This is a genomic window from Paenibacillus sp. VCA1 (assembly GCF_031583795.1).
GTDB lineage: Bacteria > Bacillota > Bacilli > Paenibacillales > Paenibacillaceae > Paenibacillus_AQ > Paenibacillus_AQ albilobatus.
Genome location: NZ_JAVLSX010000002.1, coordinates 1 through 55582 on the forward strand (window position 1 = coordinate 1; position 55582 = coordinate 55582).

General features: G+C 52.9%; 68 protein-coding genes (1 of these 68 cut by a window edge). 8 read left to right on the forward strand and 60 right to left on the reverse strand.

Annotated features, from left to right (window positions below; translation table 11 throughout):
- Positions 1–141 (forward strand): IS3 family transposase (locus RJP21_RS03395; RefSeq protein WP_310858596.1); only part of this gene is annotated, 141 nt, incomplete at its 5' end.
- A 113-nt stretch (positions 142–254) separates the two neighbouring features.
- On the opposite strand, the gene RJP21_RS03400 is transcribed toward RJP21_RS03395, so the two are convergent.
- The 17 genes from RJP21_RS03400 to RJP21_RS03480 form a co-directional block, all read right to left on the reverse strand.
- Complete coding sequence (locus tag RJP21_RS03400) at positions 255–692, reverse strand: peptidylprolyl isomerase (protein ID WP_160041172.1); 438 nt, start codon at positions 690–692, stop codon at positions 255–257.
- Positions 673–819: a hypothetical protein gene (locus tag RJP21_RS03405; RefSeq protein ID WP_310858130.1), complete on the reverse strand. Its 147-nt coding sequence runs from the start codon at positions 817–819 to the stop codon at positions 673–675. Before RJP21_RS03405 ends, RJP21_RS03400 begins: the two co-directional genes overlap by 20 nt.
- 181 nt (positions 820–1000) lie before the next feature.
- Positions 1001–2332, reverse strand: a complete 1332-nt coding sequence (lysA, locus tag RJP21_RS03410; RefSeq protein WP_310858131.1) for a diaminopimelate decarboxylase — start codon at positions 2330–2332, stop codon at positions 1001–1003.
- A 115-nt stretch (positions 2333–2447) separates the two neighbouring features.
- A complete protein-coding gene (locus RJP21_RS03415) occupies positions 2448–4031 on the reverse strand; it encodes a spore germination protein (RefSeq protein ID WP_310858597.1) in 1584 nt (527 codons plus the stop codon).
- 183 nt (positions 4032–4214) lie between these two features.
- Complete coding sequence (locus RJP21_RS03420; RefSeq protein ID WP_236575542.1) at positions 4215–4640, reverse strand: stage V sporulation protein AB; 426 nt, start codon at positions 4638–4640, stop codon at positions 4215–4217.
- Positions 4637–5278 (reverse strand): stage V sporulation protein AA, encoded by a 642-nt coding sequence (locus tag RJP21_RS03425; protein ID WP_160041168.1) that lies wholly within the window; start codon positions 5276–5278, stop codon positions 4637–4639. Before RJP21_RS03425 ends, RJP21_RS03420 begins: the two co-directional genes overlap by 4 nt.
- A gap of 216 nt (positions 5279–5494) precedes the next feature.
- A complete protein-coding gene (sigF, locus tag RJP21_RS03430) occupies positions 5495–6250 on the reverse strand; it encodes an RNA polymerase sporulation sigma factor SigF (RefSeq protein ID WP_310858132.1) in 756 nt (251 codons plus the stop codon).
- 11 nt (positions 6251–6261) lie between these two features.
- Complete coding sequence (gene spoIIAB, locus RJP21_RS03435; protein ID WP_160041164.1) at positions 6262–6723, reverse strand: anti-sigma F factor; 462 nt, start codon at positions 6721–6723, stop codon at positions 6262–6264.
- Positions 6720–7073, reverse strand: a complete 354-nt coding sequence (gene spoIIAA, locus RJP21_RS03440) for an anti-sigma F factor antagonist (RefSeq protein WP_160041162.1) — start codon at positions 7071–7073, stop codon at positions 6720–6722. Before spoIIAA ends, spoIIAB begins: the two co-directional genes overlap by 4 nt.
- 93 nt (positions 7074–7166) lie before the next feature.
- Complete coding sequence (locus RJP21_RS03445) at positions 7167–8348, reverse strand: D-alanyl-D-alanine carboxypeptidase family protein (RefSeq protein WP_397386168.1); 1182 nt, start codon at positions 8346–8348, stop codon at positions 7167–7169.
- A gap of 259 nt (positions 8349–8607) precedes the next feature.
- On the reverse strand, positions 8608–9432 hold the full coding sequence (locus tag RJP21_RS03450; RefSeq protein ID WP_310858133.1) for a purine-nucleoside phosphorylase: 825 nt from the start codon (positions 9430–9432) through the stop codon (positions 8608–8610).
- Positions 9419–10354, reverse strand: a complete 936-nt coding sequence (gene xerD, locus RJP21_RS03455; protein WP_310858134.1) for a site-specific tyrosine recombinase XerD — start codon at positions 10352–10354, stop codon at positions 9419–9421. Before xerD ends, RJP21_RS03450 begins: the two co-directional genes overlap by 14 nt.
- An 81-nt stretch (positions 10355–10435) precedes the next feature.
- The gene (locus tag RJP21_RS03460) at positions 10436–10669 is read right to left on the reverse strand and encodes a DUF4227 family protein (protein WP_160041154.1); all 234 of its coding nucleotides are present in this window, start codon (positions 10667–10669) and stop codon (positions 10436–10438) included.
- Between the two features lie 181 nt (positions 10670–10850).
- Positions 10851–11330, reverse strand: coding sequence for a ferric iron uptake transcriptional regulator (fur, locus tag RJP21_RS03465; RefSeq protein ID WP_310858135.1), 480 nt, complete (start codon positions 11328–11330; stop codon positions 10851–10853).
- A 92-nt stretch (positions 11331–11422) separates the two neighbouring features.
- On the reverse strand, positions 11423–12070 hold the full coding sequence (gene spoIIM, locus RJP21_RS03470; RefSeq protein WP_160041150.1) for a stage II sporulation protein M: 648 nt from the start codon (positions 12068–12070) through the stop codon (positions 11423–11425).
- 55 nt (positions 12071–12125) lie between these two features.
- The gene (locus RJP21_RS03475; protein WP_310858136.1) at positions 12126–13355 is read right to left on the reverse strand and encodes an endonuclease Q family protein; all 1230 of its coding nucleotides are present in this window, start codon (positions 13353–13355) and stop codon (positions 12126–12128) included.
- Entirely contained in the window at positions 13352–13924 is a 573-nt protein-coding gene (locus tag RJP21_RS03480) for an NUDIX hydrolase (RefSeq protein WP_310858137.1), read from the reverse strand. The genes RJP21_RS03475 and RJP21_RS03480 overlap by 4 nt, the downstream gene beginning before the upstream one ends.
- Before the next feature lie 154 nt (positions 13925–14078).
- On the opposite strand from RJP21_RS03480, the gene mciZ reads away from it, so the two are divergent.
- Together mciZ and RJP21_RS03490 are read left to right on the forward strand one after the other, a co-directional pair.
- Positions 14079–14267 (forward strand): Z-ring formation inhibitor MciZ, encoded by a 189-nt coding sequence (gene mciZ / locus RJP21_RS03485; RefSeq protein ID WP_310858138.1) that lies wholly within the window; start codon positions 14079–14081, stop codon positions 14265–14267.
- Between the two features lie 105 nt (positions 14268–14372).
- Positions 14373–15599 (forward strand): hypothetical protein, encoded by a 1227-nt coding sequence (locus tag RJP21_RS03490; RefSeq protein WP_310858139.1) that lies wholly within the window; start codon positions 14373–14375, stop codon positions 15597–15599.
- Between the two features lie 172 nt (positions 15600–15771).
- Here RJP21_RS03490 and RJP21_RS03495 read toward each other — a convergent pair whose 3' ends face one another.
- Positions 15772–16896 carry a M20/M25/M40 family metallo-hydrolase gene (locus tag RJP21_RS03495; RefSeq protein WP_310858140.1) on the reverse strand — a complete coding sequence of 375 codons (1125 nt, stop codon included), beginning with the start codon at positions 16894–16896 and terminating at the stop codon, positions 15772–15774.
- Positions 16897–17001: 105 nt separating this feature from the next.
- Between RJP21_RS03495 and prli42 the strand changes: the two genes are divergently transcribed.
- Positions 17002–17103 carry a stressosome-associated protein Prli42 gene (prli42, locus tag RJP21_RS03500; protein WP_160041140.1) on the forward strand — a complete coding sequence of 34 codons (102 nt, stop codon included), beginning with the start codon at positions 17002–17004 and terminating at the stop codon, positions 17101–17103.
- Between the two features lies 1 nt (position 17104).
- Here prli42 and lipB read toward each other — a convergent pair whose 3' ends face one another.
- The 5 genes from lipB to lpdA all read right to left on the reverse strand — a co-directional run bounded on the left by lipB (position 17105) and on the right by lpdA (position 22832).
- Positions 17105–17803 carry a lipoyl(octanoyl) transferase LipB gene (gene lipB / locus RJP21_RS03505; protein ID WP_310858141.1) on the reverse strand — a complete coding sequence of 233 codons (699 nt, stop codon included), beginning with the start codon at positions 17801–17803 and terminating at the stop codon, positions 17105–17107.
- 42 nt (positions 17804–17845) lie between these two features.
- A complete protein-coding gene (locus RJP21_RS03510; RefSeq protein WP_310858142.1) occupies positions 17846–19207 on the reverse strand; it encodes a dihydrolipoamide acetyltransferase family protein in 1362 nt (453 codons plus the stop codon).
- A 20-nt stretch (positions 19208–19227) separates the two neighbouring features.
- Positions 19228–20214, reverse strand: coding sequence for an alpha-ketoacid dehydrogenase subunit beta (locus RJP21_RS03515; RefSeq protein ID WP_310858143.1), 987 nt, complete (start codon positions 20212–20214; stop codon positions 19228–19230).
- On the reverse strand, positions 20205–21245 hold the full coding sequence (locus RJP21_RS03520) for a thiamine pyrophosphate-dependent dehydrogenase E1 component subunit alpha (RefSeq protein ID WP_310858144.1): 1041 nt from the start codon (positions 21243–21245) through the stop codon (positions 20205–20207). The genes RJP21_RS03515 and RJP21_RS03520 overlap by 10 nt, the downstream gene beginning before the upstream one ends.
- Positions 21246–21410: 165 nt before the next feature.
- On the reverse strand, positions 21411–22832 hold the full coding sequence (gene lpdA / locus RJP21_RS03525; protein WP_310858145.1) for a dihydrolipoyl dehydrogenase: 1422 nt from the start codon (positions 22830–22832) through the stop codon (positions 21411–21413).
- 200 nt (positions 22833–23032) lie between these two features.
- Here lpdA and RJP21_RS03530 point away from each other — a divergent pair, with 200 nt between their 5' ends.
- On the forward strand, positions 23033–23335 hold the full coding sequence (locus RJP21_RS03530; RefSeq protein ID WP_160041128.1) for a DUF2627 domain-containing protein: 303 nt from the start codon (positions 23033–23035) through the stop codon (positions 23333–23335).
- Between the two features lie 87 nt (positions 23336–23422).
- Here RJP21_RS03530 and RJP21_RS03535 read toward each other — a convergent pair whose 3' ends face one another.
- Together RJP21_RS03535 and RJP21_RS03540 are read right to left on the reverse strand one after the other, a co-directional pair.
- A complete protein-coding gene (locus tag RJP21_RS03535) occupies positions 23423–23758 on the reverse strand; it encodes a hypothetical protein (RefSeq protein ID WP_310858146.1) in 336 nt (111 codons plus the stop codon).
- A gap of 125 nt (positions 23759–23883) precedes the next feature.
- Positions 23884–24096 carry a hypothetical protein gene (locus RJP21_RS03540; protein WP_310858147.1) on the reverse strand — a complete coding sequence of 71 codons (213 nt, stop codon included), beginning with the start codon at positions 24094–24096 and terminating at the stop codon, positions 23884–23886.
- Between the two features lie 190 nt (positions 24097–24286).
- Here RJP21_RS03540 and RJP21_RS03545 point away from each other — a divergent pair, with 190 nt between their 5' ends.
- On the forward strand, positions 24287–24877 hold the full coding sequence (locus tag RJP21_RS03545) for a thymidine kinase (protein ID WP_310858148.1): 591 nt from the start codon (positions 24287–24289) through the stop codon (positions 24875–24877).
- Positions 24878–25051: 174 nt separating this feature from the next.
- Positions 25052–25438, forward strand: a complete 387-nt coding sequence (locus tag RJP21_RS03550; protein WP_310858149.1) for a cupredoxin domain-containing protein — start codon at positions 25052–25054, stop codon at positions 25436–25438.
- 46 nt (positions 25439–25484) lie between these two features.
- Here RJP21_RS03550 and RJP21_RS03555 read toward each other — a convergent pair whose 3' ends face one another.
- The 32 genes from RJP21_RS03555 to RJP21_RS03710 form a co-directional block, all read right to left on the reverse strand.
- Positions 25485–25706 carry a DUF3006 domain-containing protein gene (locus RJP21_RS03555; protein WP_310858150.1) on the reverse strand — a complete coding sequence of 74 codons (222 nt, stop codon included), beginning with the start codon at positions 25704–25706 and terminating at the stop codon, positions 25485–25487.
- 8 nt (positions 25707–25714) lie between these two features.
- On the reverse strand, positions 25715–26593 hold the full coding sequence (locus tag RJP21_RS03560; RefSeq protein WP_160041116.1) for a ComEC/Rec2 family competence protein: 879 nt from the start codon (positions 26591–26593) through the stop codon (positions 25715–25717).
- A gap of 18 nt (positions 26594–26611) precedes the next feature.
- Positions 26612–27463 (reverse strand): hypothetical protein, encoded by an 852-nt coding sequence (locus tag RJP21_RS03565; protein WP_310858151.1) that lies wholly within the window; start codon positions 27461–27463, stop codon positions 26612–26614.
- A gap of 142 nt (positions 27464–27605) precedes the next feature.
- Entirely contained in the window at positions 27606–28118 is a 513-nt protein-coding gene (locus RJP21_RS03570) for a metallophosphoesterase (RefSeq protein ID WP_310858152.1), read from the reverse strand.
- 232 nt (positions 28119–28350) lie between these two features.
- Positions 28351–29343 carry an anti sigma factor C-terminal domain-containing protein gene (locus RJP21_RS03575; RefSeq protein ID WP_310858153.1) on the reverse strand — a complete coding sequence of 331 codons (993 nt, stop codon included), beginning with the start codon at positions 29341–29343 and terminating at the stop codon, positions 28351–28353.
- Positions 29333–29824 carry an RNA polymerase sigma factor gene (locus RJP21_RS03580; protein ID WP_310858154.1) on the reverse strand — a complete coding sequence of 164 codons (492 nt, stop codon included), beginning with the start codon at positions 29822–29824 and terminating at the stop codon, positions 29333–29335. Before RJP21_RS03580 ends, RJP21_RS03575 begins: the two co-directional genes overlap by 11 nt.
- A gap of 400 nt (positions 29825–30224) precedes the next feature.
- A complete protein-coding gene (gene spo0A, locus RJP21_RS03585) occupies positions 30225–31031 on the reverse strand; it encodes a sporulation transcription factor Spo0A (RefSeq protein ID WP_160041084.1) in 807 nt (268 codons plus the stop codon).
- Between the two features lie 183 nt (positions 31032–31214).
- Entirely contained in the window at positions 31215–32543 is a 1329-nt protein-coding gene (gene spoIVB / locus RJP21_RS03590) for a SpoIVB peptidase (RefSeq protein ID WP_310858155.1), read from the reverse strand.
- A gap of 104 nt (positions 32544–32647) precedes the next feature.
- A complete protein-coding gene (gene recN, locus RJP21_RS03595; protein ID WP_160041080.1) occupies positions 32648–34384 on the reverse strand; it encodes a DNA repair protein RecN in 1737 nt (578 codons plus the stop codon).
- Between the two features lie 36 nt (positions 34385–34420).
- Complete coding sequence (gene ahrC / locus RJP21_RS03600) at positions 34421–34870, reverse strand: transcriptional regulator AhrC/ArgR (protein WP_160041078.1); 450 nt, start codon at positions 34868–34870, stop codon at positions 34421–34423.
- Between the two features lie 27 nt (positions 34871–34897).
- Positions 34898–35467 carry a hypothetical protein gene (locus RJP21_RS03605; RefSeq protein ID WP_310858156.1) on the reverse strand — a complete coding sequence of 190 codons (570 nt, stop codon included), beginning with the start codon at positions 35465–35467 and terminating at the stop codon, positions 34898–34900.
- A gap of 74 nt (positions 35468–35541) precedes the next feature.
- Positions 35542–36402, reverse strand: coding sequence for a TlyA family RNA methyltransferase (locus RJP21_RS03610; protein WP_310858157.1), 861 nt, complete (start codon positions 36400–36402; stop codon positions 35542–35544).
- 24 nt (positions 36403–36426) lie between these two features.
- On the reverse strand, positions 36427–38334 hold the full coding sequence (gene dxs / locus RJP21_RS03615; protein WP_160041074.1) for a 1-deoxy-D-xylulose-5-phosphate synthase: 1908 nt from the start codon (positions 38332–38334) through the stop codon (positions 36427–36429).
- A gap of 163 nt (positions 38335–38497) precedes the next feature.
- Positions 38498–39418, reverse strand: a complete 921-nt coding sequence (locus RJP21_RS03620; protein WP_310858158.1) for a polyprenyl synthetase family protein — start codon at positions 39416–39418, stop codon at positions 38498–38500.
- The gene (xseB, locus tag RJP21_RS03625; protein ID WP_310858159.1) at positions 39396–39659 is read right to left on the reverse strand and encodes an exodeoxyribonuclease VII small subunit; all 264 of its coding nucleotides are present in this window, start codon (positions 39657–39659) and stop codon (positions 39396–39398) included. Before xseB ends, RJP21_RS03620 begins: the two co-directional genes overlap by 23 nt.
- The gene (xseA, locus tag RJP21_RS03630) at positions 39640–41010 is read right to left on the reverse strand and encodes an exodeoxyribonuclease VII large subunit (RefSeq protein WP_310858160.1); all 1371 of its coding nucleotides are present in this window, start codon (positions 41008–41010) and stop codon (positions 39640–39642) included. The genes xseB and xseA overlap by 20 nt, the downstream gene beginning before the upstream one ends.
- 15 nt (positions 41011–41025) lie before the next feature.
- Positions 41026–41883 (reverse strand): bifunctional methylenetetrahydrofolate dehydrogenase/methenyltetrahydrofolate cyclohydrolase FolD, encoded by an 858-nt coding sequence (folD, locus tag RJP21_RS03635; protein WP_310858161.1) that lies wholly within the window; start codon positions 41881–41883, stop codon positions 41026–41028.
- Positions 41884–41955: 72 nt separating this feature from the next.
- Entirely contained in the window at positions 41956–42408 is a 453-nt protein-coding gene (gene nusB, locus RJP21_RS03640; protein WP_160041066.1) for a transcription antitermination factor NusB, read from the reverse strand.
- A 178-nt stretch (positions 42409–42586) separates the two neighbouring features.
- On the reverse strand, positions 42587–42823 hold the full coding sequence (locus RJP21_RS03645; protein WP_160041064.1) for a DUF2273 domain-containing protein: 237 nt from the start codon (positions 42821–42823) through the stop codon (positions 42587–42589).
- Between the two features lie 12 nt (positions 42824–42835).
- Entirely contained in the window at positions 42836–43375 is a 540-nt protein-coding gene (gene amaP / locus RJP21_RS03650) for an alkaline shock response membrane anchor protein AmaP (protein WP_310858162.1), read from the reverse strand.
- A gap of 111 nt (positions 43376–43486) precedes the next feature.
- Positions 43487–43897 (reverse strand): Asp23/Gls24 family envelope stress response protein, encoded by a 411-nt coding sequence (locus tag RJP21_RS03655; protein ID WP_160041060.1) that lies wholly within the window; start codon positions 43895–43897, stop codon positions 43487–43489.
- A 114-nt stretch (positions 43898–44011) separates the two neighbouring features.
- On the reverse strand, positions 44012–45355 hold the full coding sequence (gene accC / locus RJP21_RS03660; RefSeq protein WP_310858163.1) for an acetyl-CoA carboxylase biotin carboxylase subunit: 1344 nt from the start codon (positions 45353–45355) through the stop codon (positions 44012–44014).
- Between the two features lie 29 nt (positions 45356–45384).
- Positions 45385–45879, reverse strand: coding sequence for an acetyl-CoA carboxylase biotin carboxyl carrier protein (gene accB / locus RJP21_RS03665; RefSeq protein ID WP_160041056.1), 495 nt, complete (start codon positions 45877–45879; stop codon positions 45385–45387).
- 145 nt (positions 45880–46024) lie between these two features.
- Positions 46025–46879: a SpoIIIAH-like family protein gene (locus tag RJP21_RS03670; RefSeq protein WP_160041054.1), complete on the reverse strand. Its 855-nt coding sequence runs from the start codon at positions 46877–46879 to the stop codon at positions 46025–46027.
- 45 nt (positions 46880–46924) lie between these two features.
- Positions 46925–47566 (reverse strand): stage III sporulation protein AG, encoded by a 642-nt coding sequence (spoIIIAG, locus tag RJP21_RS03675; RefSeq protein WP_160041052.1) that lies wholly within the window; start codon positions 47564–47566, stop codon positions 46925–46927.
- 25 nt (positions 47567–47591) lie between these two features.
- Positions 47592–48332 (reverse strand): stage III sporulation protein AF, encoded by a 741-nt coding sequence (spoIIIAF, locus tag RJP21_RS03680; protein ID WP_310858164.1) that lies wholly within the window; start codon positions 48330–48332, stop codon positions 47592–47594.
- A gap of 15 nt (positions 48333–48347) precedes the next feature.
- Entirely contained in the window at positions 48348–49535 is a 1188-nt protein-coding gene (spoIIIAE, locus tag RJP21_RS03685) for a stage III sporulation protein AE (protein ID WP_160041048.1), read from the reverse strand.
- An 18-nt stretch (positions 49536–49553) separates the two neighbouring features.
- The gene (gene spoIIIAD / locus RJP21_RS03690; protein WP_160041046.1) at positions 49554–49943 is read right to left on the reverse strand and encodes a stage III sporulation protein AD; all 390 of its coding nucleotides are present in this window, start codon (positions 49941–49943) and stop codon (positions 49554–49556) included.
- 9 nt (positions 49944–49952) lie between these two features.
- Positions 49953–50156 carry a stage III sporulation protein AC gene (gene spoIIIAC / locus RJP21_RS03695; RefSeq protein WP_310858165.1) on the reverse strand — a complete coding sequence of 68 codons (204 nt, stop codon included), beginning with the start codon at positions 50154–50156 and terminating at the stop codon, positions 49953–49955.
- 14 nt (positions 50157–50170) lie between these two features.
- Entirely contained in the window at positions 50171–50689 is a 519-nt protein-coding gene (gene spoIIIAB, locus RJP21_RS03700; protein ID WP_160041045.1) for a stage III sporulation protein SpoIIIAB, read from the reverse strand.
- Entirely contained in the window at positions 50682–51674 is a 993-nt protein-coding gene (gene spoIIIAA, locus RJP21_RS03705; protein WP_310858599.1) for a stage III sporulation protein AA, read from the reverse strand. The genes spoIIIAB and spoIIIAA overlap by 8 nt, the downstream gene beginning before the upstream one ends.
- A 118-nt stretch (positions 51675–51792) precedes the next feature.
- Positions 51793–52056 (reverse strand): YqhV family protein, encoded by a 264-nt coding sequence (locus tag RJP21_RS03710; RefSeq protein ID WP_373309182.1) that lies wholly within the window; start codon positions 52054–52056, stop codon positions 51793–51795.
- 207 nt (positions 52057–52263) lie between these two features.
- Between RJP21_RS03710 and RJP21_RS03715 the strand changes: the two genes are divergently transcribed.
- Positions 52264–52980, forward strand: coding sequence for a 2-phosphosulfolactate phosphatase (locus tag RJP21_RS03715; protein WP_160041044.1), 717 nt, complete (start codon positions 52264–52266; stop codon positions 52978–52980).
- A gap of 115 nt (positions 52981–53095) precedes the next feature.
- Here RJP21_RS03715 and RJP21_RS03720 read toward each other — a convergent pair whose 3' ends face one another.
- From RJP21_RS03720 to RJP21_RS03730, 3 genes are all read right to left on the reverse strand, one after another.
- Positions 53096–54349 (reverse strand): aspartate kinase, encoded by a 1254-nt coding sequence (locus RJP21_RS03720; protein WP_310858166.1) that lies wholly within the window; start codon positions 54347–54349, stop codon positions 53096–53098.
- Between the two features lie 260 nt (positions 54350–54609).
- Positions 54610–55167, reverse strand: a complete 558-nt coding sequence (gene efp, locus RJP21_RS03725) for an elongation factor P (RefSeq protein ID WP_160041042.1) — start codon at positions 55165–55167, stop codon at positions 54610–54612.
- Positions 55168–55206: 39 nt separating this feature from the next.
- Positions 55207–55582, reverse strand: the 3' end of a protein-coding gene (locus tag RJP21_RS03730; protein ID WP_310858167.1) for a M24 family metallopeptidase. Its footprint extends 701 nt past the window's final position; the window shows 376 of its 1077 coding nt (coding positions 702–1077); its start codon lies off the right edge, out of view; its stop codon occupies positions 55207–55209.

Genomic DNA, 55582 nt, shown 5'->3' on the forward strand with positions numbered 1-55582 from the left:
TGTTTATACCTTCAATCATTTGAGTCGGAAGAAGCGCTCATCACCGGTATTCATGAATACATACGGTTTTACAATTACGACAGGTTCCAAGCAAAACTAAACAACCTTAGTCCTGTGGAGTACCGAACTAAGGCTGCTTAATGACTTCAGTTTTAATACTGTCTACTTGACGGGGGCAAGATCAAAACACCGGCGTCAGCTTGCTGTGAGGAAATTGGCCAAGCCAAAATCGCTCCGAAGGGGTTAAGCCCTTCTTATTGTTCGTCCCAAACCTTTACTTCTTTCATCTTGTCGCCGGGTCTGATCGCATCGACATGTTCCATGCCGCTGGTCACTTTGCCGAAAACGGTGTGCACGCCGTCAAGGTGATGCTGCGGTTCGTACACGATAAAAAATTGGCTTCCGCCCGTGTTGCGTCCGGCATGCGCCATGGACAACACGCCTCTCGTATGTTTCGTCGTGTTCGTTGCCGTTTCGCAATCGATGGTGTATCCAGGTCCGCCGGTGCCGTTGCCGACCGGGCATCCGCCTTGCGCTACGAAACCTGGAATGACGCGGTGGAACGTCAGGCCGTTATAAAAGCCGGAATTCGCAAGCTTTTCAAAGTTTGCAACCGTGTTTGGCGCTTCTTCCGGCAGAAATTCTATTTCAACGACTCCGCCTTTTTCAAGTTCAATCGTACCTTTTTTCATCGGTATTCACTTCCTCCGGATATTTTTCGAATGCTGTTGCTTTTCCGATGACCCAAGCCGCAAAGGCCCGTCCATCGTTTTCGTCACCATTTGATTGTATCTTACTTGCCGCCACTTTTGCAATCATTTCGATGCCAGCTTCAAACGGAACGAAGGATGGGAAAGGCTTGAAGGCGCCGTCCACGCGAAAAAGATCATTTCCGCATTCCCCAATACAGAAATGATCTTCTTTCGCGTTTTGTTCTGCACCAATTCTTGCTTGTAAGTACGGCCGTTCCCGATTTTCGTCGGAACCGCTGTAATTCCGCTTATTTCAGGACAGCCTGCTTGTTGATCCGCTCAGGGATGACGTCGTTGCCGACGATGTCCTGCAGCGTTTCGCGGCGTACGACCAGATCGCTTTCGCCTTGACGGACAAACACGACCGCCGGACGGCGAATGCGGTTATAGTTGCTGGCCATGGAATAGTTATACGCTCCCGTGCAGGCAACAGCCAGCAAATCGCCGCTGTTTACTTTCGGAAGGTCCAAATCCCAGATCAGCATATCTCCGCTTTCGCAGCATTTGCCGGCAATGGACACCGTTTCTTCGATCGGATCATTTGCCCGGTTGGCAAGCAGCGCTTCGTATTTGGATTCATACAAAGCGGGACGCGGATTGTCCGTCATGCCGCCGTCCACGGCAACGTATTTGCGTACGCCAGGAATGTCCTTGCTCGTTCCGACGGTATAAAGCGTCGTGCCGGCGTCGCCGACGATGCTGCGGCCCGGTTCCACCCAAATTTCGGGCAGCTCGGAAGACCAGCCGGAAAAATGCGCTTTGACCGCATCGGTAATCGCTTTGACGTATTGCGAAACTTCGAGCGGCGTGTCCCCTTCCACGTAACGGATGCCGAAACCTCCGCCCAGATTGACCACTTTGAACTGCACGCCGAGCTGCTGGAAGACGTTTTTCGCGAATTCCGCCACCCGCTGCACCGCCATTTCAAAGCCTTCGGTCTCGAAGATTTGGGAGCCGATATGGGAATGGACGCCGAGCAGTTCCAGATTCGACTGTTCGGACGCCAGCTTTACCGCTTCGAATGCCGACCCGTTGCCGATGTCGAATCCAAACTTGGAATCGGTTTGCCCCGTCGAGATGTACTCATGGGTATGCGCTTCGACGCCCGGCGTGACGCGGAGCAAAATTTGCACGCGCACGTTTTTCTCGGCGGCCACCGCGTTCAGAAGCTGCAATTCCGCCAAGTTGTCCACAACGAAGCAGCCGATTTCGGCGTCGATCGCCATTTCGATTTCCTCCAGCGTTTTGTTGTTGCCGTGAAAATGAATGCGTTTGGCCGGAAAACCCGCTTGCAGCGCGGTATAAAGTTCCCCGTCGGACACCACATCAAGCGACATGCCTTCTTCGTCGGCAACGCGGCACATGGCCATCGTGCAAAACGCCTTGCTCGCATATGCGACCTGGAATTTCAGGCCGGAAGCACGGAAAGCCGCGATATACTGCTGACAGCGCTGACGAACAAGCTCTTCGTCCACGATGTACAGCGGCGTTCCGTACGTTGCCTTAAGGTCCACCACGTCGCATCCGCCGATTTCCAGATGCCCTGCTGCATTTATTTGACTGGTACCATGTAAGAACATATTCAGCATCCCTTCGCTTTCTGTGGAAAATCAAATTCCATCTGAACTTTTACATCAGTATAACAGACAACGGAAGAGAATGAATGGATTTTTATGCAAAACATTTGTATTTTTTCTACGATTGATCCGTATTGTCCGGGTTTGGCGCCATTTTCGTGTTATCCCGCGTTTTATTGAAGGATGGCCTTTTCTTGGATTCAAGCAGCGGAAAACGGAATAAGACGCTGGCCATCGCCTTTGCATTAAAAGGTATAAACGGCCATAAATAAGAAGAATTGTACGAGCGGTGCAGCGTCAGCAGCAAAATGAGCAGCGTCGTGCCGATGACGAAGCCCTGCACCTTAAAGAGCGCGACGGCCACCAGCAGTACCAGCCTCACCAGCCGGTTGGCAAGCCCGAGCTCATAGCTTGGCGTCGCGAACATCCCGATGGCGGCGACGGCCATGTACAACACGACCTCGTTGATAAACAATCCGGTTTTGACGGCGATGTCGCCGACCAGGATGGCCGCGATCAGGCCCATGGCGGAAGCAAGCGGCGTCGGCGTATGGACGGCCGCAAGCCTCAGCAGGTCCACCCCGAATTCGACCATCAGAAACTGGGCGATTAACGGCACCTTGCCATGATCGTGAGGTCCGATAAACTGCAGAAACGCCGGTTTCAGCTCCGGATTCGCGACCAACAGCATCCAGAGCGGCAGCAAAAACATCGATGCGAAAATCCCGAGAAACCGGACCCACCTGAGGTATGTGCCCATAAATGCCGTTTGCCGTTTTTCCTCCGCATGTTGGCACAGGTCGAAAAAAGTGGTCGGCATGACCATGACGCTTGGCGACGTGTCGACGAAAACGGCCACCCGCCCTTCCAAAATATGCGAAGCCACCACGTCGGGCCGCTCCGAATACCGGACCAGCGGATACGGATGCCAGCCTTTGTTGATGATGGCCTCTTCCAGCTGCTTATCCGCCAGCGGCAGCCCTTCGATATCCAGACCTTTGATTTTCTCCCGGATCGAATCGACCTGCACCTTATCCACGATATCATCAATATATGCAATACACACGTCCGTACGTGTACGTCTACCTACCTGAACCAATTCCGCTTTGAACCCGGGATCGCGGACGCGGCGGCGGACAAGGGCGATATTGCTGAGCAGCGTCTCGACAAAGCCGTCCCTGGCGCCCCGGACCACTCTTTCGATGCTGGGCTCTTCCGGGCTGCGTACCGGGAACGTGCGCGTATCCAGCACGATGGCCGCACGTTCGCCGTCGATGTACAGGGCGGACATGCCCATCAGCATTTTGTTGATCGTTGAACTCAGCTTTCGTTCCACTTCGACTTGAATATGCGGAATATAATATTCAAAAAAAGACTGCAGTGCGTCTGTAGACAGCTGGTCCGCGTTCAAATACGTCAGGCGCTTCAAAATTTCGACCATGATATTGTCTTTGGCGAACCCGTTGACGAAAAGCAGCCCCGTCCGCCGCCCCGCAAGCGTCATCTCGCGGAATACGATATCGAACGAGGACCCGAGTCCGACCACTTCCTTCAGCGTTGCTTTCGTCTGGTCCAAGCTGTCCGAAATGTCGTCGCTTTTTTGCCAATAAATAACCGATTCTTCCACCGAGTCGGAATGCTCTTCTTCCCGCTTTTTCTCTTCGCCTTTGCCGCTGCCGGCCCGCGACCCTTTAAAAACCATGGTACCGGCTCCGTTGCCGCCGTCATCTTGCGCGCCGCCAGAGGCTGAAGCCGGTCGATCGCCCTCTTTTCCTCCGGATTCTGTCCCGTTTCCGTAATTCATCCACACTTCCGGTTTTGACGGATCCCCCACACCTGTTCGCTCATTCTCATGTTCGTTCATGATCCATCACCCTTTCGCTTCTTACTTTCTATATACGAACCAGTCAAACAACGAACCCGCCACTTTCCCCGTCACCATCGCCATCAATAGGCCGAACAAGTACCCGATCATTTTCAGCCGCTTGGCCAAAATCGGCAGCACGTTCAGCACCTCGGTCAAAGCCGCCGCCAAAAGCCCGACAAAAATGCCGTTAAAAAGGCCGACAACGAGGCCGGACCATGCCCCGAGCGACAGCTTCCAGTTCCAGAAATCAAACACGGTGCCTACAAGCGAACCCGCCACCATCGCCCCTTCGTACCAGTGCACCTGGTGGTAAGACCGCGTCAGCTGCGCCAGCCTCGGAATCATGTCCAGCACGATAAAAAGCGCGATCACGCCCCCGCCAACGGCGATGCCTCCGGCAATGCCGAGCAAAATCTGCACCAGCAGCCCAAGCACCGTACTCAATGCTTCTCCCCCTTGTTTTGCGACGATTTCATCCGTTTGTATTCCTGGGCGACGACGAACTGATCGATATTTTCCTGGTAGAGAAACATCTCCACTTCCAACGGAGTAGGCTCCTCATTCCATTTTTTCTTGAACAGATGGTTGAAAAAAACGACCATGCCGAAGCCGATGCCAAACGAATAGGCCGCCTGGAACAGGTAAGGATGTTCGTCCCTTTTGCCTGTCAGCATTTCCACCGTCCGGATTTGAACCTCCTGCATGTTGACGTCCGCGTGGAAGTTCATGATCGTCAGCGCCGAGCCGAAAAAAAGCAGCAGCCAAACGAGCAAAAACAAAAGAAAGGAAGGCTTCCGCGGTTTCTGAACGACTTCCACCAAAACGTGGTTTTGACCGATCGGTTCGATTTTCACCCCGGGGATGAGCTGCTGAACCTTCGGAATAATTTGCATCAGGTCGATAAGCAACAAATTGCCGTCCCATTTTTGCGGTTCGACCAGTTCAAGATTGCGAAGCGGCGCCTCCCACTCCGGGTCGCTTAATATCCTGGCGACATGCCCAAGCGTCACGACCCTTCCCTGCGTGATCGGCACGCGGCTTCGCAGCTGCAGATATACCGTAGGGACCGAATTCGAAGACATTGTGACCACTCCTTTGCTGCCTCAATGTCGTTAGTATAGGAAAATGCTCGGTTTTCTAGTCAAATGTTGCTATGGGAGCGTATTCTTCCGTTTGCATTCGGGCGCAGGCGAGCATTTGCAACGGCGCATCTTCATGGATCCCTAAAGACGGGGAGGCGGGGAAAACAAAAAACGGACCGGCCGAAGCAAAATGCCTCGAACCGGTCCGCCCTCACGTTACTGCGCGATCTGATCGCGAATAAGCTGCAATATTTTCTTTTCCAGGCGCGACACCTGAACCTGCGATATGCCAAGCCTGGCCGCTACCTCCGATTGCGTCTGATCGCGGTAATACCTGAGGTAGACGATCAGCTTCTCGCGTTCGGAAAGGCCGTCGATCGCTTCGTTCAGGGCCAGCTTGTCGAACCAGCGTTCCTGCGAGTCGTCCGCAATCTGGTCCATGAGCGTAATCGGGTCTCCGTCGTTTTCGAACACCGTTTCATGGATCGAGGTCGGCGGTTTGTTCGCTTCCTGGGCGAACACCACTTCCTCCGGCGTCACCCCAAGCTCCTCGGCAACCTCTTTGACGGTCGGCAATCGATCCAGATGCTTCGACAGCTCGTCCTTCTTTTTCCGTACTTTATTCGCCATTTCCTTCAGCGAACGGCTTACCTTAAGGGTGCCGTCATCCCGGAGGAACCGCTGAATTTCGCCGATGATCATCGGCACGGCATAGGTCGAAAATTTAACGTCGTAGCTTAAATCGAATTTATCCACGGACTTCAGCAGACCGATACAGCCGATCTGAAACAAATCCTCCGGCTCATAGCCGCGGTTCATAAACCTTTGTACAACGGACCAGACGAGACGGATGTTGCAGTTTACCAGCGTATCGCGGGCCATGCTGTCTCCGGCCTGGCTCAAAGCGATCAGGCGTTTGACTTCCGCGTCTTCCAGATAGGTTTGCGAAGGTTTTTTCACATCAGCATCCATGCGCCCAACCCCTAATTATACAAAGCTTTCTTGGATTCTATCCTTTTCTTCATCCTGATCGACGTGCCGGAGCCGGGCTCGCTGGAAACTTCGAACTCGTCCATGAAGTTTTCCATGATCGTAAATCCCATTCCCGATCGCTCCAGTTCAGGCTTTGACGTGTACAGCGGCTGACGGGCCAGGTCCAAATCCTCGATGCCCTCTCCCCGATCCTCGACGGTAATCGTCACGGTATCGCCCACGATTTCCGCCGTGATGGTGACGATCCCTTCGGGATTGCCGTCATACCCGTGGATGATGCTGTTAGTGACCGCTTCGGAAATGACCGTTTTCAAATCGCTGAGCTCTTCCATGGTCGGATCCAGCTGGGAAATGAACGCCGCGACGGTGACCCGCGCAAAGGATTCGTTTTCCGATTTGGCCGAAAATTGGAGCGTCATGAAATTGCGTTGAACCCCATTTTTTTCCGTCATGACACGACCTCCAATCCCGAGAGCGCCTGGCCCTCGCTATCGTAAATAGGCATGATCTTAAACAGCCCGGACATGTCCAATAAGCGGTAGACCGCCGAATTGACGTCGCATACGGCCATTTTTCCGCCCTTGCTTTTGATCAGCTTGTACCTTCCCAAAATGACTCCCAATCCGGAACTGTCCATAAACTGCAAATTTTTAAAGCTGAGCACCAAATGCTCCGTTTGTCCTCTCTGGATTGCTTCGTCGAGCTGTAGACGGACATGGTCGGCGGTATGATGGTCCAGCTCGCCGGATAGGCGGACGATCAATGTTTTGCGGTGATGCTCCATTTCCACTTGCAGATTCACGCCTGCTCACTCTCCTTCCTGTCGCTTGACCAAGGATTTCTACGCCGCGAAAAGAGATTCCTGCACCCCGACAAAACTAGAAGAAAACCGCTATCAATCTACAAGGAACAACTTCGAGGCCGTCCGCTTGAACAGCTTCCACCATCCGGCCTTGCCGATTTGCTCCGGTGATTTCAGCTCGAATTCCTTGAGAACTTTGTCGCCTTGGTACACGACGAGCTTACCGAGTACCTGTCCCGCCTGTACGGGCGCCCTGACTTCCTTCGGAACCTGCAACTCATGACGGATGCCTTCGGCATTGACCGTCTTTCTGAGCAGCACGCTGTAGGTTTGGCCTGCGGTCAGCGTCAATTCTTTCACGTCGCCTTTATTGACCTTGATCATTCCGATCGTGTCGCCCGGCTTGAAGATGGTGTGCATGCTGTATTGCGAAAACATATAGTCGAACATTTTGGATACTTCTTCGTTCCGCGTCTTCGTGTTCGGTTCGCCAAGCACAACCGCCACGGCTCTCAATCCGTCTTTGACCGCCGTTGCCGACAGGCAAAATCTCGCTTCGGACGTATAACCCGTTTTCAGTCCGTCGGCCCCGGTATAAAAGCGGACCAGCTTGTTCGTGTTTACGAGCCAAAACGGCTTTTTCGAATCCTTGCGCAGATAATCCTGATAGGTGCCGGTATATTTCGTAATATCCTTATGCTTCAAAAGCTCCCGGCTGATGACGGCGATATCATGTGCCGAGGAATAGTGGTTTTCCGCAGGCAGCCCGTTGCAGTTGGCAAAATGGGTGTCCTTCAGCCCAAGCTGCTTCGCCTTGTCGTTCATCATCTGCACGAAAGATTCCTCGGTGCCCGCGATTTTTTCCGCGATCGCCACCGAAGCGTCGTTGCCCGATGCCATCGCGATGCCTTTCAGCATTTCGTCGACGGTCATTTCTTCGCCGGGCTCCAGGAAAATTTGCGAGCCCCCCATCGATGCGGCATATTCGCTCGTGCGAACCTTGTCGGTCAGCTTCAGCTTGCCGGAATCGATGGCTTCCATCGTGAGCAGCATCGTCATAATTTTGGTAATGCTTGCGGGCGGCAGTTTATCATGGCTGTTTTTCTCGTAAATAATAGTTCCCGTATCCGCATCCATGAGGATGGCGGACTTGGCGTTTGCGGCCAGATCCGCTTGCCCCGTCTGTTTGGCCTTTTCCTCGGCAAATCCCGGCTGCGGGAAAGCCGCCGCAAAAAAGCACACCGTTAGCGTCACTGCCAATAGCGTCTTTCTCAAAACTAGTCCCCTCCTGACCTTTGGTCAACTTTGGAATGAGAATTTTGCAAATCTTGAAAATTGCTATCCTACATGCCATGCTGATGCTTTTTTGCAAAATTCGAATACTGCTGTTTTCCATTGTCGTCAGGTTAGGAGAAAAATATTCCAATGGATGCCAAGATTTATAGGAAAATTACGAATGAAAACATAAAAAATCCGCAGGGCGAAGGCCTGCGGACGTAGGTTTTGAAATCTTTGAAAACAATGGTTGCAAAAATTACATTTTCGGAATGACCGCGAGCACCAGGTTTAAAAACTTGTCGCGGACAAGCTCGGTCGTTTCCATGACCTCGTCATGGGACAGAGGCTGGTCAAGGATGCCCGCCGCCATGTTGCTGATGCAGGAAATGCCAAGCACTTCGAGTCCCGCATGGCGCGCCACGATCGTTTCCGACACGGTCGACATGCCTACGGCGTCGGCGCCAAGCGTGCGGAGCATCCGAATTTCGGCCGGGGTTTCATACGTAGGTCCGAGCAAACCGGCATAAACGCCTTCCTGGAGTTCGATTCCTTTCGATTCGGCGACGGTTTTGAGCACGCCGCGCAAACGGCGGCTGTACGCTTCCGACATATCCAGAAAACGCACGCCCAGCTCAGGATCGTTTGGTCCGATAAGCGGGTTTCTGCCCGTAAAATTGAGGTGATCGGCAATCACCATCAGGTCGCCCGGTTTATAGGACGTGTTGACGCCGCCCGCGGCATTGGTCACAAGCAGGCTTTGAACGCCCAATTCTTTCATGACTCGAACCGGGAACGCCGTCACTTCGGGACCGTAGCCCTCATACATATGAAAGCGCCCTTTCATCATGACGACCGCGCGCCCTTCGATCGTGCCGATCAGAAGTTCGCCGTCATGCCCTTCCACGGTCGATACCGGAAAATGCGGAATGTCCTGGTAAGGAATCGAAATTCCGTCCTGAATCAAGTCGGCCAGAATGCCAAGCCCCGACCCGAGAATCAAACCGACCTCGGGTTTCGATCCGGTTTTGCCTTGGATGTAGGCAGCCGCTTCGCGAATCATTGTCTGGTTAATCGTTGTCATATCCGTTTTGCTCCTTTGGTTTGTTTGAATGCGCCCGTTCCCGCGGATGATGGCTTTGATAAACGTCCTTCATCGCTTTTTTGGTTAGCAGGCTATAAATCGGGGCCGCAGACATGTCGCTGTGCCCCAGCATCTCCTGGACGGAACGGATGTCAGCCCCGTCCTCGAGCAGATGCGCCGCAAAGGAATGGCGCAGCGTATGCGGGGTAATGTCCCCGTCTATGCCTGCCTCCGCGGCGTATTTTTTTAGTATTTTCCAAAATCCTTGGCGGGTCAGCCTTGTCCCGAGATTGTTCAGGAAAAGCCCGTTTTCCCGGTCACCCCTGACCATATGGGGCCGTATTTGATTGATGTATGTACTTACGGCTTCGGCTGAAATGCTGCTGATCGGCAGCACCCGCTCCTTCCCCGAGCTGCTCGTGCAGCGGAGAAATTTCATGTCCGGATACACATCATCCACATTAAGCGCCATCAGCTCCGAGACTTTCATGCCCGTCGCGTACAGCAGCTCCAGCATCGCCTTGTCCCGAACGCCCGGCGGCGTCGACACGTCCGGCGCTGCCAGCAGATGCTCCACCTGCTCGACGCTTAATATTTGCGGAACTTTTTTTTCCGGTTTCGGCGACTCCAGGTACAGCGTGGGATCATGTTCCAGCAGCGACTCCTTGACCATGTAATGAAAAAAGGAACGGATCGAGACGAGTTTTCTCATCACCGTCGACGCAGCAAAGCGGCTTTTCTTCAATTCGTTCATGTACATGGCGATATGGGTTTTCCTGATCTCGTTCACCGATTGAAGCTCCCGCCGCAAAGCAAACTCGAAAAATTGCTGCAGGTCGCGTTCATAGGACTCTAGCGTGCTTTGAGACAACCCCTTCTCTTCGTCCAAATAACGGATGAAGGACTCTACATACTGCATCATAAGTCAAAAAAGCTCCTTCAGATAGATTTGCCGATCCGTTCATGGGATCAGGCAGACCCCCGGTTCGTCTTGTTGTTCCCCTTATTCCCCGTACCAATAAAAGAACCGCAGCCTGTCACCCATCATTTCGCCCGTATGTGCCCGGTCCGACGTTTGGAACGCCTTGACGGCATGTCCCTCCGGAATCCGGTAATGATCCACCGGCGTAATCCAGGCGCCGATCAGGCTGAATAGCTGGTACAGCGCATAGGTTAGCGCGGCAAAAACGAGCAAAAATTTGAATGTCGACAGACATTTCCGCACCGAAATAATCATTCGGATGACACCCCCTACCGGTCAAGCCTATGGTTTGCGCAAAGCGCTTCCCGTTACACAGCTTATGAAATCCCGCCGAACGTTATGACAAGCCTTCCGCTTGACCAACCAAAAAAGCCCCCTCCGGCAAACATCGTGCCGGCGAGAGCTTGTCGTTCTTGGAGGATCGTGATCCGATCGATTACACTTTCGACTTGTTTGCTGCTTCGCTGCGTTCTTCTTCCTTCGCTTTGCAGCGGTAACAGATCCCGTGAAAATCAAGCCGATGATCGGAAACCGTAAAATTAAACTCGCGTTCCAGCCGCTCTTCCAGCGGCCCCAGCCAGTCCTCGCGGATTTCGTCCATGCTGCCGCATTTCACGCAAATCAGATGATGGTGGTGGTGTTTTGCGGTATCCGTCCGCAAATCATACCTTGCAACACCGTCGCCGAAATTGATTTTTTCCACGACATGCAGTTCACTTAACAATTCAAGGGTACGGTACACGGTAGCCAGACCGATTTCAGGAGCTTTTTCTTTGACGAGCATGAATACGTCCTCCGCACTCAGGTGGTCTTCTTCATTCTCGAGCAAAACTCTGACGGTAGCTTCCCGCTGGGGTGTCAGCTTATAGCCCTGGGATTGCAGTTGTTGTTTGATTTTATCGATCCGCGCTTCCATTTTCTCCCTCCCCACAGGAAAATCACTGTACCTTTGCTATATCATATCTTTTATTATAGAGGGAGTGGCGCAGCAAAGTCAAACCATTTTGCTCATGTTCCGGGCACCGCGGCCGTCTCCACCAGCACCGGAGTCACCCATTTCATCATCGTCGGCGTCACCCAGGTTTCGAACGAAGAAACGCCGAGCATCAGCAGGCACATGACCAGCGTCAAACCGACATAACGCGCGAAAGGTCCCGTCACGTTGACACGATTATGCAGCATCACCCGGTTTTTGATCACGTGCAGCGAAAAGGCGATCGCGGAAACACTCGTAACGATAATCACCGGAATGATCAGCAAATTGGACGGGGCGACCGATACAAGCGAAAACAACAGGCCTTTCCAGGAAAATTCCCCGACCAGGTAACCGACCGAAAAACCGATCAGCACCCCTTTCAAAAAATCGAGAATGAGAATTCCCGGCAGCCCGATGACGGACAACCCCAAAAACCAGATCAGACCGACCCATTTCAAATGCAGCCCGGCGATGCTCCAGAAGGACTGCGCCCCCGCCGCATCCCCGCTTTGGTCTACCGTCATAAAAAAGTTTTGCAGATACCGCCCCAAATCCTGCTGCTGCTCGAGCGACAGCGCATTGACCATAAGCGCCCCGAAAATGACGCCGACAAGAAAAAGCACGGCTACGAAAACGTAAAGGATCGTCTGCTCTTTCAAGGTATGGCGGAAAGTTCGCATTCCGGATTTCCCCCTTCCTGTCACATACCTCTACTCTATGAAGACAAGCATCAATCTATGACTTGCCGATAGACAAATCCACCTTCCCGTACGTTCCTCCCCCGCCGGCCGACAGCGACAGCGTGCCGTTTCTCGCCATAACGATTTGCCGCGCCAATTTGTCGCCGACCGTTTCGGCAAGATCCCGTTCCTCCGCCCGGTGCAAAATCGACATTTCGGTGCCGAAGCGCTCCAACAGCTTCGCCATCGTCGCTTTCCCCAGGCCCGGAATAAACTCCAGCGGCACCTGATAATGATACTGCGGGCGGTTCTCGGGCACCATCGGTTTAGGCCGGTCGGCGATGTCCAGGATGCGGTCGAGCACGCCTTGCACTTTTTTCTTGCTCCCGCAATGCGGACAAGCTCCCGTCATCGCTTCCTTCGCGTCCAGAATGCGGCTGCAGCCGAGGCAATAGGTGCGATGGTATTTCCCGAGCCGGGGATTCAAGCCGAAATTGGCCGTGACGGCCCGCCCTTCCGCTTGCTCCAGCGCCAGCACGAATTCGTTAAAGCTCGGTTCCGCCAGCTTGATTCGGTTGTACTCCCTGCCGATTTTCCCCAAGGAGTGGGCGTCCGAGTTCGTTACGAACGTAAACCGGTCAAGCTCGGATATCAGGCCGGCCATTTCCGAATCGGCGCTCAGTCCAAGCTCCACGCCGCTGACCATGTCCAGGTCCAGCACGTCCGACATCAGCGGCGCCACGTTCCCGTAAATGCCTTTATGCGGAGTAAACACATGGGCAGGGATCATGATGCCGCCCCTCGCGTAAATTTCCTCCTGCAGTTTTCGGGCGGGCACGTAAATCCGCTGGGAGCTGAGGTTCACGTTTTTCATATGTTTTGCCATCCATGCAGTGAAATGGCTCATTACGGCAAGGTTCGGAAAATAGGCCAGAAGATGCGCGGCGCCTTTTCCTTCTTCATAGATTTCGATTTCGCTGCCCAGCAGAATCGTCGTACCGCGGTAAGCGATGCCCCCTCCCGCCAGCTCCGTCATTTCGCCGGATTCGAGGCAATCCATGATGTCCTTTTGCACTTCGGGCGAATGGCAATCGATGATCCCGATCAGTTCCATGCCTTTTCGCCCCGCCGCTTCTTTGGCGATATTCGCGAAAGTCAGGTCTTTGCTGCCGCTGATTTTGACGGCCTGACCGGAAGTCGATCGGCCGATATGGATATGCAGATCGGCATAATATTCTTTTAACAAGCCGGCATCTCTAGGTGTCTTGAGCGATGGGGTCGTCATAGCTGAAACGCTCCCGTCAACTGCTTGAGCTTCCATGCGTAAACGGCCATGATCGTTTTGGCGTCGCTGATTTTTCCGGCCGCGATCGCTTCCTGCGCTTCATCCAGGGTCAACTCGCAAAGTTCAAGGAACTCATCCTCGTCCAAAGCCGCCTCGCCGCTTTCCAGCTCTTCCGCTACATATAAATGGATGATTTCATCCGCAAACCCCGGCGATGTGTAAAACGAATGCAGCAGGCGGATATTGCCGCATGTATAGCCGGTTTCCTCCTGCAGTTCCCGCTTGGCGGCTTCGAGCGGATCCTCCCCTTTTTCGAGCTTTCCGGCAGGTATTTCCAGCTCGCGGCGGCCCATGGCCTGCCTGAATTGATCCACCAAAACCATTTTTCCTTCATGGATCGCCATCACCGCCACGGCTCCTGGATGTCTCACGATTTCCCTGGAAGCGGTGCTGCCGTCCGGCAGCTTGACCGTGTCGATCTGCAGCGAAATGATTTTCCCTTCGAATACGGGTTTTGTCGCGACAGTCACCTCGTCCAATCGGGCATTGGAATCTTCATACGGTTTCAATTCGTTTCTCTCCTTGATCCGGATTTGCAAATGCTCGTTTGTAGCGTTCTATGAAATTTGCAAGCTCCTCTATTTTAAAAACTAGCATGTTTGTACAGACTGACTCATATGGTTTTATTATAACAAAGTTCGCGAGAGAAAGAAGGAGAGCCCTATGAAAAGCTACTGTACTTGCACTTCGTTCCACATGGTGGGACGGGCCTGGCAAATTCGAATCATGCTGAAGCAATGGATGAAAGAAGCCGACCCCCATGCCTCTTTGACGGCGATTCTCGAAAAAAAAGGCTCCCTGTCAAACCAAGGTTTGCGCCCCGTGCCGACATCCAAAATGGAAAAAATATAAATAAATGTGAAAATCGTCATGGTTTTTTTGATTTTTCGCAACTTTTTTTACATGTCTCTATAACTATTCAGCATTTAAGTTGTTTTATATAGCGGAGGGTTCCGTATGAAGAAAGATCATGTGAAGTTCCCGCTTCAATCCGAACAAGCATCTTCTTCGCAGCAATACAAGTTAGCCGTATGGCATCGTTCGCGCGGAATGACGGGCGAAGCTCTTTTATGCTTCGAGAAGGCTCTTTCGTTGGACAAAACAAACCCACCCTCCAAGGATACGTCATTCGATGAACCGATGTGCTGGCTGGAGTATGGCAGACTGCTGCGGCAGCTCGGCCGCGATTACGAGGCAGGCATGGCTTTCCGGGAATGCCTGAAAACGAAGCGTTACATCACGGAAGCGCTTATCGAAATCGGCATGTTCCTCGGCCTGTCGGGAATGCGCGACGCCGACATCCGCATCCAGTTGACCGCGATTGCCTCCGAATTTGCGGAAGACGCGGCGCTGCCCGTGGCGGAAGCTCTCTGGGCACTTGGCGCCTTTTCGGCTGCGGCGGAGCTATATGCATCCCTTGGCACAACGGCAAGATCCATGGAAAGAAACCAAGCCCACTATATTTTATGCCTTATTTACATAAATCGATTTAAGGAAGCACTTTCCCTATTATCGCGAAAAGCCATGCACCATGACCGCGTGCTGCTGACGACGTCCAGGCATATGATCAGGGCCGCGGAGGCCGCGAATCTGTGCAAATGGTGCCTGCATGGCATAAACGGAGGAGGTATCGGAATGCCTGCTTTATCCCGCTACGAAGCTTTGGAAACAGCCAAAACCGCCATTGCGCTGGGCAAAGTCGATGAAGCTTTAGCTATTTTGTCCAGTCCGACCGAACATGAATACAACGAACTGATCTATACCTTGTACAAGCAAGGATACCGCGAGCTTGCCGCCTCACGGATTTCCGAGATGGAATGCCTGCCCCTGTACGACCGAAGCCAGATTTCGCTTGACCTTTGTTTTATCGCCGCCGAAATCGAATACGACAAAGGAAATTTCGAGCAAGCCGCCTCCATTTTCGAAGCGATCTACACGACGGATCCCAACCATTCGACCGCCAGATTCGGCGCCGCCTCCTGCTGCCTGCAGCAGACGAAGGCATCGCTGATGGCAAGGCTCGAAAACACAATCGTCGGCACCGACTTGTTCCATCAAATCGAACGGTATTTGGACAATATTTCCCGCGCACTGCATATTTTGAATATTACCGATTGGCACACCCGGTGGACACCGGCCCAAATGCGAAACCACGGGGCGGCTTCGGCCGTCGTGCTTCATTAGACGAGATAGACCGTTTATCCCAAAATAACCCCGCAAAGTGGGTCCTCGGCTTCGACGAAGCGGATTCAGGTCCTTTGCGGGGAGGCCCGAAATTCATAAACGCTATAATGTTAAAAAAGCTGTTTCCCCGGCATGGAATCACCGGCGGGAAACAGCTTTTTTCGTTCTTTATTTATTTCGTGGTCTCGCGGATGATGCTGATGACCATTTCGGCCGCTTTGACCATGTCGGCAGCCCGGATTCGCTCCTTGGTCGTATGGATATGTTCGTAACCCAGCGCCAGGTTGACGGTCGGAACCCCCATGCCGTTAAAAATGTTCGCGTCGCTGCCGCCGCCGGAATGGAACGTGCGGCTTGGCAGGCCGATATTGGCAATCGCCCGCTGGGCCAGCTTCACGACGTCGTCGTTTTCGTCAAAGTTGAAGGCCGGGTAGACGATTTCGCTGATGAATTCGCATGTTGCGCCGCATTCCTGGACGGCGCTTTCCAGCGCTTCACGCATATGCTCGATCTGGCGTTCGACCTTATCCTGAACGATGCTGCGGGCTTCGGCATCGATTTCGACATAATCGCAAACGACGTTCGTTGCGCCGCCTCCGGCAAATTTGCCGATATTGGCCGTCGTTTCGTGATCCAGCCGGCCGAGCTTCATGCGGGAAATCGCTTTGGAAGCCACCTGGATCGCGCTGATGCCGTCTTCCGGATTGACGCCGGCATGGGCGGATTTGCCGAAGATTTTCATCTTCATTTTCGCCTGCGTCGGCGCCGCTACCGCAATCGCGCCGATTTCCCCGTTCGAGTCGATGGCGTAACCCAAATCGGCATCCAAATATTTCGGATCCATGCAGCGCGCCCCGAGCAAGCCCGATTCCTCGCCGACCGTAATGACGAACTGGATTTGCCCATGTTCGATTCCCTGCTCCTGCACGACTTTGATCGCTTCAAAGAGCACCGCCAGCCCCGCTTTATCGTCGGAGCCGAGAATCGTTGTTCCGTCGCTCGTAATCCAGCCGTCCGCTCCCAGCGTCGGCTTGATGCCTTTGCCCGGTGCGACCGTGTCCATATGGCACGTGAAAAACAGCTTCGGCGCTTGGGCTCCTGGCGTTCCTTGCATGGTTACGATCAAATTGCCCGCCCCGTGGCCGGTTCTAGGCTTGGAGTCGTCCTCGACCACGCTTAATCCGAGATCCGCAAATTTCTTTTTAAGAACTTCCGCAATCTCTTCCTCATGCCCCGTTTCGCTGTCCACCTGAACGAGCTCCATAAATTCTTCCACCAAACGGTCTTGTTTGATCATTGGACTTTCATCTCTCCTTGCGTTTAAGTTACAATAAACATGGGCTGTCCCCATATCATGATCTAATGATGCCTCGACAAATATACTTACGGAAAAGGAGTAGCTATGCAAAACAAAAAATGGTTTCGCGTATTCGTTTATTTAATGCTGATCGCCATGTTCGGCTCCGTCATCTTCGGTGTCGCCGAATCCCTGATCGCCCGCTGAATCAGCGGGCCGGACCCGGGATGGAGCCGGGCACCGCTTCAAACTTGAAGACTTCCGCGAAAAACGGCACGATTTCCTCCGCGACCTGCTCCACGCTGAACGTTCGGCCCGTGCAGTCTTCGAGCGACGTCACCCCATACTCCTGAATGCCGCATGGAATGATGCCGGCAAACCCCTGCTGCCCGATCCCCGCCTTGATGTTGAAAGCGAATCCGTGGCTGGTCACAAACGCCCGGCGGCTGCGGCATTTATTGAATTTGACCCCGATGGCGCACACCTTCAAATCCCCGACCCAAACGCCCGTATATTCGGGTTTGCGGCCGGCCTCGATGCCGTAATGCTTCAAATAATTGATGATCACTTGTTCGAGGTTCCGCAAATAGGCATGCAAATCCAGCCCCTCCCCTTCAAGCACCAGCAAAGGGTATCCGACGAGCTGTCCGGGCCCGTGGTATGTAATGTCCCCGCCCCGGTCGATTTCGAACAATCCGATGCCTTTCTCCTCCAACTCTTCCTTGCTGAGCAGAAGATGCTCCGGATGTCTTTGGGAACCGATGGTATAGGTTGGCGGATGCTGCAAAAGCAGCAGGGTATCCTGCTGCTCTCCAAGGTCAATGCTTTTTACGATCGATTTTTGCAAATCCCATGCTGCATCATAACCCATCATCGGCGTATAGGAAACATGAAGCGCTTTGGTCATAACGTAATCACGTCCTCTCCAGATGATGAAAGTACTGCCGTTTTAATAAACTTTCGTATCCAGCGTATAAGCTTCGATATTTTCCTTTACCCGCTGCAGGAACCGTCCGCAAATGACGCCGTCGAGAATCCGGTGGTCCAGCGACAAGCAGATGTTGGCCATCGAGCGGACCGCGATCATGTCGTTAATGACGACCGGACGTTTCACGATCGATTCGAACGTCAAAATGGCGGCCTGAGGATAGTTGATGATCGGGTAAGACAGGATGGAACCAAACGATCCCGTGTTGTTGACGGTAAAGGTTCCTCCTTGCATATCCTCCAGCTTCAGCTTGCCTTGACGCGTTTTGGTCGCAAGCTCCTCGATTTCCCGCGCCAATCCCGCGATGTTTTTCTGATCCGCCCGCTGGATGACCGGCGTCATCACCGAATCTTCCGTGCCGACGGCCAGCGAAATGTTGATATCGCGTTTAACGATGATTTTATTGACGGCCCACACGGAGTTCATGATCGGGTAATCTTTGATCGCATTGACGACGGCCTTCAGGAAAAACGCCAGATATGTTAAATTATACCCCTCACGGCGTTTAAATTCATCCTTCAGTTTGTTGCGCAGCAGCACGAGGTTGGTCACGTCCACTTCAACCATCGTCCACGCATGCGGAATTTCCGACACGCTTTGGCGCATGTTGGTCGCAATCGCGTTGCGGAGCGGCGTCACGTCGATCAGCATTTCGCGTTCGCCTCTTTCCACCTCAATCGGCGGAATCTTCGGCGATTCCGACATATGCAGCCCGGAATTTCTTTCGGGCGCCGGCTGTACCGGAATATATTGTTCCGGCGTTACGGCAGGATTAGTATGCGGCAAACCTTTAAACGGCGACGGCGTTTCCGCCCGTGCCTGAGTTGAAGGGGCCTGCGGCTGGGCTTCAGCACCGCCTTTTTCGACGTAGGCGAGGACGTCCTTGCGCGTAATCCGTCCGCCCATACCCGTGCCTTGAATCCGGCTCAGGTCGACGCCATGCTGCGCGGCAAGCGTCTGCACCGCCGGGGAATAACGGCTTCTCATGGACTGGTCGGCGCCGTCTCCCGCCGAAACGGCAGGAGCTGCAGGCTGGACCTGCTGCGCCTCGCCGGTTGTCGGGGCCGGGCCCGCCACCGCCATCCTGCAAATGATTTCGCCGACGTTTACGGTCTGGCCTTCCTCCGCGATCCATTCCGCCATCACGCCTTCCTGGGTGGCAGGAATTTCGGCATTGACTTTGTCGGTAATGACCTCGCAAATGGGCTCATACTGCTCGACTTTGTCTCCCGGCTGCTTCAGCCATTTGGCAATCGTAGCCGATACCAGCGATTCGGCCAGCTGCGGCATCACCACATCGGTTAACTTTTGATTTTCTGACATGTTTTCACCCCTAAGCTTCCCTAGTAGATTGCCAATTCGCGCATGGCTTCTTTCACTTTATCTTTGCTCAGCATAAAAAACTTCTCCATCGGCGGACTGATCGGCATCGCCGGCACGTCCGGGCCGCAGCAGCGCATGATCGGCGCGTCCAGATCAAAAAGGCATTCCTCGGCAATGATCGCTGCCACCTCGGCGCCGACGCCTCCGGTTTTATTGTCCTCATGCACGATCAGCACTTTGCCTGTCTTGCGCACCGCTTCGATGATGCTGTCGCGGTCTAGCGGCTGCAGCGTGCGCAAATCGAGAATATGGGCGGTAATGCCTTCTTCCTTCTCCAACTCTTCCGCGGCTTGCATGCAGAAGTGAAGCGGCATGCTGTACCCGATGACCGTAATGTCGTCTCCTTCGCGGAGCAGGTTCGCTTTGCCGAGCGGTACGGTGTAATCTTCCAAAGGCACATCGCCTTTAATCATTTTGTAGCATTTTTTATTTTCGAAGAACAGGACCGGATCGGGATCCTGGATGGCTGCCTTCAGCAGTCCTTTCGCGTCGTAGGCGGTGAACGGAGCGACGATTTTCAGGCCCGGCGTTCCGAAAAAAATCGATTCCGGACATTGGGAATGGTACAGCCCGCCGAATATGCCTCCGCCGATCGGCGCCCGGACCACGATAGGACAGCTCCAGTCGTTGTTGGAGCGGTAGCGGATTTTGGCCGCTTCGCTAATGATTTGGTTCGTGGCCGGCAGCATAAAGTCGGAATACTGCATCTCCGCGATCGGCTTCATGCCGACCATCGCAGCTCCGATTGCCACGCCGGCAATGGCGGATTCCGCCAGCGGCGTATCCAGCACCCGGTCCTCGCCGAACTGCTCCATCAATCCTTTGGTGGTCGTAAACACGCCGCCTTTTACACCGACGTCCTCACCAAGAACGAATACCGATTCGTCTTTCTCCATTTCCTCTTTCATGGCGAGGCGAATCGCATCGATATATTCCATTACTGCCATGCCTTCTCCCCCTCTTTCGCATCGTCCGCATAGACATGCAGCAGCGTATCTTCAGGCTTCGGAAACGGCGCGTTGTCCGCGTATTCGGTCGCATCCTTGATTTCGAGCGCAATCTGCTGCAGCAGATCGGCTTCCTTCGCTTCGTCCCAAATGCCGCAGCCGATCAAATAGGCTTTAAATCGGGCGATCCCGTCTTTTTTCCAGTTCTCTTCGACTTCCTCTTTCGTGCGGTAAGCCAGGTCGTTGTCGGAGGTGGAGTGCGGCGACAGCCGGTACATCATGGCTTCGATCAGGGTCGGACCTTCGCCGCGCACCGCGCGCTCGCGCGCTTCCTTGACCGCTTTGTATACCGCAAGCGCGTCGTTCCCGTCAACGCGGAAGCCCGGAAATCCGTAACCAAGCGCCCGATCGCTTACTTTGCCGGCGAGCTGTTTGTGTTCGGGAATCGAAATCGCGTATTGATTGTTTTCGCACATGATGACGACAGGGAGCTTATGCACTCCCGCAAAATTGAGGCCTTCATGAAAATCCCCCTGGTTGCTGGATCCTTCGCCAAACGTGACGTAAGAAACGATATCCTGCTTTCTCATTTTGGCGGCAAGCGCAACGCCGACGGCATGGGGAACCTGGGTCGTGACCGGGCTGGAGCCCGTCACGATGCGCAGCCTCTTGCTGCCGAAGTGGCCGGGCATCTGGCGTCCACCGCTGTTCGGATCTTCCGCTTTCGCAAAAGACGACAGCATCAGTTCGCGCATGGTCATGCCGGCCGCCAAAACGAAACCGTAGTCGCGGTAATACGGCAGGAAATAGTCTCTTTCCCGATCCAATGCAAACGCCGCCGCTACCTGCGCGGCCTCCTGGCCAATGCCCGACACGTGGAAATTGATTTTGCCTGCGCGCTGCAGCAGCAAAATACGCTCGTCGAATTTGCGTGCGAGCAGCATATATCTGTACATATCGATCACTTGTCCGTTGCTGAGTCCAAGCTGCTCATGTTCATGCCCTGTTCCAACAGTACCTTGTTCACTCATGGTAGGTACCTCCTTATTAATAAAGGCTAAGCCAAGTTCTTAACCTGATATTAAAACCTGGTACTAAGACTTGGGTTAACCCTATTATAATCCGAACGGCCCCAAAAAGGAAATATTGTTTTCTAACTTTTTCTTTACAGCGGGAGGGGGGACGGCAACCCCCCGTTACATCCCGATGGACAATCCGTCCACGGCCAGCATCCCTTCGCCGATAATTTCGGAAAGCGTCGGGTGCGGGTAAACCAGCTGCCCCACTTCCCACGGCGTTGCGTCCAGCAGTTGGGCCAAAGCCGCTTCGCTGATCAGATCCGTGACATGGGCGCCGATCATTTGCACGCCAAGGATGTCGTTGCTATTAGCATCAGCCACAACCTTGATAAAACCTTCTTTGCTGCCGTGCACCAAAGCTTTGCCGATGGCCTGGAACGGAAATTTGCCAACCTTGACTTCCAGCCCTTTTCCGCGCGCCTCTTTCTCCGTCAAACCGACGCTTGCGACTTCCGGACGCGTATAAACGCACCGCGGAATCATATGCGGCTGAAGCGGATGAACGGCTTCGCCCGCGAGATGATTTACCGCCGCGATGCCCTCATGGCTGGCCGCATGGGCAAGCTGCATGCCTCCGATGACGTCTCCGATCGCGTAAATATGCGATTCCCCGGTTTGATAAAATTTGTTGACCTCAATAAAACCGCGCTCCACGCGCACGTCCGTATTTTCCAGTCCGATCTGTTCCACATTGGCCTGACGTCCGACGGAAACGAGCATACACGAAGCCGTCAACGTCTCGATTTGCTCTCCCGTGCGCATGTCGATGCTGACTTGCCCTTCTTTCGCTTGATATGTATCCGGCAGAACCGTGCTTCCCGTATGGATCGCAACCCCGCGTTTCGCCAAAAGCTTCTGCAGTTCGCGGGCGATGTCCCCGTCCTCGGCAGGCAATAGCTGATCGGCCGCTTCGACGATTGTGACGCGGACGCCGAAATCGCTGAGCATGGACGCCCATTCCACGCCAATGACGCCGCCGCCGACAATGATGATGGATTCCGGAAGTTCTTCCAGGATCAGCGCGTCGTCGCTCGTCAGAATGTAACGGCCGTCCGGCTCAAGTCCAGGGATCGTCCGCGGACGGGAACCCGTCGCGATGATCAAGTTCGTCGGCACGACCGTTTCCATTTCGCCATCCGCAAGCTCCACGGCAACCGCGCCGCTTTTCGGCGAAAAAATCGACGGTCCGATGACGCGCCCTTTCCCATGGATCACTTGGATTTTATTTTTGCGCATCAGGTACTGCACGCCTTGGTGAAGCTGCTCCACGATGCCCGTTTTCCGTTCCTGCACTTTGGAAAAGACAAGCGTCGCGCCGGCCGTTTCAATGCCGTAGCTTGCGCTGTCGCGAATTTCGGCGTAGACTTCCGCGCTCCGCAGCAGCGATTTGCTAGGGATGCATCCGCGGTGCAAGCAGGTGCCTCCCAGCTTGTCCGCCTCAATAATTACGACCTGCTTCCCGAGCTGAGCCGCCCGGATGGCCGCCACGTACCCGCCGGTTCCTCCGCCGAGCACCGCTACATCGCATGAAATTGTCATGTCCATCCCCCACATTTATCCATAAATTTTTCGTCTGACGTATTAACATATCGGGTCCCATTACGGGACTACCATTTATCTTTTATATTGTACTCTCTTTTTTCTCCATTACAAATAAACGTCCCGCGAAATGGACAGAAGTTAATGAAAACGGTATGATAAGGGTATGCAAAATCGAATGACAGAAAGGGATATTCCGCATGAAAATGGTCATTTCCCGTTTCATTGCCATTCTGATCCTCGTGATTCCGGGACTGATGGCGGTGACAGGATTTTTATTTATGAAAGACGCCGTGTTCGCGTTTTATTCGGTCCATGGGGATGCAAGCGTTGCCCATCCGACGTTCGAATGGGGGCATTTCCTGCTCGGCCTGCTGTTGTTTGCCGTCGGCATGACCTTTCTCGGCGGATGGATCTTATATCGGGACCGCAAACGAAATTATGTCGGACCGCGATTTAAGGAGAAACGCAAACCCAAGCCGCCTGCCCAACCCACTTCATGATCAAAAACAACGAAACCCCGTGATGCCTGAGCCGCAGCGGGGTTTTTTATGGTGCGATGTCTTCTTTGAAAGTGCATCGGTCAACATTTATCTTTTGTGTTTAGCTGTATTCAACAACATCGCCATCAGCTGCGGATTGAATTCCGGCTCGCTTGCGATGTATTCCAGTGCAATCTCTTCTTCCTCTTCCCTTTCCTTGTTGCCAAGCACCGGATATTCCGTGATCGGGTTGCTGGTTAAAATCACCTTCAGCTCGTTGCTGCGGTTGAAAATGACGGACTCGACCACGAAAAAACCGGAAAGCAGCCCCCCGATGACGGCGATCTGTTGGGGACTTAATGCCGTTTGCGCGGAAGTCCGCAGAGGCTTTTTTTTCGTTGGAGCTATGCCTTTTCGCAGCGAATTTTTTTTCGAACGCCCCAATTCATCACCCCCGCCAGTGTCTGGTCTCCCTTTTACAGCATATAACGGCGGGAAGGATTTGGTGTATCGTTCCGAATTTCCGGGCACGGATATGAATATTTAGGCAGTTTGAGGCAAAACCGATATTATTCGTATAATGCGTCCCGAAGCTTGCTCGACATTCGCGATTCCTTCGAGGAGCTTTTCAAAATCGTTTTTCGCAGCGCATGGTTTTGGCGAACGAGCTCGTTTAAATCTTTCAGCATTTCTTCTATCAGCCCGGCAGCTTCCGGAAGCTGCCCCAGCTCCTTCGACAACGCCGATACCCGCTCCCGATAGTCCTCCAACTTTTCTTTCATCTGGCATTCCTCCGCAATCGATTGATTTCATCCCTAACCTTACCACTTCCTTCGGTGAAAACGCCAGCCTTTGCAAATGTCTATAGCCACCCATAACCAATTATGGTACTCTATAAAGGCCGCTATTTTTCGTGATTTTTCATCTTTAATCGATGAAATACCTGGTTTCAAGCGGGAAAGGAGCATAAAGGTGAGTAAAGGACGGATTACCGTAATCACGGGCCCCATGTTTAGCGAGAAGTCCGGCGAACTCATCCGCAGATGCCAAAAACTGGTTCAGTACGGACGGAAGAAGCTGGTTGCCTATAAACCGGCGGAGGATCAGCGTTACGCAAAGGACGAAATCGTCAGCCGGATCGGCTATAGACTGCCGGCCATCTCGATTCCAAGGCATTTGACGGACGAGCTTGTCGCCCGGATTTATAAAGAAACGGAAGACGCCGATGTAGTTGCGTTCGATGAAGTGCAGTTTTTCAACAAACCGATACTGAGACTTGTCGAAGAGCTGGCATACCGCGGAAAACATGTCATTGTGGACGGATTGAATATGGATTACAGAGGCAAGGAATTCGGTTATATCGGAGGGTTGCTGGCCATGGCCGACGACATACAGCAGCTGACCGCGTTCTGCGCCGTTTGCGGCAGCCCCGAGGCTGTGTTCACCCAGCGCATCGTCAACGGCAAGCCGGCGCCGCTCGGTTCGATCATTCTGATCGGCGATTCCGACGATTACGAGCCGCGTTGTCGAAACTGCTTCGTGCCTCCTCATAAAGTGCAATGAAGCAGGGAAGCTCTTCGCTTTTGAGGAGCTTTTTTCTTGTTCAGCCCGTTTTTTCGCCCGGGACATTGGAACCGTTGCAAGAAAGTGGGGATTGACAGTAGTTGAGGTTAAGCGTAAACTCGACATTTGTGAATGGTTAACCAACATTTTTCCAAAAAAGGGGAGGACACAGACATGAAAAAAATCTTTTCTTTGATCGCCGTCGCGGCTCTTTCCGCAACGGTGCTGGCCGCATGCGGCAATAACAACGATTCCGGCTCCGGCAGCGCAAGCGATTCTTCGTCTTCGGCAAGCGGCGACGTGAAGGAAATTACCGTAAACGCCAAAAGCTTCGAATTTTCTCCGAACGAAATCAAAGTGAAAAAAGGCGACAAAGTAAAAATCACGTTGAAAAACACCGATGGCGCACACGGACTTGAAATTCCGGAATTTAAAGTCAACCTGCAAAAAGACGGTTCTGCCGAATTTACCGCAGACAAAGCGGGCACATTCGACTTCGACTGCTCCGTTATGTGCGGTGCCGGTCATGGCGATATGAAAGGCAAACTGATCGTTGAATAATGGTCAACACGAAAAAAACCACCTTTAGCGGTGGTTTTTTTCATTTTTAATCTTCCCAGACGTCGTCCATCAATGTTTTGATTTCCTTCGTGCGTTTTTTTGTTAAAGACGGATTCGGAATCCATTTGCCGCCGTTCCACTCCACCACGTCGCCGCGTTTGGCGGATGCATCCACTTTCAATTTGGACACGGCTTCCACGTTTCCGTCGATTTCGATTTTGCAAAATTCACCTTCAAAACCTTCGATGATACCGATCGTTCCTTTCATATGTCCCGCTACCTTTCCGTGGAAATATGAATCGTGGTGCCGTCGGACGCGACTTCGATCGTCCCCTGCTTGTCGTTTCGATAGATTTCGACCCCCTGCTTCTGCAAACGGCTTAAAATCGCGCTTTTGGGATGGCCATAGGTATTGCCTTCTCCCACTTGAATGACGGCATATTTCGGGTTTACCTTTTTCAAAAAGTTCAACGTCGTCGAAGAGTTGGAGCCGTGATGGCCGACAAGCAGCACGTCCGCCCGCAAATCCGCTCCCGAAGCGATCATGTCCTTCTCGCTTTCTTTTTCCGCATCGCCGGTCAGAAGAAAGGAGTTGTGTCCGTAGGTGACCTTCACCACCGCGCTCATATTGTTCGAATCGTCGTAGCTGCGGGTCGGCGCCAGCATGTCCACGTGCACCTGTTCGTCGAGATCCCAGGATATGCCCGCTTTTGCCGTTTTGACCTTCAGCCCTTTCTTTTTGATGGATGTCAGCAGCGATTCGAACGTTTTCGTATTGGACTGGACTTTCGGCATGTAAATGGTTTCCACCGGAATCTGGTCGACCACTTTGTCGAGTCCGCCGATGTGGTCGGCATCCGGATGCGTTCCGATCACGACGTCCAGCTTGGAAATACGATACTTCTTCATATAATCCAGCATGACCTGTTCCTTGTCGTTGTTGCCCGCGTCAATCAGCATCGTTTTGCCTGAAGGCGTCACCAACAGCTGGGAAGCTCCTTGTCCGACATCCAAAAAATAAACCTTCAGCTTTTGCCCGTCCGTCGAAACCGAAGCGCCGGTATCCGGCAAGCCGACGGAGCATCCCGCGGATACGAGCAAAAAAATGCCGGCCAACATGGAAATGATTGCGTATGTAATTCTGGATGTTTTCATATAATTCCTTTCATGCCTTTAGGAGCCGTATTCCGGATACAGTTCGAAGCTTGCTTTGCCCGCCTGGAGCGTGCCGTTTGTGAACCTATAGGTCATCGTCAGATCGCCCACGAACTCCGCAGGCGAGATTTGCACCGCAGCCGTGGCGGTTAACGAGCCGTTGTCCACCGCATACTGCATGAAACTCCCGATTTGCGGACGCTCATTCAAATGATCCCGATCCGACAGCAAAGATGTATACGGCACATGGTAGCGCTGCCCTTGGACGTTCACGTCAAGCCCTTGAGCCGAAAAACTCCCGCCGAACTGCTTCGAAAACGCCGCATTGGCATCTTCAACCGGTATGATGTTACCTTCTGAATTATACACAACAACGTCAGACTGGTAAACTCCGGTACCGTAACCCGTGGTCAGAATGACGACGATTTCCTTCGTTCCATCCCCGTTTAGATCTGCCAGGATGATTTCGGGCGCATAGGTCGGATTCGTCACATTGTAACCGGGCATGCTGCGTTTAAACGCCGATGTTTCTATCATTAAATGGTCAAAAATATCTTCATTCGTCTCGGTTCCTGTAATATGTACGGACTTATCGTCGGATTCGGCAATCATGTCTTCGGTGGAGGGATGAGCCGAAACGGTCCGCTTATGCCCGATGTCCGCGCTTTCACGGCCCGAAATATCGGCCGGATCCGGTACATGATTCACTCCCCCGCCCTCCGCGAGTACTGCCTGATCATTGGCCGTGAACGCCGCCGCGGCGCTTGAATCCTTTTTTATTGCATTGTCTTTCGCAAAGGCCAATATTGAAGTCGCAGAACATATGGCGAAAACTGCGGCTGCCGCAATGATCCATTTTTTGCTCGTCAACGTGAAGCTCCTCTCTTTGGTTGCACAGCTTCATTGCAATGCCAGCATCTTACTTTCATATTATGTCTTTTTGAGGAGCTTGACCAGCCAAAAATTTGTAACCTTTGAATCACCTAAGGCATGCGCACCTGTGAAAATAGTCTTATTGTTGTTCTTCGTTTGGCGCCAAACTGCTCCGGATGGCTTCGAAATCAACCGGCTTGTAATCCCAATGCTCGACGCAGGCGTTGAAGTAATGCTTGCCTTCGTATTTTTGGCCGTGAATATGGCCGTGAACGTTGACATAAGGCATATGTTTGTTCATGTACATCGGTTCATGCGACAGAAGATAAAACCCTCCGTAAATAATCGGATATTCGCTGACCTCTTCAAACCCGGCATCAAGCCACCATGCCTTGCTGCGTCCGCGGTCATGGTTGCCCAAAACGAGAAACTTTTTGCCGTGAAGGCGCTGGACGATCGCTTTTGTTTTCTCTTTGTTGTAAAAAGAAAAATCGCCAAGATGAAATACCTTGTCCTCATTACTGACGACGGCATTCCACTGATTGATCATATATTCATCCATTTCTTCCGCGGTAGCAAAAGGCCTCGATTCGAAATCGATAATTTTTTGATGGCCAAAATGATGGTCCGAAATGACAAAAACGCGGCTCATGCTTGATCCCTCCTGATTCATTTCTTTACATAACATAGTTTTACCAGAAATATGCACAAACTGCCAATTAAACTAATGAAGCCGCCATACATTGGCGGCATCGTTTACGGATCGTGCGGCAGCAGCGGTTTGACATCATAAACGCCATCTCAAGTTAAGAACGCTCAGCCTAATAAGGTGGTTCTCAGGCCGAGCGTTTCTTTGTTTTATCGCCGATTAGCTTCTAATTTTTTCAGTATTTCTCTGCAATCGCCCCCAAAACCACGGCGCGGACGTAACTTTTGCCTTGTAAAGCCCGCAAGGTTTCCGGACTGCCCGTCACGACAACGCCGATAGGATGCACGTCGTCTTTTGCAGGCTCTTTTTTGGCGCCTCTTAATTGATTGAAAATTTGCGTGTATTCCCAATCATAGTTTCCGTTCTGCTTTAATCCTTCATTAACGTATTCGATAAATTTGCCTTCGTCATTTTCTCGAGTGTCCTCCGGATCGGCATAGGCCGCAAAGCCATATACGTTAGGACTGATGAGAGGCAGGGCCGGCGGGCCGTTCATAAATTTGATATATTCGGGCGTGTACGTATCTACCCAGAACCAACGGGCATGTACGCCGGAAGGGAGCATATCGCGGATTTCGTTTGCCGTGTAGGCATGATCGAGCGAAATGGCCATCTCCACCTTTTTCCCGGAATCGATCTGGTCCAGCTTGTTCAACTCGTTTAACAGATCGGGATAATGTACTTCCGGGTGAAAAAACATCAGTTCTCTCTGTCCGTTCATGACGTTATAAGGTCTTGCCATATTCAGTTTTTCCATATCCGGATCTTTCACGTTCAAAGGAGAATGTCCGCCAACAAATGGCCCATATTGGCCAAAAACGTTGTAATGAATTTTTTCCTCGTCCCACGGCAGCGGAATGCCTTCGATGATTTTATAAGTTCGATAGATCGCCGTTCCTCCCAACACGCTGTCAAGTGATTGGCTTTCGCCAAGAAGAACATTGGGAGACGAAATCAATTGATAATGGTAGAGATCCGAGAGTGCTTTATTCGCGCTGCGTGATAAAAGCATTTTGTCCGCAATGAGCAGCCCGACAATTACAACCATCGCACTCAAGACGGAAATGATAATATTTCGCAGCATCGACTTCCTTTTCGTTTTTTTCAAAAGATTTCGAAAATGCTGCACATTGTCCTGTTCCACAGCCTCAGAATAATCATTGCTCATCTTGTCGTTCTCCTTCATACATTTTTTTGAACATGTTTCGGGCCCGGTATAAATCGGTTTTGACCCGCTCGGTTTTTACGTTCAACAACCTGCTGATTTCGTCGTAGCTCAAACCCAAATCGTACTTCAGGATAAGCATCTGTTTGTACTTTTGCGGAATCCTGTTCAACAATTCCTTTACCCCCAGGCTTTTTTCCTTTTGCAAATAATGATCTTCCGGTGATGACTCATTCACGAATGATAAAAGCTCGATCGGTGCCGTTTTTCCTCGCCGGGTTTCCTTCCTGTACAGGTCATAATATTTATGCGTAGCGACTTTAAAAAGCCAGGACATGAACTTTGCCGGTTTGATGGAATCGATATGCGTTATGCCTTTGAGCAATGTGTCCTGCACGATTTCCTCCGCATCCGAAGGGTTTGCACCGATCCGCACCAAATAGTGTTTAATGACTTTGCCTCTGTGAAGCAGTTGTCTTATCAACTCGTCATCGATTATGATCCGCTCCTTTCCATTCTAATAACGATATGAAGCGGGGTTATGTATACAGGATCCTGAAAAATATAAAACGACCGTACGTCTACGCAGCTCGTCAAAGTTGATTTTAGGTTGAGATGACGCCCAAGGAAATTCTTCAGCATTCTATCACGATCAAGCAACCCCCGATATGTCATCAACTTCACCGGCATCTACGCCCACAATGGTAGGGGTCGCATCCAATCGAACAGTCTTATGGACAAATTGACATTTTTACTAGATCCACCGACCGCTTCATGCTACAAAAAACACAAAAAGACGCCCTTCCAAGAAGTCAGGCGTCTCTTTTAAATCTAAAATATAAGATTTCCGTAAAAAAATGGTATCCTCTTCTTTAGGTATCCTTTCAGCTCACCTTATGCTCGATCCGCAGTTTGTCGGCCACCATCGCGATGAATTCGCTGTTCGTCGGCTTGGACTTGCTGATATTGATCGTGTAGCCGAACAGATGGCTGATGGAGTCGATGTTGCCGCGCGTCCAGGCAACCTCAATTGCATGGCGAATGGCGCGTTCCACGCGGGAAGGCGTCGTTTTGAACTTTTCGGCGATGGCCGGATAAAGCGTTTTGGTGATGGCGCCCAAAATTTCGATGTTGTTGTACACCATTGTGATGGCTTCGCGCAAATATTGATATCCTTTAATATGCGCAGGCACGCCGATTTCATGTATGATGGACGTAATGTTCGCATCCAAATTTTTGCCTTTGGCCATCGGAACGACATTGGATTTGATGGTCGATGCCATGCTTACGTTGCCTGCCGTGACGCTTTGACCGCCGACAAGCTGACGAATGCGGCTCGCGAGCACCTCCATGTCAAACGGTTTAAGGATATAATACGATGCTCCAAGCTGCACGGCCCGCTGTGTGATGTTCTCTTGGCCGAAAGCAGTCAGCATAATGATCTTCGGCTGTGGAGACAAATTCATTTCACGCAAACGTTCTAGAACACCCAAGCCGTCCAGATGAGGCATGATAATATCCAATATGAGTACGTCCGGAATTTTCCGCGAATCACTGATCATATTCAGCACTTCCTCGCCATTATAAGCGATTCCAGTTACCATCATATCTTCTTGCTCCGTAATGTATTCCGCAAGCAAATTGGTGAATTCACGGTTGTCATCTGCCAACAAAACCTCGATTTTTTGCACTGGCTGCTTCCTCCTTAGAATCAATATCCAATTTTTTTTGTCTGAAATAGTTTTCGACATTGCCGATCAAATTCCTTCTGTCGAAAATTATTTTTGTTTATTTTTTTTTGGATTTGATTTATAATAAATATTTTTATTCAAAATCCACGCATTTTCTGCCAAAAACGACAAAAAATCTTAAGGCTAACTCGCCTTAAGATTCGTTGCATTCCTTTGAGGTATGACGCCGGAATCCTGCAGCATCCATTCGATGAAGCAGCCGTATCCCGACTTTGGATCATTGACGAACACGTGGGTTACCGCCCCGATCAGCTTTCCGTTCTGCACGATTGGGCTTCCGCTCATCCCCTGCACAATGCCGCCCGTTTTTTCGATAAGCCTTGGATCGGTGATGCGGATAACCAAACCTTTTGTGGCCGGTGTGTCCTGTTTTGCGACATGGACGATGTTCACCTTGAATTTTTCGACCTGCTGCCCGTCGACGACGGTTAAAATTTCGGCTGGCCCTTCTTTAACGTCCTGCGCAAATCCTACGGGTATACCTTCTTTATAAAGACTGTATTCGGGATTTTTGCTCATTTTTCCGAAAATGCCGAAATGCGTATTGCGTTCGATGTTCCCTAAAATTTTGCCATCCTTCAAAAAATGAGCTCTTTTTTCCCCCGGTTCCCCGTCTTGCGATTTGGAAATCGAGGTCACGCTGGACTGCAGGATTTGCCCGCTGCCAACCGTAATCGGCGTCTGCGTGTTCATATCGGTAATAACATGGCCCAATGCGCCGTAAACCCCTTGATCGGGAGCATAAAAAGTTAACGTGCCGACCCCCGCTGCGGAATCGCGGATATAAAGACCAAGCCTCCATTTTTGCTCGCTTTGGTCATACGCCGGGGTTAATTTCGTTTTCATGACCTTGTTCCCGCGCTTAAACGTAATCTCGAGAGGTTTTTTGCTGTTTCCCGCTTCCTCGACGACTTGAGCGACCTTGGAGATGTCTTTGAGCGGTTCGCCGTTAAAATGCGTCATCAAATCGCCGAGCTGAATTCCGGCATTCTCGCCTGGGGATTCTCTTGTTGTCGGATCCACGTGCACCAGATGATGCCCCACCACCAAAATGCCTGCCGACTTGACCTTTACGCCGATCGTTTGACCGCCGGGGATCACTTTGAGACCGGGTATGACGTGGACATTCACGGTTTTAAGCGGAATTTTGCCAAACAGCTTGAATGTTAATTTGGCGCTGCCGCTTTGTTGGGGCATCAGCTGAAGCGGATGCTGCGGAGAAACCTTAAGCGATGAAGAAGCGGATCCATTCAGGTGCAGCACTTCGGGACGATCCACCGTCGCTTGCGCCGCCACCGGCATCGCCAGTTGAATGGAGTTCGTGTCGCCGGCAAACATCCTAATCTCGCTGGGAATTGATGCAAAACTCTTGACAGGTGCGGTGGTGCTGAAAAAACACAGAAAGAAGACAATGAAAAGACCGAGCATTTTATTCCTGAGGCTGGAGTTCAATGGCTGTCACGCTCCCTTTTGCTTCTTTCGCTTGACGAAAAGGTGGTCGCCAATTGCGTACCTTTAAGATTACCCTGCCCCAAGGCTTTTATTACTGTCAATCATTACGCTGGTGCGGTTTTGACGGCTTTCCGCTCCTCCGCCAGCTTCAACATTTCTTGGGCATGGTGGAGCGTTTTTTCGGTAATTTCGACGCCGCCGAGCATGCGCGCAAGCTCTTCCACCCGACCCTGATCGGAAAGCTCCTCGACACGCGTCATCGTCCGTTCGCCTTCGATATGTTTTTCGATCAAATATTGATGATCCGCCATGCAGGCCACTTGCGGCAAATGCGTAATGGAAAATACCTGGCAGTTTTCTGCGAGCTTATCCAGTTTTTCGGCAATCGATTGGGCCGCCCTTCCGCTGACCCCCGTGTCCACTTCGTCAAAAATAAGCACCGGAATGCGGTCATGCCTGGCGAAAATGCTTTTCATGGCAAGCATCATCCGGGAAAGCTCGCCGCCGGAAGCGATTTTGCTCAGCGGGCGCAGCGGCTCGCCGGGGTTCGGGGAAATCATGAATTCGGCGGTATCGATTCCTTGCCGGGTCAATTTGATTTTCCGACCGTCCACTTCGGCTCCTTTCGGATCTTCGATCCGGTCAAAACGAACCTCCAGCGAAGTCCGCTCCATGTGAAGATCCTTCAGCTCCTTTTCAACCTGGCCGGCCAAGTCTGCGGCGCACATTTTGCGAGCCTCGCTGAGCTCCTGCGCAGCTTCGAGCAAGTCCGCAAGCAATTCGTCGCGGCGAGTTTTCAGCTGCTCCAAACGTTCATCCTTGTTTTCGAGCGCATTGGTTTCCTGCAATATATTGTTGTAATACGCGAGAATTTCATCGACGCTTTCCCCGTACTTTCGGCGCAAGGAAGCGATCAGATCCAATCTTTCTTCGACCTCGTCGAGGCGTTCCGGATTGAATTCGATGTCATCCCGGTAATTTCTGAGCTGAAAAGCAACATCCTCCAGCTGGTAATACGCCGATTGAAGCTGCTCCAAAATAGGTTTCAGTTCTTTTTCGTCATACTGTGCCACGTCTTCAAGACGGGTTACGGCCGTACTGATCGCTCCCAGTCCCTTTTCGCCGAAAACCAGGTCGTAAGCGCCCGAAACCGAATCCATCATTTTCTCGCTATGGGATAGCTTGACCCGTTCTTCCGTCAACCATTCATCCTCGCCGGATTTTAAGGAAGCGGCCGAAATTTCCTCCAGCTGAAAACGGTACAGATCCAGCATCTGGTACGTTTTCTGGCTGTTCAGCATCAGCTCTTTGTATTCCTTTTCGACGGCCGAAAAGGCTGCATACTGCTCCTGATACTTCCGCTTCACGGGACCGATGACGGCTTCGCCGTAAGTATCGAGAAGATGCAAGTGGCGATCGGACCGCATCAGGTTCTGATGCTCGTGCTGGCCGTGGATATTAATCAGCTGCTCCCCGATTTCCCGAAGCATCGTCAAGTTGACAAGCTGTCCGTTGATCCGGGCGGTGCTTTTTCCCTGCTGGTTCACCTCCCGGCGAATGATCAAGTGTTCCTCGGGATCGGCCTGAACGCCCATCTGCGCAAGCGACTCCCATACGGGATGATTGGGCTGAAGCTCGAAGCTGGCTTCAATTTCGGCTTTGTCGCAGCCGTACCGGATCAGTTCGGCCGAGCCCCGGCCGCCCGCAATCAAGCCCAGCGCATCGATAACAATCGATTTCCCTGCGCCCGTCTCCCCTGAAAGAACATGAAAACCCGCATGAAAAGATACGTCGACCGCTTCGATGACGGCCAAATTCCGAATGCTTAATGTCAGCAGCATGGATTAAAACACCCCCAAAATATTCCCCGAATCGCCTTACGAAATATAGCTCATGATCAACTCGACCAAGCTTTTGCTGTCCTCGTTGGTGCGGCAAATCATCAATATCGTGTCGTCGCCGCAAATGGTGCCCATGATCTGGTTCCATTCCATATTGTCGAGAAGGACTGCGATCGCATTCGCCGTGCCCGGCAAACATTTCATGACGACCAAATTGTTGGTGTAGTCGATATGGACGAAATTGTCCACGAGCGCCCGCTTCAGCTTTTGGATCGGATTGTAGCGCTGGTCCGTCGGGAGCGAATATTTGTATCTTCCGTCGTCCATCGGCACCTTGATCAAAAGCAGTTCCTTGATATCCCGCGATACCGTCGCCTGGGTCACTTGAAAACCTGCGGCCCGCAGCGCTTCGACCAGCTCGTCCTGGGTTTCGATGTCCTGTTGTGTAATGATTTCTCGGATCTTGATATGTCGTTGTCCTTTCATACATACCTCCTGGTAAATTGCTTCTATTTATTCATCATATCCATAAGCGTCCTCTTCATCCCAGTCAAAATGGATGCAGGCAACCTCGTCGTTGTCCACGTCTACGTACAACACGCCGCCGCAGCCCGGATAAAGCAGAAAATAAGGCAGCAGACGGTCCCGGATCGCACTTCCCGTCCAATCCATCGGCAGCCGGCTCCGGGCCACCTTGACCAGGTAAAGCACGTTCTCATCGTTTCTTGCAATAAAGTCGATAAACAATCGGCTGTGAAAATCTTCCCCGTCGACGTCAAACACCAATGGGATTTTGATCTTCCCGCCGAGCACCTCGTATCCCGCCTTCTCCAGCAAATCCACCGCCGGATGTTCGGGAATGTTCTCGTTTATGGGCATATCCGGCACGCGGACCGGCAGCGGCCTGAACAACCACGTTCTCAGCCCGTATGCGATCCAAACCAAAAGCAGCAATCCGATAAGAAGCATGACGAGCCAGTCCGCCCGTTCCTCCATTTCGATCACCTCAATGGTTCTATTCGCGGCAACCGGATGCAATTCCTTTAAAACATGCGTGCGAACCGCATAAATAATCAATTTCAAGTCCATTATATACCAAACATACGTTCTTCTCAATTTGCTTTTTCATAAAAAATCCGGGAACGAAAAGAAACCCATCACTTGGATGAGTTTCCCGTAAACGTGTTCGCGGCTTGTCCGACGATGTCATGAACGAGGGGCTGAAGCTCTGCTTCAAACTCTTCGGCCGACCTTGATTCCGCAAGGGCTTCCCGATCCGGCAAATGCCAGTGAGCCAAAAATTCGATGTTCCCTTCTCCCCCGGTAATCGGGGAATAGGTCAGTTCTTTCAATTCGAAACCGAGCTCATGGGCAAAGGTTAAAATGTTCATCAGCACTTCGCGGTGAACGGCGGGCTCGCGGACGACGCCCGATTTGCCTACCTTCTCCCTCCCGGCTTCAAACTGGGGTTTGATGAGCGCAGCGACGTCGCCCGGACGCTTGAGCAGCGCTTTTAACGGCGGCAAAATGATGCGCAGCGATATAAAGGACACATCGATGCTCGCAAAATCCGGCGCCGGCCCCTTCAAATCATCCGGCGTCATGTAACGGAAATTCGTTTTTTCCATTACGCAGACGCGATCGTCGTTGCGCAGGGACCAGTCGAGCTGGTTCGAACCGACGTCAATCGCATAGACGTATGCCGCGCCGTGCTGAAGGGCGCAATCCGTAAACCCGCCGGTGGAAGAACCGATATCCAGCATCACCCGGCCCTCCATGTCGAGTCCGAACGTCCGAATGGCTTTTTCGAGCTTTAATCCTCCGCGGCTTACATAAGGATGAACAGCTCCTTTAATGCGGATGACCGTATCCCTTGGAACCTTCATGCCCGCTTTTTCGATGCGTTCCTCGTTGGCAAGCACCAAGCCGGCCATAATGGCGGCTTTGGCTTTTTCGCGGCTGTCGTAAAATCCCTGCTCCACCAGCAGGACGTCAATCCGTTCTTTTGGCGAATTCATGCTTTTCTCCTGACTGTCTTCCGTCTATGAAGTATACCCGGTTTTGCCCATGCCGAAGGAATGCAAAGCCATCAGCTTCTTGACCTCGGCGCATACGCCTTCGACGGTCAATCCGGTTTCCTGGCGTTGTTCTTTGACGCTTCCATGTTCGATGAAGCGATCAGGGACTCCCATCAGAGATACCCTTGTGTCAAAAATATGCTTGGAAGCGTAAAATTCGAGAACGGCGCTGCCCAGGCTGCCCTTTTCGCTTGCTTCTTCCAGCACGATCATATTTGTATTGCTGTTGGCCAGCTCGATCAGCATATCTTCATCAAGCGGCTTAAGGAAACGCGCGTTGACGACGCGAAGCTGAATTCCTTCCCGCTTCAGCTGCTCGGCAGCCTCCAAAGCGACTTGAACCATCGGACCTGAGGCCAGCACGGCGTAACCTTCGCCTTCCCGGACCGTTTCCCAGGTACCGATCGGAATCGGCACCAGCTTCTCGTCAAGCGGAACGCCGAGCCCGTTAATGCGCGGGTAGCGGTAAGCGATCGGACCGTCGTCGTAATCGAGCGCCGTTTTCATCATATGCCGAAGTTCGTTTTCATCTTTCGGCATCATCAGCACGATATTTGGAATGTGCCGCAAAAACGCGACGTCGAACACGCCTTGATGCGTCTCGCCGTCCGCTCCGACGAATCCGGCCCGGTCGATGGCGAACATGACGTTGGCGTTTTGACGGCAAATGTCATGGACGATTTGGTCGTACGCGCGCTGCATGAACGTCGAATAAACGGCGAACACCGGCTTCATTCCTTCCATGGCGAGCGCGGCGCACATCGTAGCCGCATGCTGTTCGGCGATCCCGACGTCGATCATTCGGCTCGGGAATTTTTCGCTGAATTCGATCAGCCCGGAGCCTTTCGGCATCGCCGGGGTTACCGCGACGATCCGAGGATCCTTTTCGCCCAGCTCGATCAGCGTTTTGCCGAAGACGTCGGTGTACATCGGGTGACCGACGGATTTCAGCTCTTTGCCGGATTCGATTTTGTACGGTGAAATGCCGTGCCATTTATGGGAATCGGCTTCTGCAGGCTGGTAACCTTTGCCCTTCGTCGTCAACACGTGTACAAACACCGGTCCGCGCACGTTGTCGGCTTGTTTGAACGTTTCGATCAGCTTCTGAAGATCGTGCCCGTCGACCGGCCCGAGGTACGTCAATCCCAGCTCTTCGAACAGAACGCCCGGCACCATCATGTATTTCAGGCTTTCTTTCAGGCGGGAGCCCGTTTTCGCCAGCATGCTGCCGATGGCCGGAATTTTTTTGAGCAGCATTTCAAGCTCGTCTTTTGCACGCAAATAATGGCGGTCGGAGCGGATTTTGCTCAAGTAATTGTGCATGGCTCCGACATTCGGAGCGATGGACATCTCGTTGTCGTTCAGCACGACCATCAAATCCTTCTGCTCATGGCCGATATGGTTCAATGCCTCGAAAGCCATGCCGCCCGTCAAAGCCCCGTCCCCGATGACGGCGATAACCTTGTTCTTCTCGCCCTTAAAATCGCGGGCAAGCGCCATGCCCATCGCCGCGGACAACGAGGTGCTGCTGTGCCCGGCTTCCCATACGTCGTGCTCGCTTTCGTTGCGTTTTACGAACCCGCATAATCCTTTGTATTTGCGAAGCGTGTCAAACTGGTCCATTCGCCCGGTCAACATTTTATGGACGTAAGCCTGATGGCCGACGTCGAAAATGAATTTGTCACGTGGACTGTCGTAGCAGTAATGCAGGGCCAGCGTGAGCTCCACCACTCCCAGGTTTGAAGCCAGATGCCCTCCCGTTACCGACAGCTTTTCGATCAGAAATCGGCGGATTTCATCCGCAAGAAGGTCCAGTTCTTCAACCGATAGAGATTTGATTTGTTCTGGCTGATTAATATGTGGAAGCAGCACGCCAATCTCCCCGCTTTCCTCTATAGAATAAAATCAATTCTTCAAGTCCGGCTTCCATGCATAAAGCCTCTTTTCAATATATATGTTTAGCGCTTTCCTGGCGGAAGGCGATTCTTTTCGTCATTATATCACAAAACATGCTGCAATCCTAAAAGATTGCGGTTCAATGATCCCGGTTCATCAGATAGTCGGCGGCTTCCAGCAGGCGCGACGGATCGGGGAATCCGGCTCCAAGCACCGCCTCCTTCGCTTCGGCCGTAAGCCTTTCGACTTCGCTCCGGGAAGCGTCGAGCCCGATAAAATAGGGATATGTTACCTTTTCCTGCTTCATGTCGCTTTTCGTTTTTTTTCCGAGCTTTGCTTCGTCGCCGACGATATCGAGAATGTCGTCCTGGATTTGGAACGCCAGGCCAAGCTTTTGCCCAAACGCGCGCAGCGCCTCCAGCTGGGCTTCTTCCGCCCCGGCAATCCGTCCTCCGGCAAGCAGCGAAAACGTAATCAGGTCGCTTGTTTTATGGAGATGGATATATTCGAGCTGGGACAATTCCGTCAATCCCTGCTCCCCTTCCATATCGGCCGCCTGGCCGCCGACCATGCCTTTCGGTCCTGCCATCTCCGACAAATCCATCGTCATTTGAACCACCCGTTCGGCCGGAACGCCGTGAAGGGGAGCCAAACGGCCCACCAAATAAAAGGCATGGGTAAGGAGCCCGTCGCCAGCCAAAATGGCCGTCGCTTCCCCGAATACCTTATGGTTCGTCAGTTTGCCCCGCCGGTAATCGTCATTATCCATGGCAGGCAGGTCGTCATGGATCAAGGAGTAGGTATGTACCATCTCTACCGCGCACGCTGCATCAAGCGCCGCATCCGTATTGCCCTCCAGCGCTTCGCAGGCGGCGATCACAAGCAACGGCCGCATCCGTTTTCCGCCGGCCATCAATGAGTAAAGCATCGCCTCCCGGAGCGAGGACGGAATCCGCCACGCTGCCGGAAGGCTCTCCTCCAGTCTGTTCGTGACCCGCTCGATGATGTTTTGATGATATTCCCTGAAGGAGATGCGGTTACTCAAGCGCGTCACCGCCATCCGGATCAAGCGGACTGCCGAAAGGCTTTTTGCGCAATTCGCCGTTTTCTTCCACGATCATTTCGATTTTCCGTTCCACTTGCTCCAGCTTCTGGCTGCAAAGCTGCGATAGTTTCATTCCCTGCTGGAACAACTCGATCGCTTTTTCCAAAGGCACGTCCCCGTGCTCGAGCTCTCCGACGATGTCCTCGAGCTGAACCATGGCATCTTCGAATTTCAATTCATTTTCCTTTTCCGTCAATTTGCCCATCCTCCTTCATTCCCCATACCTGGCATGAAAGTTGACCGTCGCTTACTTTGATCTGGACCACATCCCCAGGCTGTACGTCGTTAATCGATTTGATGAGATGCTGCTCCCGCTCGTCGTATACGAGGCTGTAACCCCTGGCCATCACTTTGAGCGGGCTTAAAGCGTCAAGATGGCGAACCGACTCCCGAAGCTGCGATTGTTTGTTTTTCAGGACGGATTGCATGAGCGCCACCAGCTGCTTGCGGCCGATCTCGCTCCGCTGTTTGGCATAGGACAGCTGCTCTTGCGGATGGAACCGCATCAGGCTGTGATGGATACGCATCCTCTTTTCCTTGCTCTGATTCACCTTCGCGCGCATGCTTGCGTTCAAACGCATGTTCAGCATGTCGAGGCGTTCGGCATGCTGAAGCAAATACCTCCGGGGATGCATAAGCGCCGGCGATCGCTGCAGCGAAGCAAGCTGCTGACGGCTGCGCTTGACCCGGTCAAGCAGCAAACCTCTGAGCAGCCGCTCAAGCTGCCTCAAACGCTCGTTCAGCTCGGCGGCATGGGGAACCGCCAGCTCGGCGGCCGCGGTCGGCGTCGCCGCCCTCAGATCGGCCGCAAAGTCGGCGATCGTAAAATCCGTTTCATGGCCTACGGCGGAGATGACAGGAATGTTGGACTCGCGGATCGCCCGCGCCACCGGCTCCTCGTTAAACGCCCACAATTCCTCCAGCGAACCGCCGCCGCGGCCGACGATCAGCACGTCCGCCTCGTCCATGCCGTTCATGTCGCGGATGGCGCGCACGATCGAAGCAGCCGCGCCTTTCCCCTGTACCAGGACCGGATACAAAACCACCCTTGCTTGAGGATAACGCCGGCCGAGCGTAATCATAATATCCCGCACTGCCGCGCCCGTCGGCGAAGTAATGACGCCGATCGTTTCCGGAAATTCGGGAATCGGCCGCTTGCGTTCGGCGGCAAACAAGCCTTCCTCCTCCAGCTTTTGTTTCAGCTGCTCAAACGCCAAATACAAGCTGCCGATGCCGTCCGGCTGCATATGCGTCGCGTAAAACTGGTATTGCCCGTCCCGTTCGTACACCGTTACGTTGCCTCGGGCAATAACCTTGGCGCCCTCCTTCGGCTTGAACGGCAGCCGCTGGTTGTGGGAAGCAAACATGATGGCGCGAATCCGGCTCCCCTCATCCTTCAAGGTGAAATACATGTGCCCGCTCGAATGATGCGTGAAGTTCGATATTTCGCCCCGAATCCATACATCCGACAATAGCCGGTCCGAATCGAGTTTCATCCGGATATACCGGTTCAAATCCTTGATCGATAAAATACGCTGCGGTTCCATCGCAGAACCCCTCTCTTACGAAAGCCCGTGATGACGTTTCGCCGCAATGAGCGTATTTTGCATCAACATCGTAATGGTCATCGGTCCGACGCCTCCGGGCACGGGCGTAATCGGGCCGCACACTTCCTTCACGCTGTCAAAATCGACGTCCCCCGCCAGCTTGCCGTTCTCCAGCCGGTTCATGCCGACGTCGATCACGACTGCGCCGGGTTTGACGTAGCTCGCATCGATGAAATTCGCCCGGCCGATCGCGACGACAAGCACATCCGCCTGGCGGGCGATCTCGGCCATGTTTTCCGTGCGGGAATGGCACATCGTGACGGTTGCGTTTTCCCGCTGAAGGAGAAGGGATACCGGTTTGCCGACGATGTTGCTCCGGCCGATGACGACGGCATGTTTTCCGGACAACGAAATCCCCGCCCGTTTGATCAATTCGATGACCCCTGCCGGCGTGCATGGGAGCAGGCTGTCGTCGCCGATGACGAGGTTCCCGACATTGACCGGATGGAATCCGTCGACGTCTTTGCCGACGGCAATCGCATTGATGACCGCCTTCTCGTCGATATGTCCCGGCAGAGGCAGCTGGACCAATATGCCGTCGATCGCTTCCTTGCGGTTCAGCTCATCGACCAAAGCAAGCAGCTGCGCTTGCGATGTTTCGGCGGGCAGGCGGTGAACCTCGGAGTAAAACCCTAAATCATGGCATGCTTTTTCCTTGTTGCGGACGTACACCTGGGACGCCGGATCCTCCCCGACCAACACGACCGCAAGTCCCGGAACGACGCCTTTGGCCGCCAATTCCTTCACTTCGCCGGCAATCCGGCCGCGAATGTCTTCGGATACCTGTTTACCGCTAATAATGGTTGCCGTCATTCTACTCTCTCCCCCGTATTTGGATTATCTATGGACAAGTAGGCCAGCCTCCGACAAACAAAAAGCCGGGGCTTACGAAAGTCCGTTTTTCAGCTTGTCCACTTCGCGAATCATGTTCCCCAGAACGCCGTTAACGAATTTGCCCGATTCTTCGGTCCCAAAATGCTTGGACAGCTCGATCGCTTCGTTGACCGCAACCTTGGCCGGAACGTCGTCCGAGTAAAGCAGCTCGTAAGCGGCCAAACGCAAAATTTGGCGGTCGACCCGCGACAGGCGGCTGATCTGCCAGCCCTTCAAATAATTTTCCAGCAAGCCGTCGATGGCTTGCTTATGGCTCCAAATGCCGTTGACCAGATCCAGCACGTACGCTTTTAATTCGATCTCGTTGGTAATGACGCGTTCCGTATCGTTTTCCTCGGCGGCTTCGTCCAGCAGCATGTTGACCGCTTCTTCGCTGCCTACCTCGTTCATTTCCATTTGATACAGACTTTGCACGACGATTTCCCTTGCCAAACGTCTTTTCATTATGTTCCTCCTGAACCTGTCATGTGTAGCTCTTACATATATTATGGGTTACTGTATAAGGATTGTTGCAATTTGTTTTGCGCATAGGTTTTCTTCCGCAAAAAACCGCGATACCTTTCACCAGAAAATGGGCATTATGCAGCTGCAGCTCTTTTTTCCGGAGAAAGCATATCACGGTTCATTTAAAAGGGCGCCAGCGCTCGGAAAGCCATTTCCTGATCTCGTCCCAGCGAAAAAAAGACTCTACATGCAAGTCTTTCCGCTTGCCGGCCGTATATCCTATAAACACAACCAATGCAAAGAACAACATATCCCAAAATCCCGCAATCAAGTAAATCAAACCAAAAAAGATGCCGCCGGCGATGCCGGTAATCCGTCCTCTGTGACTCTCCCATATTTCCTTCCAGAATGCCATGGAAGATCACCTCTATTCCACTCTGCTCTTCACGGTCGTCGACTGGGCGACGTTCGCGATATATACGGCCACGTTCGACACCGGAATGCCCGTCGTTTCCTGAAGATAGTCATGAACCTGCTTCTGAATGTCCGTCGTCATGGACGGAATCGAAACGTCGCCTTCCACGACGGCCCGGATCATGATCTCAAGCCCGGCCTCGGTTACGCGGATCCGCGCCTTCAAATCTTTGGCCCCGCGGATGCGCGCTGCCGCCTTAAGGCACAAATTCTCGATCGTTTCGACCGAAATTTGAATGTCGCCGTATTCGGTACGCTGGTCGATCGAAGGGATCTGCGAACGATCGCGCCGGATCGAAATATAGAAAAAACGGACGCTCAGCAAAAACAAGACGGCCGCGATGACCAGCAGCGTTATTTGCAGCGTAGCCGCATCGAGATATTCTCCCAAGCCTGGCACCAAATCGCTTAACCGGAGGATGGCAAATACGCTTATGATTCCGATGCTCAAGCTGTAAATAAAGAGCAAAAATCTATCCAGTATTTTAGCCACGAACAGCGCAGCCTCCTTAAATTAGAGTAAACCCTCGACAATTGTCGGGGGTTACGTGCAGGGAATGAACCCGGGGCTCATTCTCCCCCGGCTCATTCCTTCAGTTCATTGTTATTTCACGCGCTGCTGCGTCAAATCGATGTCTTCCGTTCTTTCGGCGCTTTTGAAGTGAACGTCATGGATATGCACGTTGACTTCAACCACGTTCAGGCCGGTCATCATTTCGATCGATCTTTTGACGTTGCGCTGAATTTCGGTCGCCACTTGCGGAAGCCGGTTCCCGTATTCAATAATGACGGAGACGTCCACCGCCGCTTCGCGCTGGCCGACTTCAACCTTGACGCCTTTGGACAGGTTTTTGCGGCCAAGCAGTTCGGCGATGCCTCCGGCAAACCCGCCGCTCATGCCGGCCACGCCTTTAACCTCTACCGTCGCCAGGCCCGCGATCACTTCGATCACTTCGGGCGCGATCTGTATTTCGCCGATTTCCGTGCGTTCAAACTCATTCGGTTCCGTGCTCATTCTGGCTTAACACACCTTTCAGATAAGATGGATAAGAAGCACACCTTGGAGGACGCTGCACAATCACTCATAATATATCATTTACGGCGGATCGTGACAAACGTTCCGGGCGGCTTATATCTCGTTTTCCTCTAAAAATTTGATATCGAAATCGCCTTTGTTGAAGGTCGGATGTTCCAAAAGCTTCAGATGGAAAGGAATCGTCGTATGGATGCCTTCAACGGCAAACTCGGACAACGCCCGTTTCATCTTGGCAATCGCCTCTTCGCGCGTCGGAGCCCATACGATCAGCTTGGCGATCATCGAATCATAAAACGGAGGAATGGAATAACCCTGATAGGCGGCGCTGTCCACCCGTACGCCCGGACCTCCCGGAGGCAGATAAAACTGGATTTTCCCCGGCGCAGGCATGAAGTTGCGATCCGGATCCTCGGCGTTGATGCGGCATTCGATGGAGCTGCCGCTGATGACGACGTCGTCTTGGGCGAACGAAAGCGGGTTGCCTTCGGCGACCGAAATCATTTCCTTGATCAAATCGATGCCCGTAACCATCTCCGTTACCGGATGCTCAACCTGAATGCGCGTATTCATTTCCATAAAGTAAAATTGCCCGTCCGGTCCGAGCAGGAATTCCAACGTGCCGGCCCCGGAATAGTTTACGGCTTTGGCTGCGCGCACCGCCGCTTGGCCCATGCGCTCCCGGACTTCCGGAGAAAGCACCGGGCACGGGGATTCTTCGACGAGCTTTTGTCTGCGGCGCTGCACGGAGCAGTCGCGTTCGCCCAGATGCACGGCATTGCCGTGATTGTCGGCCATGATCTGGATTTCGACGTGCTTCATGCCGGTCAGAAATTTTTCTAGATAAACGCCAGCATTGCCGAAAGCTTTTTGCGCTTCCTGCTGGGCTGCCGTAATTTGCTTAACTAGTGCTTCTTCGTCTTCCGCGATGCGGATGCCTTTGCCTCCGCCTCCCGCGGTTGCCTTGATGATGAGCGGATAACCGATGTCTCTGCCGATCATGACGGCTTCTTCGATGTTTTCCACCAAACCGTCCGAGCCGGGAATGACCGGCACGCCGGCCGCTTTCATCGTCTGCTTCGCGACCGATTTGTCGCCCATCTTGTTGATGGCGTCCGCGGACGGACCGATAAACGTGATGTTGCAGGATTCGCATATTTCGGCGAAGTCGGCGTTTTCGGCCAGAAAACCGTAGCCGGGATGAATCGCGTCGCATTCCGTGGACGTCGCGACGCTCATAATGTTCGTGATGTTCAAATAGCTGTCTTTGGACAACGTCGGCCCGATGCAATAAGCTTCGTCCGCCAAACGGACATGGAGCGCATCCTTGTCCGCTTCGGAATAGACCGCAACCGTCGAAATGCCCAGCTCCCGGCAAGCCCGGATGATACGGACGGCGATTTCGCCGCGGTTGGCAATCAGGATTTTATGGAATTTCATGCAGGTAACCTCCCTTTCGAAATGCGGCGTTATTCCGTTTTCACCAGAAACAGAGGTTGTCCGTATTCAACCAATTGTCCGTTTTCCACAAGGATTTCGACGATTTCGCCTTTCACTTCGGCTTCCAGCTCGTTCATCAGCTTCATCGCTTCAAGGATGCACACGGTCGTTTTTTCGTTCACCTTGTCGCCGACGTTAACGAACGGCCCTGCTTCCGGAGACGGGGATCTGTAGAAGGTGCCGACCATCGGGGACACGATCTTATGTAAGTTGGGATCGGCCGCTTTCGTTTCGGCGGCAGGCTGTTGGGCTGTTTCGGCAGCCGCCTGCAGGTTTTGGATTTGCGGAGCCGCTTGCTGGGGAACCTGAACGTATTGCGCTGGCACGGACGGCGCCGCAACAACCTCGGTTTTGTTCGCCTTGCGGATCGTCAGGTGGGTTCCTTCCAATTCGATATCCAGTTCATGCACGGAGGTCTGATCGACCAATTGTATCAACTCTTTAATCTCGCTTAACTTCAACATGTACAATTCACTCCTTCAAGGGAAGCTGCAAAGCGCTTCCGGACATACATACACATAACGATAAGTATTATATCATAAACAAGCAAAATGGAAAGAGTCCGAGGGAATCCCGGACTCTTTCGACATTTTCCGTGCCTGCCGCATCTTAAGGCGCCATATATTGAACGCTGACTTTATCCTGGGTTACGTTCAGCTCTTTCATCACCAGTTCAACGATGCTGACGGCCTGCTTCACGTCCGGTTTGTCGCTGAGGACAAGCACTTGGTATTTGTCGTTTTCTTCTTTAACGAAAGCGTTGGCGAAGGAGTATTTATGCTCCAGTTCTTCTTCGATACCTGTGATTTTCGATTCTTTTGTATCCAGCGCCGTCAGTTCGTCATAGGCTTTCGCGGTTTCCGAAGGCTTCTTGCTCATATCGTTCATGGCCGCCATCAGCTCGTTGTATTTCGTCTGGTTTTTTTGCTCCCGCTGCATTAAATAGGACTCGATTTGGCTTGCGCCGGAGCTTTTTTGCGCGGCCACTTCTTTCAGCACGTCGTCGTCGCTTTTTCCGGCTTTGGCGTTTTTCCCGCTGCCCGTATTGCCTGCCGCTGCCGTTTTATCCGAGGACGTATCTTTTGCAGCGGTATCCTTGCCGTCCGTTTTTGCGGCGGCTTCATCCGTTTTGTCTTTCGACGTATCCTTTGCCGTATCCTTGGACGTATCTTTCGCCGTGCCCTTGGAAGCGTCTTCGCCGCTTGCGCCGGTTTTAGGTGCGGCGGCGTTTTCGTTGACCTTACCGTCGGTAATCACTTCGGTGATGCCGACTCCGTTTTCCGTCGTCTTGGATGCGGTGTCCTTGGAAGACGTCTTGTCACTGTTGACCTGCTGGCTGTCTGCGACCGGCGTTTTCGGTGTTTTCGTCGATCCTGAGTCCTCCGTAAACAGGTAGTAAGCGGATAATACGACCATCAGGCTCAGCATGGATACTAACCAAATCGTTTGTCTTTTACTGTTCATTCGTTAAATCCTCCTCAATTTAAACTCATTATTTAAAAATGCTGCCTACCCCTGTTTGCGCGGCACGACCGAGATCCGGTATTCCGGCACGTTCAGCCCCTTCTCGACCGCATCGACGATCAACTGCTTGACGACTTCGTTTTCGGCGCCTTTGGCGACGACCAGAACGCCTCGGATTTGCGGTTTTACCCTTTTCGTCACGATCGGGGCCTGGGTGCCCGACTGCTCGTATGTAACCACTTCTCCGTCCCGCGTATATTGCGTCGTGCGGCGCTTGCCCCCGTTGGCGTCGTTTTCGTCCGACTGCTGCTGCGAGTCCTTCATGTTTTTCTGGTATACGACCTCATCGGTGGAGTCCACGTTCACCATCACGTCTACCGTGCCGACCCCGACGATTTTTTCGAGAATTTCCTTCATCTTGTTTTCGGCGTCTTCTTCGATGCTCGCGAAGGCGTTTCGATCCCCGCCGGAATCCTGCGCGGATTCTTTGACGGTCGCCTGTGTCGGAGGTTCCCGGCCGATGTTTTCGTTATCCAGCTTCTTGACGTTGACGAAGGAGTTGAAGAGGATGATGGCGACCCCGATCAGTCCGACGATAATCAGCCAACGGAAGGTGTTGATCCTGCCGCCGCTTCCCTGCCCGCCGCCACCGATCCACTGCTCCAGCTTCTTGAACCATTTCCCCACTTTTGTTCACCTCTTTTATCTCGTTTCATAGCTTCCGATTTTCGGACGCGCCGTCCCGGACGACCACGATATCCGGCTCGATCCCCCATTCGGTTCCGAGCATTTTCCTGATGGCTTCGGCTTTGTCCGCCCCGCTGCCGCTTGCTTTGGCGCCCGCGTTGTCCGGGTCGTCGTCAGCGTTCGGCTGTTGTTCCTTAGCTGGACCACCGCCGACGTCGACTTGAACGGGCATTACCGGTTCGATCCTGATTTCGCCTGATGACAGCGGATTTTCGGCTTCTTGCTTGGGCGCCTCTTCCTTCGCCTTCAGCGTAACCGTCACGCCTTTAATGTAAGGCTGCTCGGACTTTGCATCCCCGCCCATGCCCTCGGGCATCGCCAGGACCACCGCCACTTCGGCCCGTTCACCGCTCTCCTTGCGGATCTGGTCTTTCATTTGCGCGGCGACTTCGCGGGCAGCCCATTCGAGCGACTGCTTTTGCTGCCGGGTTTGCAGCTGTTTCGCCTCGTTCATGATTTGCTGCAGGCTGCCCTTCCCTCCGGCTTCGTACGTCTGGTCCATGGCGTTGAACACTGCCGCGATTTTGACTTCGGCCGCATCCGTCAATATTTTGATCAGCGGCCCAAGCAGCGTGAGCAGAATCAACAGGCTCAATACCAGCTTCACGTAACGCTCCATGGAGCGGCTCGGAAGGATGAGATCCACGAAGGAGGCCAGCAGCACCACCATAATAACTTCCTTCAGCCAACTGCTCAGCCAGGCCATCTTACGCCTCCTTCCTTACCTCATCATGACGGTGACATTCCCCGCCGTAAGCATGATCGTGATCGCGAGGAAAAACATCAGCCCGACCACCGCCAGCGCGGCAAAAACGTACAGCATGCTTTTCCCGATCGTTTCGAGGCAGGTGGTGATCGGCGATTCTCCCAGCGGCTGCATGACGGCGGCGGAAACGTTGTAGATCAAAGCGAGCACCAATATTTTGATCGCCGGAAAGGCGCATAGGAACAGGATGATGATGACGCCGACCAGGCCGATGGAGTTTTTGATGAGCAGCGACGCCGAGATGACGGTGTCGGTGGCGTCGGCGAACATTTTCCCTACCACCGGGATGAAGCTGCCGGATACGTATTTGGCGGCGCGGATCGTGACTCCGTCCGTGACTGAGCTGGTGATGCCCTGAACCGAAATGACGCCCAAAAAGATCGTTAGCAGCACTCCCAAAAACCCCACGCTGATGTTGCGAAGCAGATTGGCCAGCTGCGTCAGCTTGTATTTGTCGGAAAGGGAGCTGACCAGGTGAAGCACCGCCGAAAAGAAAAGGAGCGGAAAGATAAGCGTGTGAATGAGCGTTCCGACGGTGTTGATCATAAAAATGATGAGCGGATGCGTGACCGAGACTGTAACGACGTTCCCCATCGATGCGAGAAGAGCGAACAGCAGCGGCACCATGGCCATCATAAAATCGATCATGCGGTCGATCGCTTCCTTGGCGTAACCGATCGCGACGTTGAAGCTGTTGATCGCCAGGACGATGATTACCATGTAGCACAAGGCGTAGGCCACCTTGCTGACCGTTTTTCGTTCGAATGCCGATTGCAGCGTCTCCAGAATCATGCTCATGATGCTGAGCATGACGATGGATACGAGCAGCTTCCCGTTGTAAAGCACCTCATGCCACATGAAGGCGCCGAGCGCCGCCAAAACGCTTTTAACGCTGAAGCTTTCCCCTCCGGGAAGCAGTATATCCATAAAGGAAGGCACTTTCTGATCCGGGAAAAAACCGCCGTAATCCTTCATCAGGCTTTCCCAGTAAGATTCGACCTGGTCCTTCGGCAGCGATTCCGCCTGCTGCTTGACCCACTCGTCGGCCGGAGAAGCGGCGAAAACCCGGGTCGTGCCCACCAGCAAAAACAATATGAAAAAGATGATCAAATGCCGTTTATCCCGCCGCTGGTTTAAAAGCATGGGTATTCCCACTTTCTTCTACGAAGGCAGCAATTTCAGCACGGTTTCGATGATGATGCCGATGATCGGTACGGAAAGCACCATGATCAGCATTTTGCCTGCCAGTTCGATTTTTGAGGCGATATTCTCCTGCCCGGCGTCCCGTACGACCTGCGCCCCGAATTCGGCGATATAGGCGATGCCGATGATTTTCAGGATCGTTTTCAGATAGATCAGTTCGACGCCGGAGGATTTGGCCATCCGCTCCAGCTCCATGACGACGGTGCTGATTTTACCCATCAGGAACATGAAGATCAGCACGCCGGTCGCGGCGGCCAGCAGAAAAGCGAACATCGGCTTTTGCTCTTTAACGATCAGGATCAGAATTGTAGCTATGAGTCCAAGACCCACCACCTGTATGATTTCCATAAGCAACCCCTAATGGAACAGAAAAATGGTTTTGATCTCCTGCAGCAGGTTATCGAGCAGCCGGACGACCATGAACAGCACCACGACAAAGCCGATGACCGTCACCCAATGAGCCATATCCTCTTTTCCCATTTGCTTGAGCACCGTGTGAATCATCGCTATGATGATGCCGATTCCCGCAATCTGGAAAATTGCGTTCACTTCCAAGTTCATTCCCTGGCACCTCGCTAAAAGATCAAAATGACGATCAATGCTCCAATCAATAGCCCGAGACTTCTGCTGATCTTTTCGTATTTGGCCTGCTCGTCCCTTGCCAATGCTTCTTCATGCTTTAGCTGCTGGGCCGCCAAGGCAATGTGCTTGATTTGGTCCTGCCTGTCGCTTGTCCCTAGCGTAAAGCTGAGCTGATGGAGAATGTCCCGTTCCGGCGTTTTCATCGCGGTCCGCTTCCAGTTGTCGCTTATGGAGCGCTGGATGCTTTCCTGCGCCGTCATCCCGTTTCCCGACGCCATATGGTTCGCCGCGGTTTTGAAGATGCTCCGCAGCGGTTCCCCGAGCTGTTCGGCCAATCTGCGGAAGGCATCCGGAAGCGGCGTAAAACCGTAAGAGATTTCGGTTTCGAGCCTCTGCATCGCCAGGATGAGCTCTCGGATTTGCTTCGGCCTTGCCGCAAACCGTGCCGCCTGGTGGAAGCCGGCCAGCGTGCCGGAGAGCAGGATGAGCACCGCCCCGAAAAGCTTAAGCATGATGCGCTTCCCCCTTTGCGTGAAGCTGCAGGATGCGCATCTGGCGGTCCATGAGCCGGAAGGCGGTTTTGCCGCGGCTGCGGTGCAGCAAAACGTAGATTTCGAACATCCGGTTGTCCATGAGCCGCTTCATCGCCGGGCGGTTTTGCAGTTCCTCCGGGCCGCTGCCGTGGGCCGATGCGATGACGGAAATGCCGGCATGCAGCGCCTCGGTCACAGCCTCCGCATCTTCTTCCCTGCCGATCTCGTCCACGATGAGAACATCCGGCGACATCGACCGGATCATCATCATCATGCCTTCGGCTTTCGGGCAAGCATCCATGACGTCCGTTCGCGGCCCGACGTCGAAACTTGGCACGCCGGCTAAGCTGCCGGCAATTTCCGAACGCTCGTCGATGATGCCTACCTTCATGCCCGTGGTTTTCACGGGCGGAGATCCGAAGCAGCCGGAGCTGATTTGCCTGGCCAAATCCCTAAGAAGCGTCGTTTTGCCGTGCTGCGGCGGGGAAAGGATCAGCGCATGTTTCATTCTACGTTCCCTTTCGTCGTACAGGTACGGCAGGACGGCGCTCGCAGCCCCGGGCACCTCCCGGGCGATCCGGACGTTGAATCCGCTGATGTCCCGGATATGCTCCACCTTTCCTCCGGATAACACGGTTCTGCCGGCAAGCCCGATGCGGTGTCCACCCGGAACTGTAATGAAACCTTTCCTCAGCTCTTCTTCCAGGGTGTACAAGGAATGGTTGCTGATCAGATCGAGAAACCTGCGGCTGTCGTCGCGGCTAGGCCTGTACGCCTTGTCCTCGTCCAAGGTGAGGTGTCCTAACCCGGTGACGAAGCGGTGCCCTCCCGATTCATTCACTTCCAGCGGCCTGCCTTCACGGATGCGTATTTCTTCCAGCCTTCCGAGGAGTTCCCGGGGCAATTCAAGCAAAATGGACCTGATCCGGTCGGGAAACAGTTCTAGCCAGTTTGGATTCGTAATACGACCACCCCCAAGCTGTCCTTCTCTTAAGTCGTCGGATTGTTTCGTTTATAGACTAGTAGATGTTTTTATACCACATGTTTATGCTTGTACTTCAAAATTATGCCGGCCGAATCTATCATTTTTTTAAAATTCCGATTAAGAGACAGGATACCCCGACGAAGACCCAGACGATCTTTCCCCACGAGAGCTTGTCGGCCATCCCGATCAACCCGATGGACGTCGTTAAAATAAGCACGGTCGGTCCTACGAGGGCCAGGAGCGAATTGACCGCCAGCGCTTTGTCGATTTGAGCGAGCCTCAGCATGACCAAGGCCGCGGCAATTTCGATGCCGCCGGAAATCATGCGCAGCGTAGCCATACTTAACACGAACTTGTCCAATCCAAAAAACCTCCTTCGATAGAAATGTTCATCTTTTATATGGATATGCCGCACTCTCTTTTTTTAGTTATCTTTTAGGAGGAAACCGTTCGGAACATTTCCATGCCTCCTGCATATATTAGCTTTAAAGTTACAATTCTCTGCCGGATCCCCATGCTGATAGAGAATTGCGCACATAAAGTGAAGGGCTTAAGGAGGATTTTACCCATGCGGGTGGATGTGATTTCCAATGTGGACGATATCAGATCGGAGGATTTTATACAGAAAAGCGCCGCCGTCATCGACGTGCTGCGTGCGACGAGCACGATGATCACGGCGTTAGCCCAGGGCGCTTGCGGCCTGCTTCCCGTAGAAACCGTCCCCCAAGCCCAGAGTAAGCGAAGCGAACATACCTTTGTCGGCGGTGAACGCTACTACAAGAAAATTCCCGGTTTTCAAGCAGGAAACTCCCCCCATGATTACATGACGGATGAAATTGCGGGCAAGCTTGTCGTGCTGACGACCTCCAACGGAACAAGGGGGCTTCTCAAATCGCAGCGGGCTGCCAAGCTCCTTGCCGCTTCGTTTATGAACGGCACGGCGGTCGCCTCGGCGCTGGCGTCTTTTGAACGGGACGTCATTCTGTTATGCGCGGGCTGCCGGAACGAATTTTCGCTGGAAGACGGCCTATGCGCCGGCATGATCATCGATGCGATGGAATCCATGCTGGATCAGCCTTTGCGGCTGAACGACCTGGGATTTGCTATGAAGCTCGCCTACAGGCAATGCCGCGGCAATCTGTACAAGACCGTCATGGAGGGGGCGTCGGCCAAACAGCTGGTCAAGCTGGGGTACGCCCATGATGTGGAGTACTGCACCGGGATCGACACGGTGCCTGTTGTCCCCATCGCCAAACAGGATTTCATCCTGGTGCCGCTCTACTGACCCCTATGGCGTCCCGCCTGACCCGGGAAAACGAACCAAACATGCGAAAAGGCCTGAAGCGTAAGCTTCAGGCCTTTTCTTTATCTTCATTATTATAATATGCGGTGTAAAAATGCTAGCGTCTTACCTGCGGTCCCCCGACGAACACCTGCGCATCGGTATCGAGATTGTAAGCCGTATGAAGCGCGCGAACCACTTGCTCCAGATTGCCGTTTTCGATGACGCAGGACGTTTTGATTTCCGATGTGCTGACCATCTTGATGCTGACGCCTTGCTTCGAAATGACGTCGAACATTTGCGCGGCAACGCCCGGATGGCTGATCATCCCGGCGCCGACGATCGATACTTTCACCAGGTCGCGTTCGGAAGTGACGTCGCGGTACGGCAGTTTCGATTTGAGGCCGTGAATGACGTCCAGCGCCAGATCGCATTCGGCGAGCGACGTCGTGAAGGAGAAATCCGCCTTGCCGTCCTGTACGCCGCTTTGAACGATAATGTCCACGTTGATCTGGGCTTCGGCAAGCGCGCCGAACACATGCGCCAGCACGCCCGGCACGTCCTCTACGCCGAGAATGCTGATTCTCACCACATTTTTGTCAAAAGCGATGCCGCTCACTACTACTCCCTGTTCCACGCTTGTTTCCTCCTTAACCACTGTGCCCTCGTTATAGTTAAAGCTGGATCTGACCACCAGCTGCACGTTGTGATGCTTGGCGTATTCCACCGCCCGCGGATGCAGGACAGCCGCACCCAAATTGGCAAGCTCCAGCATTTCATCGTATGAAATCTCCGCAAGCTTGCGCGCGTTTTTCACCATCCGCGGATCCGTCGAATAAATGCCGTCGACATCCGTGTAGATTTCGCACACGTCGGCTTTGATCGCCGCCGCAAGCGCTACCGCTGTCGTATCGGATCCACCCCGGCCCAACGTCGTAATTTCCCCGTCTATCGTCATTCCTTGAAAGCCGGCGACGATGACGATTTGATTGTCGCTGAGGGCGGACAAAACGCGTTCCGGCGAAATGTCGGTAATCCGTGCTTTGCCGTGCACGGGTTCGGTCCGGAAGCCGGCCTGCCACCCGGTCAGGGAAACGGCTTGACGTCCCAGCCCGTGAATGGCCATCGACAACAACGCGATGGAAATCTGTTCCCCGGTCGTCATCAGCATATCCATTTCGCGTGCCGGAGGGTTCGAATTCAGCAGCTTCGCCTGGTCGATGAGATCGTCCGTCGTATCCCCCATCGCCGAAACGACCACGACGCATTGATGCCCTTCATCCTGCTTTTCGACGATCCGTTTGGCTACGCGCTTCATGCGCTCCGTATCCCCTACGGAGCTGCCCCCGAATTTCATGACGTACAGTGACAACTTCGATTCACTCCCCACTTCGTATGAGGATTCTGCTTCCATCCGAACCTGGTCTTCTAAACATTCCGCGTCTTGGCGGCCGGAGTCGAATTTTGCAAAATCCCGAATTATGCAAATGTCTTTTTACGCTTTAACCTAGTATAATACGAAAGTCCACCGGGGAGGTAGACTTTTTTTGCCCCGCCGCATATATAAAAATCCCCCTCACCGATCGTGAGGGGAATCCCGATAACAAACCGTTTCTCGTTTTTTGTCGAAAACTACGCGCGGGAAATGTATTTGCCTTCGCGGGTATCGATCAGAAGCACATCGCCTTCGTTGATGAAGAGCGGTACTTGCACGTTAAGACCCGTTTCAAGCTTTGCGTTCTTGGTCGCGCCGGTAGCCGTGTTGCCTTTGATGCCCGGCTCGGTTTCAACGACCTTGAGCTCAACGCTGGTCGGAAGGTTGATGCCGAGAATTTCGCCCTGGTAGCTGACGATGTTCACGTTCATGTTTTCTTTCAGGAAGTTCAGTTCCCATTCCAGCTGATCGCTGTTCAGGGTGAATTGGTCGTAAGTCTCGTTGTCCATGAACGTATGCTCTTGGCCGCTGGCATACAGGTAGGAAACGCCGCGGTTTTCGATGATGGCGCGCCCGATGGTTTCCCCTGCACGGAACGTGCGCTCAACCGTGTTGCCGTTGCGCAGGTTTTTAAGTTTGGAGCGAACGAACGCCGCGCCTTTGCCTGGTTTTACGTGTTGGAAATCAAGAACGGTAAAAATATCGCCATCCACTTCTACCGTAAGTCCTGTTTTAAAATCGTTTACTGAAATCACAAAAATGCCTCCTAAAATTAAGTATATATATTGCGTCAATCACACCGGTAACACGGTAAATTCTTTCGACGAATGCGTCAAGACAGCATTTCCCGTTTCCGTGATCACAATATCGTCTTCAATGCGCACGCCGCCAAGACCCGGAATATAGATGCCCGGCTCTACGGTAACAACCATGCCCGGCTTCAAAATATCGCCGCTCAGCTTGGACAAGCGCGGATTTTCATGTACTTCCATCCCGAGTCCGTGGCCCGTGCTGTGGCCGAATTGGTCGCCGTAGCCGTATTTCGCGATGATGTCGCGGGCCAGAGCGTCGGCTTCGCGTCCGGTCATGCCCGGTTTGATGTTCGCAACCGCATGCAGCTGGGCTTCCAGCACGATATCGTATATTTCCTTCAGCTTCGGATCCGGCTTG

Bases quoted from the DNA above. Each gene is read 5' to 3' on its own strand.
- RJP21_RS03400 (WP_160041172.1), bottom strand. From the start codon at position 692: ATGAAAAAAGGTACGATTGAACTTGAAAAAGGCGGAGTCGTTGAAATA.
- RJP21_RS03405 (WP_310858130.1), bottom strand. From the start codon at position 819: ATGATTGCAAAAGTGGCGGCAAGTAAGATACAATCAAATGGTGACGAA.
- lysA (WP_310858131.1), bottom strand. From the start codon at position 2,332: ATGTTCTTACATGGTACCAGTCAAATAAATGCAGCAGGGCATCTGGAA.
- RJP21_RS03415 (WP_310858597.1), bottom strand. From the start codon at position 4,031: ATGGTTTTTAAAGGGTCGCGGGCCGGCAGCGGCAAAGGCGAAGAGAAA.
- RJP21_RS03425 (WP_160041168.1), bottom strand. From the start codon at position 5,278: ATGTCTTCGAATTCGGTCCCTACGGTATATCTGCAGCTGCGAAGCCGC.
- sigF (WP_310858132.1), bottom strand. From the start codon at position 6,250: ATGGATGCTGATGTGAAAAAACCTTCGCAAACCTATCTGGAAGACGCG.
- spoIIAB (WP_160041164.1), bottom strand. From the start codon at position 6,723: ATGACGGAAAAAAATGGGGTTCAACGCAATTTCATGACGCTCCAATTT.
- RJP21_RS03450 (WP_310858133.1), bottom strand. From the start codon at position 9,432: ATGACAACGATTAACCAGACAATGATTCGCGAAGCGGCTGCCTACATC.
- xerD (WP_310858134.1), bottom strand. From the start codon at position 10,354: ATGATGCAGTATGTAGAGTCCTTCATCCGTTATTTGGACGAAGAGAAG.
- RJP21_RS03460 (WP_160041154.1), bottom strand. From the start codon at position 10,669: ATGATTATTTCGGTGCGGAAATGTCTGTCGACATTCAAATTTTTGCTC.
- fur (WP_310858135.1), bottom strand. From the start codon at position 11,330: ATGGAAGCGCGGATCGATAAAATCAAACAACAACTGCAATCCCAGGGC.
- spoIIM (WP_160041150.1), bottom strand. From the start codon at position 12,070: ATGCGAACTTTCCGCCATACCTTGAAAGAGCAGACGATCCTTTACGTT.
- RJP21_RS03475 (WP_310858136.1), bottom strand. From the start codon at position 13,355: ATGACGACCCCATCGCTCAAGACACCTAGAGATGCCGGCTTGTTAAAA.
- mciZ (WP_310858138.1), top strand. From the start codon at position 14,079: ATGAAAAGCTACTGTACTTGCACTTCGTTCCACATGGTGGGACGGGCC.
- RJP21_RS03490 (WP_310858139.1), top strand. From the start codon at position 14,373: ATGAAGAAAGATCATGTGAAGTTCCCGCTTCAATCCGAACAAGCATCT.
- RJP21_RS03495 (WP_310858140.1), bottom strand. From the start codon at position 16,896: ATGATCAAACAAGACCGTTTGGTGGAAGAATTTATGGAGCTCGTTCAG.
- prli42 (WP_160041140.1), top strand. From the start codon at position 17,002: ATGCAAAACAAAAAATGGTTTCGCGTATTCGTTTATTTAATGCTGATC.
- lipB (WP_310858141.1), bottom strand. From the start codon at position 17,803: ATGACCAAAGCGCTTCATGTTTCCTATACGCCGATGATGGGTTATGAT.
- RJP21_RS03510 (WP_310858142.1), bottom strand. From the start codon at position 19,207: ATGTCAGAAAATCAAAAGTTAACCGATGTGGTGATGCCGCAGCTGGCC.
- RJP21_RS03515 (WP_310858143.1), bottom strand. From the start codon at position 20,214: ATGGCAGTAATGGAATATATCGATGCGATTCGCCTCGCCATGAAAGAG.
- RJP21_RS03520 (WP_310858144.1), bottom strand. From the start codon at position 21,245: ATGAGTGAACAAGGTACTGTTGGAACAGGGCATGAACATGAGCAGCTT.
- lpdA (WP_310858145.1), bottom strand. From the start codon at position 22,832: ATGACAATTTCATGCGATGTAGCGGTGCTCGGCGGAGGAACCGGCGGG.
- RJP21_RS03530 (WP_160041128.1), top strand. From the start codon at position 23,033: ATGAAAATGGTCATTTCCCGTTTCATTGCCATTCTGATCCTCGTGATT.
- RJP21_RS03540 (WP_310858147.1), bottom strand. From the start codon at position 24,096: ATGAAAGAAAAGTTGGAGGACTATCGGGAGCGGGTATCGGCGTTGTCG.
- RJP21_RS03550 (WP_310858149.1), top strand. From the start codon at position 25,052: ATGAAAAAAATCTTTTCTTTGATCGCCGTCGCGGCTCTTTCCGCAACG.
- RJP21_RS03555 (WP_310858150.1), bottom strand. From the start codon at position 25,706: ATGAAAGGAACGATCGGTATCATCGAAGGTTTTGAAGGTGAATTTTGC.
- RJP21_RS03560 (WP_160041116.1), bottom strand. From the start codon at position 26,593: ATGAAAACATCCAGAATTACATACGCAATCATTTCCATGTTGGCCGGC.
- RJP21_RS03570 (WP_310858152.1), bottom strand. From the start codon at position 28,118: ATGAGCCGCGTTTTTGTCATTTCGGACCATCATTTTGGCCATCAAAAA.
- RJP21_RS03575 (WP_310858153.1), bottom strand. From the start codon at position 29,343: ATGAGCAATGATTATTCTGAGGCTGTGGAACAGGACAATGTGCAGCAT.
- recN (WP_160041080.1), bottom strand. From the start codon at position 34,384: ATGCTGCTGACATTAAGCATTCGGAATTTGGCCGTCATCGAAGCGGTC.
- ahrC (WP_160041078.1), bottom strand. From the start codon at position 34,870: ATGAAAGGACAACGACATATCAAGATCCGAGAAATCATTACACAACAG.
- RJP21_RS03610 (WP_310858157.1), bottom strand. From the start codon at position 36,402: ATGAATTCGCCAAAAGAACGGATTGACGTCCTGCTGGTGGAGCAGGGA.
- RJP21_RS03620 (WP_310858158.1), bottom strand. From the start codon at position 39,418: ATGGCGGTGACGCGCTTGAGTAACCGCATCTCCTTCAGGGAATATCAT.
- xseA (WP_310858160.1), bottom strand. From the start codon at position 41,010: ATGGAACCGCAGCGTATTTTATCGATCAAGGATTTGAACCGGTATATC.
- folD (WP_310858161.1), bottom strand. From the start codon at position 41,883: ATGACGGCAACCATTATTAGCGGTAAACAGGTATCCGAAGACATTCGC.
- nusB (WP_160041066.1), bottom strand. From the start codon at position 42,408: ATGAAAAGACGTTTGGCAAGGGAAATCGTCGTGCAAAGTCTGTATCAA.
- RJP21_RS03645 (WP_160041064.1), bottom strand. From the start codon at position 42,823: ATGGCATTCTGGAAGGAAATATGGGAGAGTCACAGAGGACGGATTACC.
- RJP21_RS03655 (WP_160041060.1), bottom strand. From the start codon at position 43,897: ATGAGCACGGAACCGAATGAGTTTGAACGCACGGAAATCGGCGAAATA.
- accC (WP_310858163.1), bottom strand. From the start codon at position 45,355: ATGAAATTCCATAAAATCCTGATTGCCAACCGCGGCGAAATCGCCGTC.
- accB (WP_160041056.1), bottom strand. From the start codon at position 45,879: ATGTTGAAGTTAAGCGAGATTAAAGAGTTGATACAATTGGTCGATCAG.
- RJP21_RS03670 (WP_160041054.1), bottom strand. From the start codon at position 46,879: ATGAACAGTAAAAGACAAACGATTTGGTTAGTATCCATGCTGAGCCTG.
- spoIIIAF (WP_310858164.1), bottom strand. From the start codon at position 48,332: ATGGCCTGGCTGAGCAGTTGGCTGAAGGAAGTTATTATGGTGGTGCTG.
- spoIIIAE (WP_160041048.1), bottom strand. From the start codon at position 49,535: ATGCTTTTAAACCAGCGGCGGGATAAACGGCATTTGATCATCTTTTTC.
- spoIIIAD (WP_160041046.1), bottom strand. From the start codon at position 49,943: ATGGAAATCATACAGGTGGTGGGTCTTGGACTCATAGCTACAATTCTG.
- spoIIIAC (WP_310858165.1), bottom strand. From the start codon at position 50,156: ATGAACTTGGAAGTGAACGCAATTTTCCAGATTGCGGGAATCGGCATC.
- spoIIIAB (WP_160041045.1), bottom strand. From the start codon at position 50,689: ATGCTTAAGCTTTTCGGGGCGGTGCTCATCCTGCTCTCCGGCACGCTG.
- RJP21_RS03715 (WP_160041044.1), top strand. From the start codon at position 52,264: ATGCGGGTGGATGTGATTTCCAATGTGGACGATATCAGATCGGAGGAT.